This window comes from Corynebacterium sp. HMSC077D03, assembly GCF_001808545.1.
GTDB classification, from domain to species: Bacteria; Actinomycetota; Actinomycetes; order Mycobacteriales; family Mycobacteriaceae; genus Corynebacterium; species Corynebacterium simulans.
In genome coordinates this window covers 1-49,527 of the sequence record NZ_KV793704.1, presented here as the reverse complement: position 1 = coordinate 49,527, position 49,527 = coordinate 1, and the positions used below count along the sequence as shown (strand labels likewise).

Below are 49,527 nucleotides of genomic sequence, written 5' to 3'. Positions count from 1 at the left end.
GGCTCATCCCCGCTTACGCGGGGCGGACACTTACTGACCAGCGTGGAAGAGCCGAAACAAGGCTAGCAGATCCGACTTATGGTGTAACGGTCAGTGTCGGCGAGCATTTCGGGCAGCACTCCAGCCGGTGCGGCGTTGAGCTTTTGATGGTGCAGTGGTTCTTCGCATGAGGGTGACACCATCGAAATCCACAGGCTCCCACTCATGGCGATGAACGCGAAAATCCAACCCCTGCTCATTATCGGAGCTAAAGACCAAGATAGCGCGGCCATCTTTACACAAACTTACGCAACGTTCCCACAACAGATCACGAATGCGCCCTGATGGACGACCGACAAACACCCCAGGTGAAATCTCAAGTAACCACTTAGTAAGGTCACCGCGGAGGCCGGCGGGACATGCAGTAACGACGAGCGCCATCATGGAGAACTCCGATCAAAGTCTGACCAATTAGTACCAGCCGCAATATTTTCAAGTTCGTTCCACAAAAGCAGCTCTACATCGATTGACTCGGTACCATTGTCCATTCCCATTAGTCGATAGAGGTCCTTTACGATCCGTGGCAATAGCCGTTTTTCAATGATTGCATCCCGAACTAGTCGGCGAACCTGTCCGCTAATATCGTTCTTTGGCTCAGAGGCTGCTGCGAAGGCAGCTGGGATCGAAACCTCCGCTTTATAGAGATCAGCGATGTCATACACAAAAGCACGGTCCGTGCCGTTATGAACCACACCCAGTGCAGGGACAAAACCTAAGGCCGTAATCACCGCTTGAGACACGCCGTACAACGCAGCATTCGCCGCGGTGAGTGCCTGATTAACAAGATCACCACCAGCAAAATCATTCGGGTCGTAACGCCGCCGATCCCAATAAACTCCATAGAGATCTGCATACTTACGATAAATCGCTTTGACACGTGCGCCTTCACGCCCACGTAGTTGCGCCATAGTTAATCCGCTCACGTCTTCGTCGGGGAAGCGCATGGAATACATTTCTCGAGCGCAGTCCAAACGGGCCCGTTGGTTGGTAACAATTCGAGCCTGTGCTTCAGCGAAACGCGAAGTCTTGGCAGGAGGGCGTCCGTGGGCATAGTAACGCACGCCCTTTTCTCCCACCCACACAACAGATACGCCAGTATCGCCCAGCAAAGCCATTGCAGCGTATGTCACTTTAGTCCCCGGTCCTAGCAACAACGCAGCAAGCGTGGTTGCTGGAACATGTACCGTGCCATTCTGATCCGAAATGGTCAGTGCATTGTTATCCCGGTTGACCACGGCACGCTCAGCATAGAGAAATGAAATCCTCTCACTCACGCGCGTCAGTTCTTGCCGATCAACAGGTACCTTTTGCGGTTCCATTTGCAGACTTTCCTACTCTGCCGGAGCTAGCGTTAAAAGGCCACAACCATACGCCCTTGCACGTCCGATTCCTTGCTGGAGCGACTGATTCAAGGCTTTGGCATTGGTGACTACGAGTTGCCCACGGAACCGCGCGGTGCGGATAGAAACGCGTTTAGCACCATCTCCCTTTGAAAACCGCAGGTTATTACGTTCAACCACAGAAAGCATAGGCTCCTCGTTCTCATCGACTGTGATGGAAAAGCCTGCTGCCACCGACTTTTTCAATAACCACTCGCATTGCTGAGCAGCCGTGACGTGTGGAACAACCTTTCCCCTCGATTTCCCTGGAATAGTGATTGACTCAACGGGATTTCCCACCAATTCAAAAGCCCATTTTTGCCCATTGACAATCTGTTCCAAAAACCTCGAATAGTCCGCCGATTGCGCGGGCCGGGTGTCCCAGCCAGCCTGCTCAACGATGTGCTGGGTATCCGGTTTTTCAGGCCCGACAATATAAAGAACATGCTCATGTTCCCTGTGGTCCACGCGCCACAGCACCCGCGACTGTGATTCGTCGATATCTGGTGGAAATGCTCCACGGACGGCCGCGTGCATCGCTTGTGGGTTCGCCAACAACTTTGCGGCGCCACGCTTCAAGGGATTGAGGTACAACTTCGTTAACGTACTCATGCGCGAATCACCGCTTCAAAAAATGGATCAGACTTAGTAGCGAGAGGATTCTCAAACGGAGCGCCTGTCTCGTCCTGCACAACTTCACGCCACGCATACTGCCGGTGCTCTTGTGCAAAAGAAATCGGAACATCGCGGCATGCTATTCCTCTCTCCCCTTTTCTTGCGTCGCGGTGTATCGGTAATACAACGTTTCTCGCTCTGGCTTGCCGATGACTTTTGGAGGCGTGCCATTCTTCGCCTTGCAGAGCTGTGACCAAATCACTATCGCGGATCCCTAGGACTAGATCAGCTGGCGCGGGACACGATCGGCGACCAAGGAACAACGGGAAGCGGGGACGTCGCAGAGCTGATTCAATGTTCTCTAAGAGGGCTCGTTCCTCGGACTCCACAGCAGCAACGAACACGGCATCACTAAGAAAGTAGCGGGTCACCAGCTGCGCGTTAGATGCGCCCTCCGGTAGCGCGGTCTGGAAATCCTTTAGCAAGGTACCAGGTTGGTCCACTCGCACTCCGAAACTCAATCCCGCAAGGTCTTCAATCGGATCGACTCGTCGGCGGCCTAGAGCTGCAGCGAGCATACCGATCACCCCTGATTTGGTCGGCACCTGTCCCGTTTTGCGCTGTTTATAGCGGGAATCATCGCCCCATGATTGCATGGGACCTTTAAGAAGTAGTAGCAAGGTGCTAGTCATTTCTATTTCTCCGAGATGAGGTAGTTGAGAACATCTGCCACCCGCTCTTCAAGCTCAGGAATAGTGACTGAGTCCGCAAATTCGGTGAAATACCCGTCAAGTCCGCGAATTCCAGCGACGAACTGGGCAGTTGGCTTGAGTCCATACATTCGCTGAGTTTCGATAGCTTCTTGGGCGAGCTTTTCCGCACCAAGCTTGCTGCGCCCCGCAGCACCCGCTTCGACAGGCTCCTCAAAAGCATTGACCAACGACACCGAACGATCGTCACTAATCGTGACATAAACAAGCTCAGGGAGCGTGTTGTGTGCAAAAGTGTTCTGCTTACCTGTTGGAAGGGATTTGACGAAGGAATCCACGAATGCCGCCGCAGAGTCGACCGCAGTTTTCACGTTATTGAGGTTGGAAGCAAGGGATTCAAAGTCGACCGATGCGAAGCGATAAAGAGTTGAAGACATCATTTGTACAGTGCCGATCATGCCTGCACCTGTCTCTTCATTGTCAGCAGTGGCGTCATCGACTGCCGTGAAGTAGTCGAATTCCGGCTCAGTCTCGTGAATACCCAATGCGTGCGCGACCTGGACGGAAGCGTCGACGTTGAAAGCAGCGTCATCAGCCACCATACGACCAAACATTGCGATGTCAATGGAGTGCTCAGTGTCAAGAACTGCCTGAGCTTCATTTTTCTTAAACTTCTCCCCATCTTTATCGATGATGGCGCGAGCAGCACGATCAATCTGATGGTTGCCCAGGAACAACAAGTAACCGAGCTCTGGGTACGCGATTTTCGCGTCCTCTTCGGTCTCGTCGTTCTTGTGCTTAGCATCCTTGAGCTTCAGCTTGGCACCAGTAAAGAGGTTCTTTACCCCATCAATCGCACGTTGGGTTTCCCACTTCTCTCCTGCCTCCTCGGTGATTTCGAAGATTCGCTTGCAGATGAGTTCTCCCACGAGACGGGTGCGCTTACCCATCACCTCTGCGGGGAAACGCTTGGCGAAATCCTGGCGGACGGCACGCTTCCATGCTTGCGACGAGACGCGTTGGCGCTGAACACCACCATAACGTGCGGACTTTGGTGCGCCCATATCATCACGGTTGATGAGGCTTGGTGGGATGGTTTGAAGGACATGGACGTCAACAGTTAGGGACATGATATTGAACCTTTCTTGATTATTTTTCGGTCTTTTTAGTGAATGGGGCCGTGGCAAAATCTCGTCCCCATCGAAGGAGAACGGAATTTCGGAACTTCGGATTGCGCAACGTCTTCAAATCCTGAGCGAATGCTCCATAGTCAAAGCCAATATTCTTTGAACGAAGAATACTCACCAGGGAACGTGCGTGATACAGCTGCGACTCGTAGCCAGCTGCGGTTAAGATAGCGTCGAAACGAGGCTTCAATGACTCGGATTCACTCTGGGTGTACATCAATCCACACGCTCGTGCGAAACTACATCCCTCTACATGTACCGGCTGGGTAGCAGATTGCATGTGCGATGCGAAAAGCGTCAATGCATAAAATGCCGCTTCCTCTTCGCGAGTTACAAATAAGCCAGGTTCTTCGTCGAGCAGCGCAGGATACATGAGGTTCATGACCCGTTGGAATGCCAGAGGTGCCTTTTCCGGACTCCGGCCAGCATACCGACGCATCTCTGATAGTGTGCTCTTTGCTGCGGCTTCGTTACCAGGCTTCTCTCCGCGCTGTAGGTACGCATTCTGTAAACGATCTGCGGCATTGCTCACCGCCAAAGACAAGCGAGACCGCCTAAGCTGATCAGTCATTCGTGTTTACCATTTCTTTCTTTTTCGATTCTTCCGACAAGAGCGGCAATGAATTACCGAGACTCCGGCCAAACAATGAAAAGTAGGACGCTGCAGTGACAATTTGCGGTTTCTCAGTCGTCGAGCTGAGAAGGGGTCGACCTATCATCGCTCTCGGTCCTGCAGCTTGCAGCATGGCTTCTCCACGAGAGAGCATGAAAGACCGCACCTGTTGCTGCCATTCGATTGCGTATTCCTTGGGCTCAGGGCTATCACTCCATCCCGCTACCCACCGATTGAAAGCAGGCTCCAATTGCGCGAGAGCTGCATCCACGGGTTCAGCTTGAAACTCGTAGGTACCGCCTGCGGCAACAAGTAAGTTTCCGCCAAACTGTCCAAGCGCAATAGCTGTATTAAGAGTGACATCAGCTGCGTTTAGGACTGCGCGCCGAATAGCGTCATTTTCCAGAACCGGGAAGTTCAACGTGGTGCGGGCGGTGACACTCGCCGCCACCGATGACGACTGGGCACCATATTCCACGGTGACCATGCCCACGTGTGCTACGGATGGAGGAAGAACATCTGTCCGCCAGTAGTATGCGAGCTGATCCAGAATTTCCGGGCGTTTCGGGGCTTGCGCTCCCTTCCCTGCTGAAGAAGTACTCCGAAGGTATGGTGCATCGGACTCCATCGCAATGAGCGGTTCAAGAGAACGCCACATAGTTCTTCCCGCATCGTATGGACGCGGATAGAAGGCAACAAAATCCTTCTTCGACTGGTTCTTACTGTAGCGGTAGGGTGTCATCGGATCTCCGAATGCGTTAACGCCGGCATCGGGGATACGGTCACCGTTGCTCACAAGAACCGCACCAACCTCATTGTTCTCACGATGAAGCCGAACTCGCCTAGTTTGCCACGTTGCTAAGTCTGCTGGACCACCAATGTGAATAGCTCCTCCATTGCGCTCAGCCGCGGTGTCGGGCTCGCGTTCCCACACTGGTTTGTCATTTGGTGTACGTAGGCACGACTCAGTGGTGTTCAGCGCCAGAGTCTCGCGCAAATTTGCACCTATCAAGTAGGTTCCACCGGTCATTCCGGTCCACCCAGTGCCGATTGGGTATCCTTTTCCGCCCTTAACCCTAGAGTCGCCAACCGCACCAGATTTGATTCCCGAATAGTCGTATGCATGAACATACACAAGCCAGCGCGCAGCCTCTCCGAAACTGAGCGTCTCAAGCGGTTTACCGGCCCGCATCGTGAAGAACTCATCTTCTGCTTCGGGAATGATTCGGTTTATGGGAGAAACTGACCCCTTCTCTGTGTGAAGGTCAGCGACCTGCATGAAGGGATGGTCGGAATCGAAAAGGTTGAACCGGCTTGCATAACCGTCCAAGTACGAAAGCACCTTAATGTCAGCTGCACCTTCAAGAGCATCAGCCCTCGCCTTGACAAACCACTCAGCCATAGAGAATTTAGTTTTTCCCGCAGGCTTGGCCACTGAATGTGCCCGCCAAAATATCGCAAGCAAAACGCGGAGGACCGCGTAATCCTGCGCTGGCGAGTCCCCACGCAGCTTCGCAATGTCGTGTGTGCCATCGAATATCTGTCTAATACTCACCAAGAGCGGTTCTCCATGACTGCCGACAGCCGCAATCCACGGTTCATCGAGTAATGAGAACACATCACTGTCTTCGCGTGACATCTTTCCTCCTTAAAGAGCGATAGAAATTTATTTAGGGCCTGAATCACGATTTTCAGGGCGGGCCTCGGGTTCTCCAGTTGGCCTTAATAAAGTTGTCTCGACTCACGATCCTATTTCACTTCCAAGCCCAGTTCCGGCGAATACATCACATCGAAACCAGCAATGTTTGCCTCCCCAGTAGAATCCAGCCGCAGTGCAACTCTGCTCTTAAGGAGAAAGCTGTCTGCCCACCCAACAGGGGTCTCTTTCTCAAGTTGGTCGATTACTCGGTCGAATACAGATTCGTACTTGCTCATCCGGGTGGGGAGTCGAACGGTAGCGCCGGCGAGATGTCGAGCCAATGAAAACTCCGGACTCTCGTCATCGAGCACGTACTCACTTTCTGTTCCCCATGGGCGATAACCGAAGTCCCCCGTCTCGATAGGAATAACTTCGATGGTCGGATCAGCGTCTCTAACTTGAGCAATAGCTGCTTCTTCCTTATCCACAGCTGACCCCTTAGACTCAAAGTAACGTGCAAAAAGTGCACGATAATTGCCTACGTCGGGATCCGGATAACGGAACGTCTCTGATCGATTGATTGCCAAGGTTTGTCGCTTGCGGCTTTCTTCTCTCGCCTCGTCCCACGCAGGCTGCCAGTCCGCCACTGGTGACTCTGGACCAGCGACCGTTGCGTAAGTACCGCGGACTATGCCAGCAATGTCCTCTGGGCGCCGATACCCCTCACTCAGCCACTTCCGTGAAACCGCAGCAGCAGAAGCTAGAAGTACTGCAGGGTCATAAATAGCGGCCGTGCCAGAGTCGAAAACGGGCACCTCATCCCATCCCTCTGCTCCTCGTATTAAGAGGCGGGCGCGACGCAGTTTTTCGGGCCGATCTTCCAGTGGCCGCTGGTGGCGGTGCAGACGGCCAGCGCGTTGAACGAGCAGATCGATAGGTGCCATGTCAGAAATCATGACGTCGACGTCAATATCCAAAGATTGCTCGACCACCTGGGTAGCAACATAAATACGTCGATGCGGGCGGGATCTCCCGCGCCTAGCCTCTGGTCCAAGTTGTTGAAGCATTTTACCCTCCTTCACCGCGCGCTCGTGCGCAATGAAAGCTGCATGATGCAGTTCAACCTCGTCTGGGAACTTTGTTGCCAGCATCGAATAGGAATTCTGCGCTCGTCGGACGGTATTGCACACGACAAGCGCGCAACCCCCATCAGTGAGTAGCTCCTCGCACAACGTTAAGAGCTCACGATCAGTGTCTCCAATCACGGACACATCCGCGTGAATCTCATTAAGGCCGATATCGAGTGATTCCTCACGGACTCCATTTGCATCCGCAATCGTAAGTAGCGGATACCCATCGCTTACCGACTCCCAGTCCTCTTCGCCCAGAACTGAACGATAGGCTTGCACCAGACTTTCCTTCTTATCTACCGGCAAAGTCGCCGACAACAAGATGACCGGTACTTCATACCAAGCGAGCCATTTCAAGGTCGACTCTAAATACGCACTCGTAAAAGAATCATATGCATGGACCTCGTCAATAATGACGACTTTTCCGGCAAGCCCAAGGTGGCGAAGCATGTTGTGGCGGGATTGCAGTGCCATCATCAAAACTTGGTCTACTGTCGACACAGCGAAGTTAGAGAGCAGCCCCTTCTTGGGAGAAGCGAACCATTCCATCGCGGTGACGCTCCCATTACCCGAAGTATCGGAGCTGACTCCTTTAACTCGCAGTCTCTGATACTCCTTAACCAAGCTATTCATCGAATGCGCAAGGTAGGCCGCAGTCGTATCACCTATGGGAACAACATTCTGCGCCCACTGAATCACCCTGTTGAAGAGGCCATTCGCTGTAGCCATCGTCGGCGCAGCGAAAACTACCCCATGGCAACCATGCCTTTCTGCGTACGCATGTGCTGCAGCTAAAGCCGCCTCCGTTTTACCGCTACCAGTGGACGCTTCAATAATGTGCAGTGAAGCCCCCTCGGATCCGCGGGCCTGGGCAAAAGCCCGCTGTTGAATGGGCCGCGGATCCCACTCATCAGGCCAACCAAAGGCCGCAGCAAAGTACTCCGCAACGCCAGGTTTCATTGTCTTAGAAGCGCTCCACAAGCCAGCAAACCCAATCGACGCCAGCCCATCCTGAACTCGTTGCTCTTGTTCACAATCGAAAACATACGGAAAGGCCCGTTCATTTGACGCACACCAGTCAGCAGCAATGACCAGTCCTGTAATCAGTTGGATCGTAGGTACAAACAGCTCTGATTGAATCTTTCCTATGACCGGCTTCACCTCAGTGGCATCGGCCATTGCTTCAATAACAGCAGCTTGAACTGACAACCAGTTCTCTGGGTACTCACGAAGAATTGCGCGAGCCCTGTCGTAATCCGCTGTTCTGGCAGGAATTCCGTGGTGCGACTCAACGACACTCGCAATAGTTTCCGCAACTGGCCCCCACATTCCCTGTTTCAAAAGCCAGTCATAAAGAATCACCGATGAGGCCAAACCGTGAGGGAAGTAAGCGCCGACTTCCTCGAGCCCAAATTCCAGATCTAATCCAACGTCTTCGAGACTCCCAAGGATCATCTCTGCGTTGGCCCCAGGCGGTATCTTGCGCTGAAAACTTCTGGTGATTTTGCCGACATCATGGATCCCTGCCAAGAACACAGCCAATCCTCGGACTTCAGAAACCTCAAGCCTTTCTGATGTAGCCAATGATTGCTTAATTGAATCCGCAACAAACGTGTCCCACAAAAGTGAAGCAACATCCCGAGTATCTACAAGGTGCTGCCACACCGACAAATAACCCGTCTCATCCCCAGGTTTAGCCCACGCTAGTGATGCTGGACCGAGAAAGCTTCCATCTACCATAACAATCAACATACTCCAGATCAGCAACTCAAGGGTTACTATTAAAAACTTTCAAATTTATGTCTACTGCAGAGCGGCGGTACGATGTGCATGTTGCAATGACTCCCGCAGTTGTCGGGATGAGCCAAGTAAGCCTTGAGTTGATAACTTGGCGGCAACTTCTTACCCGCGCAAGCGGGTTTTTCATTTCACCCATACCCTCAATTTAAACGGAAACTATGACACGCGAGTCGGGGAGTCGCACACAAGTTCCATAACAGTTGCTAACGCAATGAACCTACCTCGCCCAAACGTCTTCCTTAAGCAATGCCGAGTTCCACTTGCCCACGAAGAGTCAACTCAAACGCCGTGGTCGTGCTCTGGGAAAGCTTAGAGTAAGTCTCTGTCTCGCTTTTGAGTAAAGCTCACGCCATATACGGATTGGCATGTGAGAGCATTCACTAACCACGAAATAGGCAAGGTGAGGGAAAGCCCCAAACTACGCAGCTTATACTGTCGCTGCTATGAAGGACCTAGATTCCATAAGCCCCCGGAAAGCGGGGTGTCTGCGTTTACACCAGCCCCGGATCAAAGATCAGCCCACAACAGTCGAAGCCGAAATAGTCGAGATAGGTCAGCCTCTAAGGACAGCCGGATTATCCCTTATATCCCTTTCGGCTAAGCCAGCGCCTCGCGCAGCGGGGCCTCTGCAATTTCCTCAACCATCCAGGGGCTGAAGGCAAACGGAGTGGCAACCGCGGCGTCGATAAGCGCGGCGGGTGCTGCCCACGCGAAGGAATCCACCTCATCAGGATTCGGGTGCAGCTGCACATCCTCCGGGAGCTCCAAGACGAAGACCGGGCAGATCTCATGCTCGACGATGCCGGAGGAATCAACGGCCCGATAAGAAAAGTCTGGTAGAACCTCGCGCACCTGGTCCGCCTCCGCGTGGATGCCCAGCTCGAAGTGCGCCCGACGCAGCACCGCCGAGACGTTGTCCTCCCCCGGCGCTGGATGGCCACAAAAAGAATTGGTCCATACGCCAGGCCAGGTCTGCTTTGCCAGCGCGCGGCGGGTCACAAGCACCTTGCCGCCTGCTATAACCCACGCAGAAAACGCGAAGTGCAGCGGGGTATCCGTGGTGTGAACGGCCGCTTTATCAGCTGTTCCGGCAGGTAGTCCGTCGGGGCCGGCGAGGACTACGAGTTCTGTCATAGGTTGAGGTCTCCCACGTAGGTGACATTGCCGATGCTAAAGCGGGCATTCCAGAGGTTGCCCGGGGTGACGTTGAAGCGGTACTGCAGGTTCGTCGAAGCACCCGCGCCCAGAGGCAGGTCCAGGCCCGGCGCGGCTACGTCGGCGTTGGCCTCTGGGTCATAAGGCAAAAGCTCAATCTTGGACCAACCGCCATTGCCGTCAGCGCGCTCGAGGACGGGCTCCTCGAAAGCATCAACAGGCAGGGCCTGGTCATTGAGGTTGTGCAGCTTGATGGTCACCACGGATCCCTGCACGGAGTCGCTATATACGCCCTGCAGATCCCACTCGACGTTCAGGCCATCGTCTTTGACCTTGGCGCCCAAGTCGGAGGAGATCTCCTTGTTGTCTACATCTTTGGGCTCATAAGGCGGCTCTTCCGAGCTAGAAACCACGATGTCTTCGCCCAATCCGGTTTCCTCTGGCTGCAGGATGGCACAACCGGAGGCAAGGGTACCGATTGCTGCCACAGCAGCAATCAACTTCAGAGACCTATTCACCGCGAATTCCTTTTTGCTTTTGGGACGGATCAAAACTTTTCTTTAATACCTTAACCTAGTCAGTGTTTATTGCCGTACAGGTGGCATACTGTTCCTTCTCGAATCTTTCTCACCCCTACCTCAGAATTGAGAGGCGCTAGCTAGCTTTATGAACTCCATCTTGCGCATTACTCGCAGTGCTTCTGCGCTGTGGCCTTTTTATTTGGGAGTGCTTGCCACCGCCACGGTGACCGCGGTGCTCTCGCTCATCTCGCCCTTCTTGGTCCGCGAGGCAACCGACGCCATCGTTGAGTCCTTGCAGGGCAACACCCCGGCCGAAAGCGCCCTGCGCACCGTCATGTGGCTGGTCATCGCATTGTTTGCTGCCGACGCCCTGGGCAACCTGATTAAAAACGTCGGCGGCTATATCGGCGACGTCATGGTGGCGCGCCTGCGTCAGATCCTGTCCACTCGCTACTTTGCCAAGCTGCTTTCCGTGCCGCAGGCCTACTACGACAATCAGGTCACCGGCACCATCATCGCCCGGCTGGATCGCTCAATCTCCAATATCACGCAGTTTGTGCAGTCCTTCTCCAACAACTTCTTCACCATGCTGATTCAGGCCATCGCGGTGTTGGTCATCATGGGCATTTACTACTGGCCGCTGGCCATCCTGCTCACGCTGCTGTTTCCGCTGTACATGTGGCTTACCGCCATGACCTCGACGCGCTGGCAAAAATACGAGGGGAAAAAGAATGCCGATGTGGACCAGGCCAATGGCCGCTTTGCTGAGGTCATCGGCCAGGTTAAAGTGACCAAGTCCTTCGTGGCGGAGGTGCGCGAGCTCGATAGCTTCGGCAAGCTCTACCGCCGCATCGTCGATACCACCAAGCCGCAGTCGCGCTGGTGGCACTCCATGGATACCCTGCGCGGCGTGGCCATGTCCCTCATCTTCTTGGGCATCTACGCCATCGTGTTCTGGCGCACCCTCCATGGCCATTTCAGCATCGGCGATATGGTCATGATCTTGCAGCTGGTCAACCTGGCCAAGCAGCCGGTGTTCATGATGAGCTGGATTGTGGACACGGCCCAGCGCGCCATCGCCGGTTCCAAGGACTATTTCAAGGTCATGGAGGAAAACTTCGAGCCGACGGCGAACAAGGGCCTCATCGAGGCCACCACGGCTTCCGACGCCCCGGTGCTTGACCTCAATCCGGTTCAGCCTTTGGAGCCGACGCCGGGCAAGCCGGTCTTTGCTTTCCAGGACGTGTCCTTTTCCTATGAAGAAGACAAGCCCGTGGTCGAAAACATCACCTTTGCTGCCGAGGAAGGCCACAAGGTGGCTTTGGTCGGCGAATCTGGCGGCGGCAAGTCCACGCTGGTCAATCTGCTGCTCGGCCTCTACCACCCCACCGCGGGCCGCCTTAGCGTGCTGGGCCACGACGTCGATGAGCTCAAGGCCGCGCGCCTGCGCGCCTCTGTCGGCGTGGTCTTCCAGGAGTCCTATCTGTTCTCGGGCACCATCCGCGAAAACATCGCCTACGGCAAGCCCGGTGCGAGCGAGCAGGAGATAATCGACGTCGCCAAGCGCGCCAATGCTCACGACTTCATCGAGGCTTTCCCGCAGGGCTACGACACCGTCATTGGCGAGCGCGGCCTAAAGCTTTCGGGCGGACAGAAGCAGCGCGTTGCCGTGGCGCGGGCGATGCTCAAAGACGCGCCGATCTTGGTCCTGGACGAGGCCACCTCCGCGCTGGATACCAAGGCCGAGCGCGCCGTGCAGTCAGGCCTGGATGAGCTGATGAAGAATCGCACCACGCTGATCATCGCCCACCGCCTGTCCACCATCGCCGACGTGGATACCATCATCACCCTGGATAACGGCCGCATTGATGAGATTGGTTCGCCGGCGCAGTTGTCCCAGTCCGGCGGCATCTACGCCGAGCTGCTGCGCCTTACCCAGTCCAGCTCGCGTGCAGACCGTGAGCGTTTGAAGCGCTACGGATTCGTCGAAAACACCGCCGCTGCGACGGAAGAATAATAATCCTGTTGCCTGCTTTTGCCCCGCGCTAGTGTGGGGCTTATGCAGTTTCCATCACTAGAAAAGTTACAAGCCCGCGGCACCCGGAAGTGGACGGTGTACGGCGATGACGTACTGCCGCTGTGGATTGCAGAGTCCGATTTTGAAACTTCTCCTGCGGTCAAGGATGCAATCCAGCGCGCCGTGGATGCCGAGGCCTTTGGCTACACCCCCTCGCCGAAGTCGGCCGGGCTTAATGACGCCGTGGCTGACTTTTATGGGACGCGCTACGGCTGGCGCCCCAACCCGCGGCAGATTTTCTGGATCGGCGATGTAGTCCGGGGCCTTTTCTTGGCGCTGAACTACTTCACGCGGCCCGATTCCCCAGTGGTGGTTCCGGTTCCTTCCTACCCGCCGCTTTTGGAATTGCCAGAAGCCGCCGGCCGCGAAAAGATTGAGACCACCCTCGATCTTGCAGACATCGAGCGCGCCTTCCAGCAGGGTGCTGGCTCCATCTTGCTGGCCAATCCTTTCAACCCACTGGGCACCGTCTTTGAGGAAGACTATCTCACTAAGTTGGTGGCGCTGGCGGAGAAATATGACGCGCGCATCCTCGCTGACGAGATCCACGCTCCTCTGGTCTACGAGGGCAAGCACATTCCGGTCGCTTCCTTGGGCGAGGCCGGCGCAAGGCGCACCATCACCGTGACCGCTACGTCCAAGGCGTGGAATATTGCGGGGCTAAAGTGCGCGCAGATCATTTTCTCTAACGCCGGCGACGTTGCCACCTGGAATAGCTTGAGCGGCGTGGCCAAGGACGGCACCGGAACTTTAGGCGTGCTAGCCGCCGAGGCCGCCTACCGCGACTATGAGTTCCTAAACCAGGAGATTGAGTATCTACGGCAGACCCGCGATTGGCTCGTCGAGGAGCTGCCAAAGCACATACCGGGGCTGAAAACCACCGTTCCGCAGGCAACTTACCTGCTTTGGCTCGATTTCCGGGACACCGCGATTGGTGATAACCCCCAGCCCGCGAAGTGGCTGCGCGAGAACGCCAAGGTGGCCCTCAACGAGGGCGAGACCTTTGGCACCGGCGGCAGCCACCATGCTCGTTTGAATTTCGCGACTTCTCGCGAGATCTTGGAAGAAGCACTAGACCGTTTGGAGAAGGTTTTCTAATAGCAATTAGAAATTTGCCAGACTTCCCTCCACCGTATAACGTGTTATGAGACAGTTATCCCAAATAGTGGGAAACCAGAGGGAAGATATGACAACACAAACACAAACACCTGCGACTCCGACCGGCAAAAAGGGCGGCTCCGTCACCACCATCGTGGTGGCCTCGCTGATGCTCTTTTCGATGTTCTTCGGCGCCGGCAACCTTATCTTCCCACCCATGGTCGGCGTAGCCTCCGGCACCAACTTCTGGCCGGCCATCCTGGGCTTTTTGGCAGCCGGCGTATTACTGCCGGTCCTGGCGGTCGTCGCCGTGTCCATCTCCGGCCAATCCGTGCGCGACATCGGAAACCACGGCGGCAAGTTCTTCGGCATCGTATTCTCCGCCATGGCCTACCTGGCCATCGGCGCTTTCTACGCCCTGCCGCGTACCGGTGCCGTTTCCATGGAAACCGCCATCACCCCGCTGTTCGGCTGGGAAGGCTTCGGCGCCAACGTCACCTACAACATCATCTTCTTCCTCGTGGCGCTCGTCTTGTCGTGGAAGCCGAATAGCATCATCGACACCCTGGGCAAGTTCCTGACCCCTGCGCTGGTCATCTTGCTCTTCGTCCTGATCACCCTGGCCTCCTTCGGCGCCGAACGCGTCCCGGCCACCCCTTCGGAGGACTACACTTCTTCCGCCATGGTCACCGGCCTTTTCGAAGGCTATAACACCATGGACGCCATCGCTGGCTTGGCCTTTTCCATCGTCATCGTCACCTCCCTGAAGTCCAAGGGCTTCAAGGAAGGCAAGCCGGTGGTTTCCGGCACCATCACCGCAGCCGTTATCGCCGGCGGCCTGCTGGCCGCCATCTACCTCGGCCTGGGCTGGATCGGCCAGACCATCCCGAACGGTCAGAGCTATGAATCCGGCGCCACCCTGCTTGCCGACGCCGCGAATTCCACCATGGGCGACATCGGCCAGGCAGTCTTCTCCGCCATCGTCATCCTGGCGTGCATGACCACCGCGGTCGGCCTTATCGTCGCCACCTCTGAGTTCTTCGTGCAGCTGGTTCCAAAGACCACCTACCATTTCTGGGCCGTGCTCTTTACCCTGCTGTCCATCGCCTTTGCTTTCCAGGGCTTGGAGACCGTCCTGGCCATCGCAGTTCCATTCATCACCTTCCTGTACCCGCCGGCCATCACCCTGATTGCACTAACGCTGCTGCAGCCAGTGGTCAAGAATGCCGTGCGCTTCCGCTGGGCGTTCCTGCTCGCACTGTGGACCTCGGTGATCTGGTCTGCGCTGTCCGTCCTGGCGGGCCAGGGCTGGCTCGCAGGCATCCAGCAACTGTTGGACATCTCACCGGGCCAGGCCGTGGGCCTGGGCTGGTTCGCGCCGACGGCGATTGCAGCCCTCATCGGCATGGGCATCGACTTCGCACAGCGAAATAAATAGTCCGGGCGTAGCGTTGGAAATAAGAGCACTTTCCAACCTGCAACTTCAACCTGCAACTTAAGGACTATTAGTGACCAACCGCGCAAAGCTTTCCCTGCTTGACTTCTGCACCATCTACGAGGGCGAGACCGCCGCAGAATCGATGGCTCGCTCCGTCGAGCTTGCACAAGTTGCAGAGAAGGCTGGCTACTCCCGCATCTGGTACACCGAGCACCACAACATGCCGACGATCACTTCCTCGTCGCCCGCGGTGCTCATCTCCCACATCGGCGCCAAGACCAACACCATCCGTCTTGGCGCCGGCGGCGTGATGCTACCCAACCACGCCCCCTACGTCGTGGCCGAGCAGTTCGGCACCCTGGCCGAGCTCTACCCCAACCGCATCGATCTCGGCCTGGGCCGCGCGCCTGGCACAGACATGCACACCCTGGGCCGCGCACTGCGCCGCGACGCCCACGCAGCAGAGCGCTTCCCCGAAGACGTTAAAGAGCTGCAGGGCTACTTCTCCGGCAAGTCCTTGGTCCCGGGCGTGCAGGCCATTCCCGGCGTAAACACCCACGTGCCGCTGTACATCTTGGGCTCTTCCATGTTCGGAGCATCGCTGGCCGCCAAGTACGGCCTGCCCTATGCCTTCGCCTCCCACTTCGCGCCCACGCACCTGCGCCAGGCCACGGCCTATTACCGCAATAACTTCCAGCCCTCCGAGGCGCTCAGCGAGCCCTATGTCATCGCAGGCGTCAACGTCACCGCCGCCGATACCAAGGAGGCTGCCGACGCCGAGTATGAAAAAGTGTGCTTCAACCGCGTCAAGGCCTTCGCCGGCCGCGGCAAGTATCTAACGGATCAGCAAGTCGAACAGATCAAGAACTCCCACCAGGGCGCGCAGATTCTCGGCATGATGAAATACAGCGCCGTGGGCACCACCGACCACGTGCGCGACTACCTCGCAGACTTCCAGGAGCTAGCCCAAGCTGACGAGCTGATGATCTCGCTGCAATCCACCGGTCATGACAACCTCCTGCAGAACATGAACCTGCTCGCGGATGCATGGGAACTCGGCTAGAAATACCCCCCACCAAACACCCCCTAAAAACTTGTGCATATTCTAGTCTCGAGCGATTAAGACGCTCGATTTAACTTGATTAGCATTTCCATTATTTGGCTTCCACTATTTTCGCTACGTAAGGAGGAGGCATGCCACCACGCGGGGTGCAGCAGCACAAGAAGATCGCGGACTATCTACGCGGCCTCATTAAGGACGAGAGCATCAAGGCGGGTGACTTTCTTCCCAGCGAGGCGGAACTGTGCGAGAAGTTCAACTCCTCCCGCGGCCCAGTGCGCCAGGCTATTGCGAGCCTGCGCGCCGAAGGCTTAGTAAGCTCCGGCCGCGGACGTCGCTCCGTGGTGTTAGGCAGCTTCACCGCGGAGAACTTCGACGCGATCTGCTCCATCACCAACTGGCTGAGCGGCCGCGGATACAACGTTGGGCAAAAGACCCTGTGGACCGCCCGCCGCCCTGCCCCCAAGGAGGCGGCAAGCTACCTGCGCATCAGCGAGGACGAACAGGTGGTGTTTGTACACCGCATCCGCAGCATCGACGGCGAGCCGGTTGCCATCGAGCGTATGTATTTCCCGCTGCACGTGGGCAAGCACATTTTGGACTTCGATGCCGATTCCGGCTCCATCCACAATCATCTGATGGCCCAAGGCGTCGAATTCGATAACGCGCACCGCGAGCTGACTCTTACCTGCGCCTCCGAAGAGGACGCAGCAGCCCTTAGCTGCGAGCCTGGCACTCCGCTGTGGCGCATCCACATCGAGCTTTCCGATCACGCTGGCCGCCCCGTGGAGTACACCACCAATCTCCTGCGCGCGGATCGCATGAAGGTCGGCATCACCAACGTCCGCGGCACCACCTCCCCACTCGAGGTCATCCTTACTGACTAACCCTCCACCCGAGGGACATTCGCTTAACCGAGCCGAAACGCTTAACCTGCTTACATGAAGAAAGTACACCTAGCGTGTGCAGCGAGCGCGCTGGTTCTCGGGGCGTCGCTAAGCGCGTGCTCAGCCGGACACACGGCGGTCAAACCCACCGCCAGTGATTCGCTGACCATTGCCGCAACCGGCGCTGCTACCTCTCTCGATTTCACTAACGTCGGTGGAGCTGCCATCCCCGCCGCACTCATGAGCAACGTCTACGAAACCCTCGTACGCATCGAGGGCGACGAGATTGTGCCAGGCCTCGCCGAAAGTTGGGATGCGAAAGACACCACCTATACCTTCCACCTGCGCCATGGTGTGCAATTTAGCAACGGCGACGAATTCACCGCCGAGACCGCTGCTTATTCCATCAACAACGTGAAGGAAAAGTGGACCAACGGCATCTCCAAGCAGATGGAGGTAGTAGAAAGCGCCAAGGCGCTGGACAAATACACGCTGCAGGTAAAGCTGAAGAAACACTCGAATAGCTGGCTGTGGTCCATGGGCACGGCAATCGGTGCGATGATGACGCCAAACGCCATGGATTTAGCCACCCAGCCTGTGGGCACGGGACCCTTTGAGCTTGCCGGATTTGCGCCCGGTGAATACATCTCCCTGCGCCCGCACCAGAATTACTGGGGCAAGGTGCCAAAAGAGCAGGTGACCATCCAGTACTTCCCCGATGCAATCTCTTCGGTCAATTCCCTAAAGTCCGGCGGCGTCGACGTGGTTTGGGCGATGCAGACCCCAGAGCTGCTCGATAACTTGGGCGAGGGAATCCGCACCGCCGTGGGCACCACCAACGGCGAGGTGCTGCTTTCCATGAACAACAACGCCGCGCCTTTCGACGACCCACGCGTGCGCCGCGCCGTGGCCTATGCCGTCGACCGCAAGGCCGCGAATCAGATTCTGTGGGACGGCCTGGCCAAGGACACCGGCGGCGCGCCCGTACCTCCTACCGACCCATGGTTCAACGAGAAGGACTATTACCCTTACTCCCCGCAGCGCGCGAAAGAGCTTTTGCAAGAAGCCGGCGCCGAGGGCGCGCACATCACGATTACCGCGCCGACCCTGCCCTATGCCCAACGCGTCTCTGAGCTTTTATACTCGCAGCTAACTGAGGTCGGCTTCGACGTCACCCTCGAATCCGCCGAGTTCCCCGCCGTCTGGTTGGGCCAAGTCATGGGCGCGAAGGATTACCAAATGTCCCTGGTCTCCCACGTGGAGCCGCGCGATATTCCGACGCTCTTCGGCAACCCGGACTATTACCTGGGCTATGACTCGCAGAAGACCCGCGACCTGCTTTCCGCTGCGGATTCCGCCCCGGAGAGCAAATACGCCGCGGGCATGGAAAAGGCCGTGGACCAAATCATGGCCGATGCCGGTGCGCTGACGCTGATGAACATGCCCAACATCGTCCTCTACCGCGACGGCATCGAGGGCCTGAACCCGAACCAGGTAACCGACGCCATCGAACTGGCAGATCTCAAGGAGGCACCGTGACCTATCTCAAGGCTCTCGCCAAGTTCGTGGTGACCTTGTTCGCCGCCTCCATCGCCATCTTCCTGCTCATGCGCGCAGCCCCGGGCAACCCGGCGCGCGTGGCACTGGGCGTTAACGCCACTGACGACGCCGTCGCCGAGCTGACCACCGCCTTGGGCCTCGACCGCCCGCTTTTGACGCAGTACTTCGATTGGGTCGGCGGCCTGCTCAGCGGCAACTTCGGCACCTCCCTGGCCTCCCAACAGGACATCACTCCGCTGGTGGTTGACCGCGCGCAGGTCTCGCTGATCTTGGTGGGGCTGGCGATCCTCTTGGCCCTCGCCGGCGCCGTGCCGATTGGCATGTGGCTGGCGCGCACGGGCAACACGTTCGTCTCGGCACTGACCCAGATTGGCATCGCGATCCCAAGCTTCCTCGTGGGCATCATCATGGTGGCCTTCTTCGCGGTGCGGCTGGGTTGGCTGCCGGCCAATGGCTGGATTCCGCCGGACCAGGACTTCGGTGGCTTTATCGCCCGCCTCATCATGCCAGTGATCTCCCTGGCCTTGGTGCAGGGTGCGATGCTCACCCGCTACGTGCGCTCCTCCATCGTGGATGTGATGGACCAGGATTACATCCGCACCGCCCGCGCGCTGGGTCTATCCCACGCGGAGGCGCTGCGCCGCCACGGCCTGCGCAATGCGGCCCTGCCGGTGCTCACGGTCACGGGCCTGCAGCTGACCACGCTGATTGTGGGTGCGGTGGTCATCGAGTCCGTCTTCGTCATTCCGGGCCTGGGCAGCATGCTTCTCGACGCCGTGTCCAACCGCGATCTCACCACCGTGCAGACCCTGGTTATGCTGTTGGTCTTTTTCACATTGGCCATCAACTTGGCCACCGACTTGGCCTACCGCGTAATCGATCCGCGTTTGAAGGAGAAGCGATGAAGAAGTTGGGTTTCGTTCTCGTCGGTATCACCGCCCTCCTCGCGGCGGTCTCCCTTTTCTGGACGCCTTATGCCCCGAACATCGCCTCGCCCGATTTGCTGGCGGGCAGCTCCGCTGAGCATCTCCTCGGCACCGATCGCTTTGGTCGCGACATCACCTCGCGCCTGATGGTCGGCGCACGCATCACGCTCTTCGTGGGCGTCATCGCCGTCGGCATTGCCGCGCTCGTCGGCGTTCCGCTCGGTGTGGTGGCGGGCATGCGCCGCAATAGCATCCTCGACTCCCTCATCATGCGTGGCTCCGATCTGCTGCTGGCTTTCCCTGCCTTGCTACTGGCCATCATCGCCGGCGCGGTATGGGGTCCGTCGACGATTTCGGCCATGATCGCCATCGGCATCGCGGGAATCCCTTCCTTCGCCCGCGTGGCACGCTCTGGCACCCTGCAGGTGGTCACGCAGGACTTCATCGCCTCGGCGCGCGTGTCCAAAGTTCCAGCGCCCACCATCGCGGTGCGCCATATCCTGCCTAACATCGCCCCGCTTATCATCGTGCAGTCCTCCGTCTACTTCGCACTCGCGATCCTCGCCGAGGCCGGCCTTTCCTACCTGGGTCTCGGCACCACCCCGCCCACCGCGTCGTGGGGCCGCATGCTGCAAGATTCCCAGTCCCTGCTGGCCAGCCATCCCATGCAGGCCTTCTGGCCGGGCCTTGCCATCGCCGCCACGGTGCTGGGCTTTAACCTGCTTGGCGACGCCCTGCGCGACATCCTCGATCCCCGCCTGAAAGGAGGCAAGCGATGATTACCGTCACCGACCTTCGCATCCATAACGGCGATAAAACGCTCGTCGGCCCTTTGAACTTTTCCTTGGATGCCGGCGAGAGCCTCGGCATCATCGGTGAGTCCGGCTCCGGCAAGTCCCTGACCGCGCTGTCCATCATGGGCTTACTGCCAAAGAACCTCCACGCTGAGGGTTCCATCGAGTTTGGCGGACGCGAGCTCGTGGGCCTACGCGACCGCCAGGTGCGCAAGCTACGCGGCGCCAACATGGCGATGGTCTTCCAGGAGCCGATGAGCGCGCTTGATCCGCTCATGCGCGTGAGCAAGCAGCTGCGCTACGCCGGCGCGTCTGCTGAGGCGCTCAACGAGGTAGGCCTCGATCCGGCCCTTGCCTCGCGCTTCCCACACGAGCTGTCTGGTGGCCAGCGCCAGCGCGTAATGATTGCCATGGCCATGGCCCGCAACCCCAAGCTGCTCATCTGCGACGAGCCCACCACGGCCCTCGATGCCACCACGCAAGACGGCATCCTGGACCTCATCATGGAACTGACCCAGCGCCACAACACCGCGCTGCTATTCATCAGCCATGACCTACGCGTCATCCGCCGCATGTGCCCTGAGACGTTGGTCATGCAGGACGGCCAGATCGTCGAATCCGGCGCGGCGCTGGACAACCCCCAGCACCCGTACACCAAGCACCTCATCGCGGCCTCCCAGTCCAAGCCGGCCGCCACTGAGCCGAAGCTCGGCGAGGTTGTCATTTCCCTCGACCACGTCACCAAGGCTTACGGCTCCACTACTGCGCTTTCCGACGTCTCCCTCGAAGTACGCAAGGGCGAGCGCATCGGCGTCGTCGGCAGCTCCGGCTCCGGTAAGACGACGTTGCTCAAGCTCATCACCGGCCTTGAGCAGCCGACCTCCGGGTCCGTGAAGGTGGAAGGCCGCGTGCAGATGGTATTCCAGGACCCGCAAGGTTCCCTCAATCCGCGCATGCCGATCTGGAAGATCGTGGCTGAGGGCTCGCCCACACCGGTCACGCGTGCCGAGATTACGAAGGTCTTGGCGGAGGTCGGCATCGACGAGGATGCCTTGGACCGCTTCCCCCACGAGTTCTCCGGCGGCCAGCGCCAGCGCATCTCGATTGCCCGCGCGGTCATCGGCAACCCGGACATCCTCCTCGCCGACGAAGCGGTCTCCGCCCTCGACGTCTCCGTGCGCGCCCAGGTCCTCGAGCTGCTTGAAAAGCTCGTTGAAAGCTACGGCCTGACGCTGGTGTTCATCTCGCACGATCTGGGTGTGGTCAAGCAAGTGTGTTCTAGCCTGACTGTCATCCACCATGGTGAGCTGGTCGAACGCGGAGTATGGTCCGCCCCACAGCACCCGTATACCAAGTCGCTTCTTAAGGCTGCGCAGGGGTAACGTATGCCGCGATATGAGCGAATTGATTGAGCATCCCCTACCGCAACGCCCGCGCCCGCTACAGCTTTTCACCGCCTACAATTCTTCGGTGACTCGCTGGCCGGGCGCGATGCGTGCTGCTCTCGCCATCGCCATTCCCGGCGCGCTCGCCATCCTCACCGGCCACCCCGACGCCGTGCTGTTGGTCACCGCGGGCGCGATGTCCGTCATTTACGGCGAGGGGCACCCCTATCGCCCCCGCCGTTGGGTGATTCTCACTGCGGGCGTGCTCCTTACCTTGGCCGCTACCGTTGGTTCGCTGGTGGGTGAGCTCGTCTTCGCCCCGGGCCACGGACACTGGTGGCTTTTGCTGTCTGCGGCCTTTGCTATTTCCATTGGCGCGCTCGGCGCCTTCCTGCAGAATGCGCTACGCCTGCCGCCGCCGGGTTCCTTCTTCGTAGTGATGGTCGGCGGCGGCTCCACCATGCTCGCGCGCACCGACATCACCCCCTTTGCGGTCGCTGCGTGGTCCGTTGCGGGTGTCATCGCTGCGTACTGCCTGGGCATGCTGCCTCGCTTCCATTCCCCGCACGGTCCGGAGACCCGCACTGTCGCGACCCTAGAGAAGGCCACTGCCGCCTTTGAGAACTCCACAACCGACGTCTTGGCACGCCACCATCAAGCACAGACGGCGCTGGCGAATACGTGGCAAGCGCTTTCCGACGCCGGTATCGTCCGCGGCGGCCGCGTCGTCCAAGCATCACAAGGCCACCTCGTGGAGCGTGCCCTTGCCGCGCAGAACCGCATCGTGCAGCACAACCAGTCGCTGGATCTCTCTACCAACTCGGATGAGCTTTCTGACTCCCCAACCTTGGTCGACCCAAACCGCACCGCCATCCCGCACACCAAGTCGACGATGCGCTACCGCATCTACCGCGCGTCGGTGGGCAACTCGCATGCGGTGGTGACGGTAGAAAAGATTCTGCTTGCGGCCATCGCCACCACGCTCGTGGGCCTTGCGCTGGGCCTAGATCGCCCGGACTGGGGCGCAGTTTCCGTGCTGCTTCTTCTGCAGTGGGGCCCGGACCATGTGCCCGGTACCATCCGCGGATTGCAGCGAATGGTGGGCTCGCTGCTCGGTGTGTGCGTGTTCTACCTCATTGCGTCCTTCGGATTAGAAAGCTGGACGCTGCTGCTCGCGCTCGCTGCCTGCCAATTCTGCGCGGAGATCTTCGTGGTCAAGAACTACGCCATCTGCGTCATCTTCTCCACGCCCCTGGCGCTGCTCATGGGCCATACGGCCGATCACTTGGCGTTCACGGCCTTCTCCCGCATCAGTGAGATCGCGCTGTCGGTGGTCTTTTCCTTGCTGGTGCTTTGGCTATGGAAGCCGCGCGCCCAGCTGACCAACCACTACCGTCTGCAGGTCCGCTGCCAGGAAGCAATCACCAGCCTGCTGGGCGCACTACTTTTCTCGACCCCCGACGAGTCCCTAGCCGCTCGCCGCGACCTGCAGTACGAGCTGCTTTCTGAGCGCCGCTCCATCCAGTCCATTGCAGTCAACCACCCGCAACACGTGGGTGAGTTCTGGCAGCGCCACCTTGCCCTGCAGCATGCGGGCTATTTCATCTTGGATTATTGCTCAATTCACCCGGACGAGGTTCCGGGTGACATCAACGCGCTGGTATCCCTAGCTCGAATAGACTTCGAAAAGTAGAGATTTATCGAGCACATGCTCTTCGATGCGCTCAAAGACCTCAAAAGCCGATAGCAACTCGGCATCTGCGACGTCGTACGAAGAATCATCAAAATTTGGCAGTTGCATTCGTGGCAATCCAATCCATTAGAAACTCTGATTCCCCGATACTAGCGGATAAGCTAGCGCTGCTCCAGCACCGCAATCGCGATATGCACACGGTTCGTGCCGCCAATCTTTTCCAAGATGTGCTTGATGTGCGTCTTGACCGTAGCCACAGAGACATAAAGCTGCTCCGCGATTTCATTATTGTCCAGCCCCTTCGCAACCAGCTGCGCCACCTCGTTTTCGCGCGCACTCAAATCCGCCAGGACGAGCGGCTCTTGCGGCTGGGCATGCGGAATCGCCAGCAGGTTCTGCAGCGCTTTAGGGCTAAGCAGCTGCTGGCCCTGCGCGGCCGCCCGCACTGAGGCGACTAATGCCTCAGGCCCTGTGGCCTTCAGCAGAAACCCCATCGCTCCCGCGTGCAAGGAATCGACGATGAATTCGTCGGTATCGAAGGCCGTCAGCATCACCACAGGAATATCGGGCACGGCTGTCTTCAGCTGCGCCACCGCCTCAATCCCGTCCATGACCGGCATACGGATATCCATCAGCACAATATCCGGGCGTTGTTGCGTAATCAGCTGCACGCCATCGCGCCCATTGCTGGCCTCGCCCACCACTTCGATGTCGCCTGCGCCCTCTAGAATCAGACGGATGCCGCGGCGCAGCAGCTCCTCGTCGTCGACAAGCACAGCAGAAATCATCGTTCCTCCATTGGCAAATACAGGCTCCAGCTAAACTCTTCGCCATCTTCTACGTCTAGGCGCCCGCCCACCAAGCGTGCGCGTTCGCGCATTCCGATAAGCCCATGCTCGCCGCCGCTTGCCGACGCCCCCTCTACCTTCCGGTTGCGCATCGTCACCCGAGCCAAAGCACCATCTTGGGCTACCTCGATCGCAATCTTTTGCCCTGGCGCATGCTTGCGCGCATTCGTCAGGCCTTCTTGCACGGCGCGACTCAATGTATGTACACCCATAGTCGAAATCTTATCTAAGCAATCATCGCGGTACTCAAGCGTGACCTTGGCACCGGCGGCGCGCGCCCGCACTACGTGATCGTCGATGCTGGTGCGCGGGTCAATTCGATCATCGATACGCAAAGAGCGAATGACCTGCCGCAGATCGGTCACCGCCTGCTCGGCCTCTTTTTGGATAGTCGTAGCGGATTCCGCCACCTGCTCCGGCGGCAAATCCTTCCGGTACGCCAGTCCACCGGCATATACAGAGATAAGGCTTAGCCGATGTGAGAGCGAATCGTGCATATCGCGGGCGATGCGGTTGCGCTCATCCTGGCGAACTTTTTCGTTTTCTGCTTCCAGGGTCTGTTTATTCAGCTCCGCGCGCGCCACCAGTGTGGCCTGACGTTGCCGGCGACTATGGCGCGCGACGCCTATCAACAGCCCTGATAGAACCAACACGGCCCAGACTAAGGCATACCCGAACAACGCCATAGGCACGGTTTCGAAAGAGTCCGGCTTATAAACCTTGACGCCATAACTTAAGGTGAGCACCGCCGTTGCTACCAATGTCCAGCGCTTGCTTCCACGCGAGACCAGAGAAGCATAGGCAACGAAGACCGTCAGTGATAACTGATGCAGTCCCGCCGAAGCGCAAATGATCACCGCGCTAACCAGCGCGGAGACCGGACCAGGATAGCGTTCGTAAATGCTAAACTCCCGCGGCACGTGCCGCAGCGCAAAGGCCAGCAAGACCCAGGTGAGGATGCTCACCGACGTCCCAATAACGGCCTCAGTAAGGATGCGATCATCCCACGAATTGCCAGAGCGCTCGTCGAAGCGCAGGAGCATCGCCCCCATCGTGGCTATATCAGCCAACACACACACGGCGACGATGGCGGCACGCCGCCACCGCGTTACCCCGTTTAACGTGTTGAGGTAGGTGGCATGCCGCTGCTTTTCAATCCAGTTCTTAATCTTCGACTGTGCCGTACTCATCTCCACCCACAGTAGTAGGAGGCCTAGAGCCACAAATCCACCCTGGGGTGGATTTAACGCATAGCCGTTCTCCGTAGCGTCGGAGACATGGACAAGAAAGTATTAACAGCCCTAGCCGCAGCTACTGCGTATTTCGTGGCAGTGCCGGCGGCAAGCGCACTGCTGCCTGAGCCCACTACCCCGACGAGCGCCGTCGCCTTCCACGATGTCGCCATCACCGATCTGGAATGCGCGCAAAGCCCGACATATCTTAACGACTCCCCCCGATGGGAATGCGGGGATACCACCATCGGCGCTGACCCCGCCCAGACCTTCGGGGAACCTGAGACTTCGTTACTACGAAAGCACCGCTATATTCTCGATACCCCTTTCCTCTCGGATGCCCCGGTACGTCAGCCTCAGAAAAATCTCTATCGCCTCGACGAAGGCGACAAGGTAACCGTCCTGTACGACTCCGACGATAAGAAGCTGTTCTTCCATCTCGAGGGGCCTGACGCCGCCCGCTATGCAGACAAAATGGAGGTCAAATAATGAAATACCTATTTTATGTGCTCGCTACCGCGGGTCTCGCTTACTCCGTGCACTTCGAGTTTAACCAGTCTTACGTCACCGCCAGCCTCATCGCTGCACTCATCCATGTGGTGATCTGGACTTGTGCCTCCTGGCTCGCGTTCCGAGGCCACCGCGGCACGGCCCTAGGCATGCTCTGGGGCGCGGCGTGCACCGGCCCGGCTGTCTTCTTCAACTCGCACTTCACCACCATCTTGGAAAAACTGCAATTGCAGTGGCTAGATGCCGCTGGCTTCGCGCCAATTACTGAAGAGACTCTGAAGTTCATTGGTGTTCTGCTCATCTGTACTTACTTCATTAAGCCCCAACGCACTCGCGACTTCGTCTACGTCGGTATCGCCGTAGGCATGGGCTTTGCGATCGTGGAGGATTGCACCTTCATCGCACACCTAACGCTGAAAGACCTCGACTCAGATCTCATGGGCGCAACTACTGGGGTGCTCATGAGGTTTATGAGTTGCACCTTCGCACACTCCCTCTTTACCGGCATCGCGGCATATGGCTTGGCCCGTGGCCGCGCACTCGCCGGTTGGATGGGCGGCGTCACGGTTCACTTCTTCACGAACCTCTTTCCCTCGCTGGATGCCACCTTCCCGGAGAGCCTCTGGCTGCCCATTGCAACTTTAGTGGTAGTGGGGGCAATCTGGATCGCGTCGCTCTGGTTTATCGTCCGCCAAATACGGCAATCGCGACGTGAACGCGGCTCGTCCCGCCGAGTTTCTTCAAAATCTTCTGCACGTGAGTCTTTACTGTCGGTAGCGAAATAAAAAGCTGCTCTGCAATCTGTTGATTGCTTAACCCATCTGCCACCAGCTCCGCAATCTCCATCTCGCGGTCGCTAAGGTGCGCCAGCCGCCTGTTCTTCCGCTTTGGCCGCGGGGAGAGCAGGCGTTCAAGTACCTCGCGGCTGAGCATCGGTTGGCCTGCCGCAGCCGCGCGAATGGAAGCAACAAGCGCTTCCGGTGGCGTCGATTTCAATAGGAATCCAACGGCACCGGCTTGGAGCGCATCGACAATAAATTCGTCGGTATCGAAAGCGGTTAACATCACCACAGGAATCGACGCCGGCAACTTCCCCAGCGCCTCGATACCATCCATGACGGGCATGCGAATGTCCATGAGCACGACGTCGGGAAGCGCGTCCAGCACCACTGCTATCGCATCCTTGCCATTAGAGGCCTCCCCCACCACCTCGATACCGGCATTGGCCAGCATGAGCCGCAGGCCACTGCGCAATAGCGCCTCGTCATCGACCAGCACCACCTTTAGCGCTTCGTCGGCAGCTGCAATTCCCATCCGAATTCATCTCCCTCCAGCATCCGAAATTCTCCTCCGATAAGTTCCGCGCGCTCAGCCAGACCCCGCAGCCCAAAGCCACGCCCCACTGGACCCGTATGCGGGTTGGATACGGTGAGCACGAGATTGGGGCCGCGCTTGGCGACGTCGAAAAGCACCGGCTTTCCCCGCGCGTACTTGCGAGCATTGGTGGCTGCCTCCTGGACCGCTCGATACAACGTGTGCTGGCCTAAGGTATCGAGCCTTTCTACTATGCCTGGATCAGTGGAATAGCGCAGCTTAACGTTGTCATCTCGAATGAGCGTTTCGATGCTTGCTCGTGGATCTTCTGTTGCCTCCTGCCGCAGAGCATAAAGCACAGCGCGCAGATCCTGCACTGCAGCATTCGCTTCTTGGCGAATCGTCTCCGCCGCCGCGGAATACTCCTTGGGAACCTGCTCATTCTGAAAAGACAATGCCCCTGCATGCACGGCAATCAGCGACAACCGATGCGACAGTGAATCGTGCATGTCACGCGCTATCTCTTCCCGAATTTCGCGCTGTAGATTCTGTTGCTTCTCGCGGTTCTTGCCGCGCTGCATGCCAATCAGAAGCACGATTACGAGTACTGGAACGATGCCAAATTCCAACCAGCCTTCGAACTCACTCGCAGGGTTGAGAGGATAGACAGCGAGATAGCTAAGCGACGCCACTACTGCCGCCACCGACCACTTCACGGACCTCCGTGATGTCATGGACACCATGGCCACCAGCTGAGATAGCACGGCAAAATAAGAAAAGCCGCAAGCAATCACGACAACCCCGCAGACGAAGGTCTTCCGCGTTCCTGGGAAGTCAGATTTCTCCAGCTCCCGCGGATCATGAGAAATGGCCCATGGCAGCAAACCGCACGAAACCACCCCAGCGATGAAACTCAAGCAAACGAAGCCGGCATAGGCTCTATCGGTTTGCGGATCGATGTTGGGCACCCCCATGTCTTCTAAGTCGATGCCGATACCGATCAGCCCAAAGCAGCACCCGCCTAGGACGCAGAGCACGACGATGAAAGCTACCTGCCAACGGTTCCTAGTCATGATTCATACCTTAAAGGCCGCAAACTCATTCTTAAGGATGATTAATTACCAGCGACTGTTTAGTCATGACTTTTCATCGCTGCTTAAAACGCCCGATCCTTTACTTCTTCTTTTGGGCGGTGCTGAGCGCCGTGCTCTTCGTCGCGCTCATGATCGGTTACGCAATTTTCGCGCCAGACTCAAATCTCGACGACATGAACGCGCCGCTGCCATTTAGCATCATGATGCTCTCCATCATTGTGTTCCTCCCAGGCGCCTTTTGCCGACGCCGGCCCGGCACGGTGTGGTCAGGCGCTGGTCGGTTTCGGTGGGATTACGCCCGGCGCGCCCTTCTCGTGGCGTTGCCCGTTACGCTGTTGAGCTTTCTTCCGATTCTCCGAAATGGATTCTCCCCTGCTCCAAACGCTCTATTGATGCTGGGGCTGGCGGTCATCTTGGTGCCGCTGCAGTCAGTGACGGAGGAAGTTATCTTTCGCAGTCTGCTTCCCCAGGTATTCGGCCGGTGGCTGCGCTCGCCGTGGTTGGCCTATTTGCCCTCGATTCCGTTATTTGTGGCAGGCCATACTTATAACTGGATCGGGCTTGTTGACATCTTTGTCTTCGCCATCTGCCTAAGCGTGCTCACGGTGAAGACGAATGGGATCGAGTACGGATGCGTGATTCATGCGTGCAATAACTTCGTCTTCTTTACTGCTGGCATCTTGGGCTTTGTGGACGTTAACGCTGAGAATGTGGGGTGGGGCCAAACCCTGCTCAGCACATTGACCTGCATTGTTATCTCGGCAATCTTGTACTACTCAACGCCCTCCACCGCAGAGCGCATCACTCTTGTTGCCGGCGAAGGATGCGCGTCTTCGGCAGCCAAGCGCTCAAAGGCTACGGCGGCGAGTGCTGCGGCTTGGTCACCGAGCACCGAATCATCGAACCTCGCCAGCGGCGAATGATTCCACTCGCGCAGGTGCTCCGGGGTATCCGGATTGACGGTGCCGAACCACATAAAGGTGCCAGGTACCTGCGCTAGTACGCCGCCGAAGTCCTCCGAAGCCATCATGGGCGTTTCCATCGGAATGACATTTTCTGCTCCGAACATGCCACCCCATAGCGTCGCGGCAAATTGATTCTCGCGCGGGTTGGTTTTGGTTGCGGAATACAGAACCTCGAAATCCACCTTCGCGGTGCATCTATGCGACGCCGCGACAGAACTGGCCACTTCCACAACCATCTGGCGCACTTGCTCAATCTTTTCATCGCGCAGCACGCGCACTGTGGCGCCGAGCATGGCGTGATCAGGGATGACGTTGATGGCGCCGTCGCCAGCGCGCAGATTAGTCACCGTGATGACGATCGGCTCGTTGGCGTCGAAGCGGCGAGTCAGTGCAACCTGCAAGGCCATCTGAATTTCCCCCAGCGCTGCGACGGGATCGATGGCGTCATGCGGCCGCGAACCGTGGCCGCCCTTGCCATAGACAGTGATCTTCAGATTCGACGATGATGCCATCATGGGCCCGGAAATATGGTGGAAAGTGCCGCGATCCTGCGGGCCGACATGCAGGCCATAAGCAGCAATCGGACGGCGCCCCGCCGCATCGAGGACGCCCTCTTCGATCATCGGGAGCGCACCACCGGGGCCTTCTTCGCCGGGCTGGAACATGAATGTTACGTCGCCAAGCAAGTGCTCCTTCTGCGCGCACAGCAACTTCACCGCTCCGATGAGCCCGGCGGTGTGAAGGTCGTGGCCGCACGCGTGCATCATGCCGTTGGTGGAAGCGAAAGGATCGCCCGTCTGCTCACGGACCGGCAAGGCGTCCATGTCTGCGCGCAGCAGCACCGAAACCGGCCGTGGGCCGCGCTTGCCGCCGCGAAGGACCGCGACCACGGAGCTTAAATCCTGGCCGACCTGAATCTCCAACGGCAGGCCTTTGAGCGCCTCGAGGACCTTCTTTTGCGTCCGCGGAAGCTCGAGCCCGATTTCTGGGTTCTGGTGCATATCCCGCCGGAATTCCTGCAGCTGCGGTAAGAGCTTTTGGCCTTCCTCCAAGAACACCTCACTGGCAATGCGCTCACCAATTTTGGCAGCGGTAACTGGCAGCGGTGGAAGCTGCTGGCCGTGGCGAGGTGCCTTCTTCTTGATGGGTTCCATGAATCAATCCTTCCCGGGTTGGACCATCGAGCCTACATGGGACCTACCCCGTATCAAGCAAAGGAGAGTACCCCTCCTCTCGCTTCCCAGGCTTCCATCCTTTGGGCAACGGTTTGGCGCCAGTTCGCGGTGTCTGGCACGAGCACGCCCTCTGGGGAATTGGATTCCCAGCGCCCGTCTTCGAAGAGCCAATAAATCTCCCCGGTAATTGGGTCCATGATGTAGAAAGCCCGGCCATCAGTCTTGATGTTGTGACAGTGCTGGCAGAGGCTGACCAAGTTATCGGTGGAAGTTGGGCCATTTTCGCCATAGGGAACGCGGTGATCGAGCTGGTTGCGGTGGGCTGGCTTACTGCATCCCGGGCCGCGGCAGGTTCCATCGCGGGCCTCCACGAAGGCGCGAATGCCGGCGGTGGGACGATAAGTCTCGGTCTGTGCTGGCGCGATGTTGCGATAGGAGGCATCTGCAGGCGGGATAACGTAGCCATAGCCCGGAGCAAACGCGAGGGTGGTTTCTGCCTGCTGGAAAAGGTTAATCACGACCTTTTGCTCAACTGGCTCGAGCACGCAGGAAGCAAGTGCGCGAGCGAAGGAAATTCCTTCGTCCTCGGCGCGTTTGCGGACGACGCGATCGATTTTTTCGGCGGTCACGGCGTCAAGGTTGGCTTTAAACTCCCCGCGGCCTGCGTGACGCTCGAGTCTATAGCGGTCACGTTCTTCTTCGTCTTCGTCCTTCAAACAATTGTGCAAAGAGAGGACATCAGAAATTACGCTGCGGATGCGCGAAGCCTCCGGCAGGCGCTGGTTGGCACGGCTGGGCGTAAACAATTCCTCCAAGGCATCATCGACATGGGGCAGGACGCGCTCCTCGACGCCTTGTAGAGCCCTGCCGACGGCGAGGATTCGGTCAAAATCAAGGAACCAATCGAGCTTATTGAGACGAGTAAGTTTCGGTAGAAAAGAAAGTTTGCGGATGCCGTAGTAAAGATGTTCGGCTTTATAGGAAGTGATGCCGAGGTTGCGTGAGACGTCGTTGAAGGCTAGGTCAGCGTCGTCACCGGGTTGTGGAATGATCGATTGCAGTGCGAGCCAGTTGAGGCGATTGCTTTCCGTAAAAGCCCGCCCGGCCTGGTTCTTTGGATTCAGTGGAGCGAAGTAGGGTCCGTCCATCGAAGTCTCCTAGATTTATTTTCCGTTATCCGGCGATGCCGGTCAGCTTCCCCTCCAAGCTGTACAAACCCAAGATATAAAACACCCCGGACATCCGCAAGAGTGTTCGAAAAATTAGCCCCCGGCCGCTCCACCCCCGGGGACATCGATAAGCGCAGTATTAACCCTCGCCGTCGGTAGAAAGCGCTGCCACGAACGCTTCCTGCGGAACAGATACCGAACCGATGGACTTCATGCGCTTCTTACCAGCCTTCTGCTTCTCCAGCAGCTTACGCTTACGAGAGATATCGCCGCCGTAGCACTTCGCCAGGACGTCCTTGCGCATAGCGCGGATATTCTCACGCGCAATGATCTTGGAACCAATGGCGGCCTGGACCGGGACCTCGAACTGCTGGCGCGGAATGAGCTCTTTAAGCTTCTTCGTCATCTTGTTGCCGTACCACTGCGCCGAATCGCGGTGAACGATGGCAGAGAAGGCGTCGACCGGATCACCGTTGAGCAGGATATCCACCTTGACCAGATCAGACAGCTGTTCCCCCGCTTCTTCATAGTTCAGCGAAGCATAACCCTTGGTGCGAGACTTCAGCATGTCGAAGAAGTCGAAGATAATCTCACCCAAAGGCATGGTGTAGCGCAGCTCTACTCGGTCTTCAGAGAGGTAGTCCATGCCGCCCATCTGGCCGCGCTTGGACTGGCACAGCTCCATGGTTGGGCCTACGAACTGCTCCGGCACAATGATGGTCATCTTCACGATTGGCTCGTAGACCTCGCGCAACTTGCCGCTCGGCCAATCCGAAGGGTTGTGCACGAGGGACTCAGCGCCGTCTTCTGCAACCACGCGGTAGGTAACAGAAGGCGCGGTGGAAATCAGGTCCAAGCCAAACTCGCGCTCCAAGCGGTCGCGCGTGATTTCCATGTGCAAAAGGCCCAAGAAGCCGCAGCGGAAGCCAAAGCCTAGAGCAACGGAGGTCTCTGGCTCGAAGGTCAAGGAGGCGTCGTTTAGCTGCAACTTTTCCAGCGCATCGCGCAGGTCTGGGAAGTCCGCCTGGGAGATTGGGAAAAGGCCCGAATAGACCATCGGGTTCGGGTCCGCATAACCCTTCAGCGGCTCCTCGGCGCCGTTGGTTGCCCAGGTAACGGTGTCACCGACCTTGGTCTCACGCACATTCTTCACGCCCGTAATCAGGTAGCCAACCTCGCCCGGACCCAAGCCCTCGCACTTGCGCATGGTCGGCGAGACGATGCCCACCTCCAGCAGCTCATGGTTTGCGCCCGTAGACATCATGGTGACCTTCTGACGCGGGGTCAGCTTGCCGTCCATCATGCGGATATACGTGACGACGCCGCGGTAGGTGTCATAGACGGAGTCGAAAATCATGGCGCGCGCGGGGGCGTCGGCAGGCGCATCCGTGGTTGGCGGCGGCACCAAATCCACGAGTTTATCGAGCAGCTCCTCGACGCCCTCGCCCGTCTTGCCGGACACGCGCAGGACGTCCTCCGGCTCGCAGCCGATGATGTTGGCGATCTCGAGGGCGTACTTCTCCGGATCCGCAGCGGGGAGGTCAATCTTGTTGAGGACCGGGATGATCTCCAGATCATTTTCCATCGCCAGATAAAGGTTGGCGAGGGTTTGCGCCTCGATGCCTTGGGCGGCGTCGACAAGCAAAATAGCGCCCTCACATGCCTCGAGCGCGCGGGAGACCTCGTAAGTAAAGTCCACGTGGCCCGGCGTATCAATCATCTGCATGACGAACTCCTCGCCCGCATGCTCACCGGTGCGCGGAGCCCAGGGCAGACGCACGTTCTGCGCCTTAATGGTAATGCCGCGCTCGCGCTCGATATCCATGTTGTCGAGGTACTGATCACGCATATCGCGCGCGTCAACGACCTGCGAGAACTGCAGGATGCGGTCAGCCAGCGTCGACTTGCCATGGTCGATGTGGGCGATAATGCAGAAGTTTCGAATCTGGGAAAGATCCGTAAACGTAGTGGCCGCAAAGTTTTTAGACATGCGTCTACAATAGTCGACATGACTAGCGGCAACCCACTTACCCGCTTAAGGCAGGCGCTTGGCATCGCAGAACGCGAGCCAGTCGACGTCGGCCTTGCTCACATATCTAACAGGCTAGGCATGAACAATGCTGCTGAGCACCGTGAACCCCGCAAAGCAGCAAAGATTCGCATCGAAACCACCTCCTCGCATCCGCGCACCGTTTGCTTCTCCCCCGACATGGATGGCCAGGCCGATTCCGGCGAGGTGGTGTGGGTCTGGGCGCCTTCCGACGGCAAGCAATCACCGCCGCACGAACGCGCCGTGCTCATCATCTCCCGCACGCGCACCACTGTTTTGGGGCTTTTGATCTCCCCAAATCCAAACCACGCGCACGAGGAAGAATGGCTCGACATCGGCACCGGCGAGTGGGACGAAAGCGGCAGGCAGTGCTGGGTACGCCTAGATCGCATCCTCGAAATCTCTGAGGAAGAATGCCGCCGCCAAGGCACGCTTTTCCCGGAGCGCCGCTTTGAGCGCATCGCCAACCGTTTGCGTTCCCGCTATCACTGGGCGTGATTTGGGTTTTATCCCAGCTCCTGCTAGCTTTTTATAGGTTACTTACTTTCCGGGCGCGTTGGTCGGGGCGGTCAGGACCTTGGGTCCGCTCATCGAACATCAACGCCGCGCATTAATTCAGATGCAGGACATGTCCGGCAGGTTGGTTGCAGTTCAATCACTTTCGATTCCAAGAGGTAATTCAAATGGCAAACATCAAGTCCAAGAAGAAGCGCATTCTCACCAACGAAAAGGCACGTCAGCGCAACAAGGCTGTCCGTTCCGCAGTCCGCACCGAGATCCGCAAGTTCCGCGATCTTGTCACCGCTGGTGACAAGGAAGCTGCCGAGAAGCAGCTCCGCGTCGCTTCCCGCGCACTGGACAAGTCCGTGTCCAAGGGTGTCTTCCACCGCAACACGGCCGCCAACAAGAAGTCCGGTATGGCTAACGCCTTCAACAAGATGGCCTAAGCTTTTTAAAGCCTGACTTTTAATGCCTTTCCTCGCAAGAGGGAGGGCATTTTTTAATCTCCACTCCGAAAGATCCGCACTGATTTTCGAACGTGTCCGGCGGGCACGCTAGGATTTTGAGCTATGAGTCTTGCCAAGCAGCACACCATCAAGCCGCTCCTCAAGTGGGTCGGCGGAAAGCGCCAGCTCCTGCCCGCAATCCACGCTGCCTTACCGGAGTTTAACCATTACTACGAGCCCTTCTTGGGCGGCGGCGCGGTGCTGTTTTCTTTGACCCCGGAAAAGGCCACGGTCAACGATCTCAACTCTGAACTCATCAACGTCTACGAGACCGTGCGCGACGATGTTGACGGACTCATCTCATTGCTAAGCACCTATCCCAACGAGGAAGACTTCTTCTACGAGATGCGCGGCAAAGACCGCGATTCCTCCTTCGCACACATGACGCGCACCGAGCGCGCCGCGCGCACCATCTACCTGAACAAGACCTGCTACAACGGCCTCTACCGCGTCAATAATGCCGGGCAGTTCAACTCCCCCTTCGGCCGCTACGCCAACCCCGCCATCTGTGACGAAGAGACCCTGCGCGGGGTATCGGGGTATCTCAATGACAACGAGGTTTCCTTCCACACCGGTGACTATGCCGCCATCTTGCAAGACGCCAAAGAGGGGGACTTTGTCTACCTCGATCCTCCCTATGACCCAGTCAATCCCACAAGCAACTTCACTGGGTATCAGTCCGGCGGCTTCGGCCGCGAGGATCAGCTCCGTCTTAAGGAAGTCTGCGACAAACTCGACGCAGCCGGCGTGAAGTTCCTGCTATCGAACTCCGCCACGGATTTCATCCAGGAGATCTATTCCGCCTACGAGATAGACATCGTTGGGGCCACCCGCGCCATCAATTCCGTGGCATCCAAGCGCGGCAAAGTCGACGAAGTATTGGTGCGTAACTATGGCGAGGCTTAACGACGTCGCGTGGCAGCGCATCCTCGACGCCGAGACCTTGGCACGCATCGAACGCGAAGGCTTCGTGGAATTTAGCGCCAAACAGCTCAAAGAAAAGGGTGGCCGAGAGCCGCGCCTTCTGGCCAAACATGACTTTTCCGCTTCCCGCCCGGAGATTTTCCAGGAGCATAATTTAAGCATCTTCCCCATCCGGCGCGATGGATACGTCGTGGGCAACTTCGACGTCTACGAGCCTTTTCCGGAGACCGTGACGCCGCTTAAGACGCTGCCCGTTCCGCAAGGGGTTGAATCGCTTGACTTCGACAACTTAAGCTCCGAGACCCTCGTGCTCAATGCCGCGGTGATTGCGGGAGTGCTGCAGGATTTCCTGGGCGTCGATAAGCTGCATGCCACCGTGGCTGGGCGCATGTCCACCGGCACCGTCAGCATGCGCCTGCGCGGCGAGGAGCTCGTGGTGGACCGTGCGCAGATGGAAATAGACGGCGGGTTTGAGGCGCCCGAGTGCCTGGTGCTCATCGAGTGCAAGAATCATATCTCGCCCGATTTCAACATTCGCCAGCTTTATCTGCCTTTCCGGCGCTTTAGCCAACAGCTGGGAAAGGAAGTTGTGCCGGTATACCTGGTCTATTCCAACGGCATCTTCCACCTGTATCGCTATCGTTTCAGCGATGCGGAAGATTTCCGCAGCATCCAGCTCGAGGCCGCCGCACGTTATATGCTCGGCGAATCCGAGCTCAACACCGAATCCGTCAAGGCGGTCCTACGGCGCAGCAGCCCACGCGAGGCGGAGATTCCCTTTCCCCAGGCCGATTCCTTTGCGCGCGTGGTCAGCCTCTGGGAAATGCTGCCACTGCCCAAGGCGGAGATTCCCGAGCACTTTGGGTTTAGCCACCGTCAGGCTGACTATTACTTGAATGCCGGCCGTTACTTGGGCCTAATGCGCATCGAGGATGAGCTGGTCGAGGGAATCGAACTGGCCGATACCCGCGACGGACGCAACCTACAGCTCATCGAGGCGCTAGCTAGCCGGCCTGTCTTCCACGAGATGGTGGCCGCCGTGGCCGAGAAGCAGCGCATGCTGAGCAAGGAAGAAGCCGTGGCCATCATGGAGGCGGCCGACCTGAATATCTCTGGTTCTACGCTTCCCCGCCGCGCCCAAACCGTGGTGGCGTGGTCGCAGTGGGTGGCAGAGCTTTTCGCGCCGCAGCAACTTAGCCTGTTATAGCGGCAATAATTAGGCCCACACCGGCCACGGCGAAGAAACAACCCGAAGCGATGTCGATGATGGGTCCGGCGGCAAGAAGGCGGCGTCGGATAGCGTTGGTGGAAATCACCGTTGCAACGGTCACGAAGACCAAGTAGCTGGAAATGCCCATGCTCAGCACGAGCCCCGCGGCCAGCCACAGCGGCGGGTGCGGCGGCAGCAAAGGCGCGATCATCGCCGCCAAGTAGAGCACGATCTTCGGGTTCGAAAGGTTGGTGAAAAGCCCTGTGCGGAAGACTTGCTTGACACTACCCAACCGCGATACTGCCTCATCTAGGTTCAACGCCGGCTGTTTGCGCTGCGCCAGGCCCGTGCGAACATTCTGCAGGCCCATCCAGATGAGGAAGCAGCCGCCGATGCCCTGAATGAAGCGGAGCAGCCCCGGGAATGCGGTCAGCAACGCCGCCGCGCCGAACACCGTGAGCGTGCACCAGAAAAGCACGCCGACCTGAGTGCCCGTGACGGCCGCAACCGCATGCTTGCGCGAGCGGGTGGCGTAACGGGTCACCAGTACGATGTCTGGTCCCGGCGCGAGGGCGCCCACCATGTTCATGGCGATGAGGAACGCAAACGCGGACCAGCTCATGAAAGGCGCTCGATCAAATCTTCGCGGCCGAACATGCGGGCAGAATCCAAGGCATTAGGCTGGCCGGCCTGCGGATCGGCACCGGCTGCTAGGAGGGCTTCGATCACCGCATCCTCTTTCTTAAAAATTGCTCCTGCCAGCGGGGATTGATTGCGGTCATTGAGCAGGTTCACGTCCCCGCCTGCGGCAGCTAACTTGGTCACGAGCTCCGCATGGCCGTTGTATGCCGCCAGCATGACGAAGGAATGGCCGTCCTGGTTGACCATGTTCGGGTTCACGCCTTGGGCGATGTACTCCAGCAACGTGACGTCGCCATTGCGTGCGAAATCAAAAAGCTTCGTGGCAAATTCTTGGATGTCTTCCATGCGAAATAGTTTATCGCGCAAGCTCGGCTACTCTACGCACAGCGGCCTCTACCGCAAACTCTTCGTCGCCGCCTTGGCCTTTGACTGCGGCATCGAGCTCGGCCATGAGCACCACTGCCTTGTTCACGGAATCCTCCGACCAGCGGCGCGCCACCGGGTGAGTCAGCTTCACCACGTAAGGAGCAAGGCCGGTTGCCTTGGCCAAAGAGTACTGGTCGCCGCGGGCGGAATAGAGCCTGGCGATTGCGCCTACCTTATTCGCCAGCGCCGCCGAGATGGCAACGGGCGAGGCACCTAATTGGAGAGCGCGCCGGCACGTGGAGACGGCGGCTTCCACGCGCCCGGCTACGGCGGCGTCGGCGATGTCCCAGTTCGCCACCTCAGCCACGCCGACGTAGTAGTTGTGCACGGCCTCGCGGGTGACGTTGCCGTTGGTATCGAAGACCAGCTGGGAAATCGCCGAGGCCAGCTCACGCAGATCGGAGCCCACGCCATCGAGCACGGCCTGGACGACGTCGGGGGTTGGCCGTACCCCGTGCGAGGCGAACTCGCGGGTGGCCCAGGTACCCAGCTCGTTGGGATAGAGCGAGAACACCTCGTGCACCTCGCCTACTTTGCGCAGCTTGGCAACGAGCTCTGGTGGTTTCTTCTTACCTTTGAGAGTTTTGGCCGTCACGCTGTAGATGAGCACCAAGGTCATGCCGGGGCCTGGATCGGCGACGGCCTTAAGGAGGATTTGGGTGAGTTCCTTGCCCACCTTTTCGACGTCGCTGATGACGATGACGCGGTTATCGCCAAACAGGGAGGGGCTGGTCGCCATGGCGATTTCCCCCTCCGAGACCTCAGAAGCCTTGAGGCGGACCACCTCGACTCCCTCCCCGGCCGCCTTCTGGATGGAAAGGCGGGCACGCTCGGTGAGGAATTCGTCGTCGCCAAGGATGAGATGGACCTGATTCATAGGAGCAATTCTAGCGGTAGAAAACTGCGATTCCATCTGCTGTGCGCGTGGGGTAATCGGGCGGCGAATCTTGCGTAACAATGATGCTCCGTGTGCCCGGCGGAATGGGCTCGATGTCTTCCTCAGTGGCCACCACATGTATCGGTGCCTGCGGGGTATCAAAGTGCCTCGGCCACAGGAATGCAACCACGCAGGCAAGTGTGAGCAATGGGCGTTTGTAGAGGATGCCCGCCACTATCCAGCCGTAGCCCAGCAACACCAGGAAAGGGCTAGCGTCAACGGTGCTGACCGGCAAGGCCGCGCAGCCGCGGGCGATGGTGTTAATCCACCAGGTAAAAGGCTCGGCTAGGCGCAGCACCCCGGCGCCCAACACGGAAAGCGGGCCCAGCTGCGCGAAGAGGGCTGCCAGCAATCCCAGGATGGTCACGGGAGCAGTCGCGGGAGCAACCAGCACGTTTGCAAGTACCGAGACCACCGATACCTTCCCGGACATCAAAGCAATGATCGGCATCGTCACGAGGTCGGCCGCAATTGCCACGGCGAGCGCGCGGACGAAGATATCCGGCCATCCAATCACCGCCAGGTGGCGATAAAGCAACGGCGAGAGCGCCACGATTCCGGCGGTCGCCGCCACCGACAACGCAAACCCGAAGTTCTTGGCCAACTCGCTGTCGATAAAAAGCAGCACGATGATAGCCAGGCTGAGCCCATGCATCGGCTCCATGCGCGCGGAGTTTAAAACCGCGAGTAGTCCCACCAGGCCCATCACGGCCGCGCGCTGGACGGAAGGCTCAAACCCCACCAAAGCCACGAAGATGCACAATGCGCTAAGCGACGCCGCGACCCGCAGCCGTGGTCCCTTCACCAACAAGGCGGCAGCGCTGCACACGATGGCCACGTTCGAGCCGGATACCGCGCTCAAATGTGACAACCCGGTGTCGATATAAAGCTGCTTTTCTGCCGCAGTCTGCAAGGTGGTATCCCCCAGCACCATGCCCGGCAGCAGGCCTTGTGAGGAAGGGCCAACGCTTATGCTGACCAGCTCGCGGAAGTTCTCTGCCACGTGCGCGGCCAAAGAATCCGGCGGGGTAAGCGAAGTGATGGTGCCATGGTCCACGGTCACTTGGGCCCCGGCTGGAGCGGGTTCGTCGCTAAACACAGGTACCTGAAAGGGATAGCCAGGCACGCGCAGGCGCAGCAGCCAGCCAAAGCGCACCTCGGTGGGCTCAGTTATGACGGTGCCGGTCAGGACGTCGCCAAGCGGGCCCGCGCGGGAAATGCGCACCTTAGTCACGGCGATGGCCAAGGCGCTAAGGCCCGTGGTGAGCACCGCCTGGCCGCGCTGCCAGAACCACAGGACTAGACAGACTAGCGGCACTAAGGAGCACCACGCGCCGTTAAAGCTTAAGAGCGTGGCCAGCCACACCGCACACGCGGCCGGCAGCAGGCGCAGCTGCCTCATAATTGCACCTGGTCTTTGAGCGCCTCGAACTTTGCAGGCCCAATGCCGCTTATCTCCATCAGCTGCTCAATCGAGGTAAAACCGCCGGATTCCTCGCGAAAGCTCAAAATGGACTCCGCCGTGACCTCCCCCACCCCTTTCAGCTCCATCAGCTGCTCCTTGGTGGCTGAGTTCAGGCTGAGCAGACCGCCTTCCTGCGGCTCGCCCGGGGCTGGGGCGGGTGCGGGCAGGCCGACGACGATTTGCTCGCCGTCGCTAAGCCGTTTGGCCAGGTTGAGGTTGAGGAGGTCCACGCTGGGGCGCGGGTGGGCATGATCGAGGGCGTCGGCAATGCGGGCGTCCGGCGCCACCGTGACAAGGCCGGGGTTTTCGACCTCCCCCACCACGGAGACCACCAGGGAGCTCGGTGCAGCGGCGCTGCTCGTAGCCTCGGAAACGGAAACCGCATAAGGATCGTTCCGGCTCGTAATACCCAGCCACGCCAAGACACCCGCAGCAACCAACACCGCGATGGCGCAGGCAAGCCACGGCGGAATGCGCACGCGCGGGCGCGGATAGGTGACGTTGAGCAGGTCCTCTTCCCCGGTGGGGCGCGTTAGTTCCCGAAGGCGATCGCTAATATGCGGCATGCCCTCGACGCTAAAAGGCGGCGCAGTTAATGCGCTAGAGGCAATTTAAAAACCTGTGGATAACTTGTTGTTCGTGTCAACGATTCAGGAGGTTCCTTGCTAAAGACCACCGATACGCCGATGGCGCCGGGGCCGGCATGCACGGCGAGCACCTCGGTGAGTTCTTCGACCATGAAGGAAGAGCCCTTCGGCAGGGCTATCTCGAGCAGTTCGAGCAGGCGCTCGGCGGACTCCTCGGCGTCGTTGTGCTGCAATGCCACGAAGACGGGCTCGCCATCGGCGCGGGAGGCGATGAGATCGACCAGCTTGGTAAAAGCCTTAGTCTGGGTGCGGGTCTTGCCCACGAGCTCCAGTTTGCCGCCCACGATGGACATGATGGGCTTGGTGGCCAGAAGTGCAGTGGAGAGCATCGCGGTGGTGGTAGAAAGGCGACCGGAGCGGCGCAGTTCCTCCGTGGAGTTGAGGTAAACCCAGGTGCGGCCGCGCTTGATCGTATCCAGCGCCGCCTCGTAGCACTCCTCAAGCGAGGCGCCATCACGCGCCAAGGTCGCCGCAGACATCGCCGCGGCACCAATCACCATGCCCGCCGAGCCGGACTCGACCACCTTGACGGTATCGGGGAACACGCCCGAAGCCGTCACCGCGGCAGACCAGGTGGAAGAAAGTTCCTTGGACAGATGGATGGCCACAATGCCGTCGTCGGTGGAGCGTTCCATTTCGCGACCGTATGCGGCCGCGAGCTCCAGCGCAGTAAGACCCGAGGTAGATTGCTCGCCGTCTGCGTCCATGACGTGCAAATCGATTACTCGAATCTGCAGGTTTTTCACGATGTCTGGCGGCAGCCCCGCGGCGGAATCAGTGACGATGCGGACGGCCACTAGTCACCTGCCCCCATGTTCCAGCCGTCGAAGTACCACTTGGCGCCGTCCACGTTTCCCGCAGTGAACTCGAGGGAGGCCTGCGGATTCGCTGGATCAAAGTCCGGACGGGCGGTCAGCTGGGACCAGTGGGTGTTCTTCAGGCCCGAAAGGATGGAGTACTGCTCGTGGCGCAGGCCCAAAAGGTGGCAGGTCAACGCTGCAATCGCACCGCCGTGCCCCACCACCAACACGGTGCCCTCGGCCCACGGTTCCGGGTCACGCATCAGCTCGTCGATGACGGGACGCGCACGCTTGGCGACGTCCACCCGCGACTCGCCCTCCGGCGGCGCCCAGGTGGGATCGTGACGCCAGATGGCGCGGGCGCCGGGGTAGTCGCGATCTACTTCCGCCGAGGACATCCCCTGCCACTTGCCCAGGTGCGTCTCGCGCAGGCGGGCGTCGACAGTAGGCTCCAGGCCCAAACGTTCACCAATGACGCCGGCGGTGGCGCGGGCACGGGAAAGATCCGAGCACACGATCGCGGAAATCCCTTGCTCCGCAAGCAGATCTGCTGCCTGCTTGGCCTGTGCAAGCCCCAGCTCGGACAGCTCCGTGTCCAGGTGGCCCTGCATGCGGCCAGTGGCGTTATAAGTGGTCTGACCGTGGCGGATCAGAAGCAGGCGGCGCGACAAGGTTTAGTACTCCTCGTCCTCTTCCGGCTCCGGCTGAGCCAGTGGGATCTCATCGATGGACTCAACTTCGCGCAGGTTAACCTCGTCGGACCACTCGCCCGGACGCTCCGGGGTCTCGATGCCCTCGATCTCCAGGATCGGGCAATCGTGGTAGAGGCGATCGAGGCCATAGAACTCGCGCTGATCGTTGCGCTGGACGTGGATAACGATGTGACCGTAATCCAGCAGTACCCAGCGGTTTTCGCGGTTGCCTTCGCGGCGCTTTGGCTCGTGGCCAAGCTTGGTCAGCTCGTCTTCGATTTCCTCCACGATGGAGGCCACCTGGCGCTCGGTCTCGGCGGATGCCAGCACGAAGATCTCGGTGATAGCAAGCACGTCAGAGACGTCGATAGCCACGATGTTCGTGGCCAGCTTCTCGTCAGCAGCGTGCGCCGCGGTTTCAGCCATCTTGCGGGCTACATCAGTAACGGACATGTGCTTTCCTTCAAATATCTTCCAAATATCTTCGAATACTTTTTAGTTCTGCCAGTTTCGCACGTAAGAGGTGCGTTTGGCTATTTCCGTGAATTCTTTTTCCCAAATTCTATAAAGGCTTATCAGGATTAGGCCCATAAAGATTGTTCTTAGCGATGTATTGGACAACCCCATCCGGCACGAGATACCACACCGGCTCGCCTTCCCCGGCGCGCTTGCGGCAATCGGTGGAAGAAATGGCCATGGCGGGAATTTCGATGAGTTCGATCCCGGTTTGGGATTCCAGCGGCAGCATATCCTTGCTGAGTTCGTAGCCGGGGCGGGTGACGCCGACGAAGTTGGCCATCTCTAGCATGACCTCCCAATCGTGCCAGCTCATGATCGAGGCCAGGGAATCGGCGCCGGTGATGAAGTAGAGCTCGGCATCGGGGAAAAGCTCGCGCAGGTCACGCAGGGTATCGATGGTGTAGGTGGGGCCCTCGCGGTCGATGTCGACGCGGGAGACGGTAAAGCGCGGATTCGAGGCGGTTGCCACCATGGTCATCAGGTAGCGATGCTCGGCTGCGGTGACGTCGCGCCCCTCCTTCTGCCACGGCTGGCCGGTGGGCACGAAGACCACTTGGTCCAGTTGGAAGCGGTAGGCCACCTCACTGGCGGCCACGAGGTGGCCATTGTGGATGGGGTCGAAAGTGCCGCCCATGATTCCAATGCGCTGTGGACTAGTCATGAGTGGAGATTATACGTGCGCTTTCTACCCAGCTTGCAAAGGTATCGGCTACTTTTTCATCGGCGGGCGTGGGCGCCTGGGTGAAATAGGAAGCATGCCGCGAGGCCTTGGTGGATAGAGCCGCGCTTGCCGACGCCACCGAGAGGTCGCAGGCGAAATCGTCCCGCAGGCAGTAGTTCAAGCGCTGCCCCTCGGGCAACACCGCGCTTTCTGGACGCATGTGCGCTGGGGCCAATTCCAGTAGTCCGCCACCGCGGGCTGGGCTGCCGATGACGTTGGGATCGCCCGGCAGGGAAAGTGGATTTCCCAACGTAATGGCTGCATGCAGCCGCGGGAGGGACTTTTCCGCACTCGTGGTGATGATGGCGCCCTGCGAGTACCCAGCCGTTATGTACTTCGGTGCGCAGCCGGTGCTCGCCTCGTAGTCTTGGACCACCTTGGGCGCATTGGCCATGCCGGTTTGCACGCTGTTGATAAAGCCGAACAAGACAGAAGGAATGAGCTCGTAGAGCGGGTGCTGCCCCACGATGAGCGCTAGGCGCTGCACGGTCTGAATCGGGTTGAGGTTCTCGCCGTCTTCTGCCAGCGCCGGCAGGTCCATTTCTGCCGGATAGGCCTTGTCATCCATGGCCAGCACGAAGACGCGGTCCATGGTTCCCGGATGACGCTTTTCTACTAAGTGGAAAAGGCCTGCGAGGTTCGGGCCCTCGTAGCCGTTTGAGGGCGCGGAGTGCTCCGAGTATTGCTGCGGGCCGAAGTACTCGCCGTGGTCCTTGTCCTGGTCAGAGCCTCGTGCGGCGAGCACCACGACGTCGGGGCAGGCGCTCTCCTCAGCTGCTGCATGTGGGGCAACTGCGAAGGCGCTGCCCAGAGCAACTGTGGAGGCAGCCAAGAAGGACAGCGATTGGGAAGGCAGGCCTCGGGAAGAGAGGAAACGAGAAAAAGATAGATGCATGTTTTAAGGTCGAGTTTGACCGCTGCCCTGCAGGATCCACTTTGTGGAGGTCAGCTCCGGCAAAGCCATCGGGCCGCGGGCATGCAGCTTCTGGGTAGAGATACCGATCTCCGCGCCCATGCCATAAACCTCGCCGTCGGTAAAGGCGGTGGAGGCATTGAGCATGACGGCGGCGGCATCGACCTCGTTGGCGAACTTAAGCAGAACATCGGCGTCCTGAGCGGCGATGCCCTCAGTGTGGCCGGTGGTGTACTCGGCGATGTGCGCGATGGCGCCAGCGACGCCGTCAACCACCTTGGCGCAGATGTCGTTGCTCAGGAACTCCTCACGCCATTCCTCGTCGGTTGCTTCCACAGCATTGGCCACGCCGAATTGCTCGAGCTCGGCGACCTCGCCATGGATGACCACGCCTGCCTCCTGAAGGGAGGTGATGACGCGAAGTTTCGCGGCGTCGGCAAGCGCGGCGTCGAGCAGCACGCACTCGGTGGAGTTACAAACCGAAGGGCGGCGGGTCTTGCCGTTGATGACCATGGCGATGGCCTTGTCGAGGTCGGCGCTGGCATCGATGTAGAAGTGGCAGTTGCCGGTGCCGGTCTCAATGGCGGGGACGGTAGCGCCCTCCACCACCGCATTGATGAGGCGAGCAGAACCGCGGGGAATCACGACGTCGACAAGCCCGCGCGCCGTGATGAGATCCTGCACCGAATCGTGGCTTTCGCACGGCAGGAGCTGCACGCCCTCGCGCGGAAGGTCGAAGTGCGCCAGGGTGTCCTGGAGGATCTCCACGAGCTGCTCGTTGGAGTTGCGTGCGGACTTAGATCCGCGCAACAGCGGCACGTTGCCGGACTTGAGCGCAAGGCCAAAGGCATCCACCGTGACGTTCGGACGGGCCTCATAGACCATGCCCATGACGCCGAGCGGCACGCGCACCTGCTTCATCTGGATGCCGTTGTCCATGTTGTGGCCCCGCAGTACCTCCCCTACCGGGTCCTGCAGGGCGGCGACCTGGCGCAGGCCGTCGGCGATGCCTTCGACGCGCGCGGCGTCGAGCGAGAGCCTGTCGATTAAAGAATCATTCATCCCGGCCGCGCGGCCAGCGGCGACGTCGCGCTCATTGGCCTCGAGGATCTCAGGGGTGCGGGCCACCAGGTTTTCAGCAGCGCGCACAAGAATCTCATTCTTGCGTGGGGTGGAAAGCTGCGCGAACTGCGGCGCAACTTTCTTCGCCTGACGCGCCAGCTTTAGTACTTGGTCTCGTTCTTCATCTCGAGTGAGTTGGCTCATGAGGCTCAAGCTTACCGAAGCTAGCCTCGACAGGACAGACCATGGGCACGCCTTCATCATCGATGACGCGGGCATGGATGCCATAGACCTCACCCAGCAGCTCGGTGTTCAGCACCTCTGCCGGGGTGCCGTGGGCATGCACGCGGCCGCCGTGGAGAACCACGAGCTCATCGCAATAGCGCGCGGCCAGGTTGAGATCGTGGATAGCTACCAACGCCACTGCCCCGCGGGAGACCTCCTTGCGCAAGGTATCCAGCAGGTGCACTTGATGGCGCAGGTCGAGCGCGGAGGTCGGCTCATCCAGCAGCATCAGGTCTGGCTCGCGGGCCAGCATCTGCGCCACGGCCACGAGCTGGCGCTGTCCGCCGGAAAGCTGGTGAACGTAGCGGTGTGCGAGGTGAACGATGCCGAGCTTTTCGAGTGCCTGCACTGCCGATTCCAAGGCGTTAACGGAGCCGCGCTTAGCGGAGATGACCACCGATTCAAAGGCGGTCAGCGAGGCGCTGGTCAGAAGATCCTGCGGCACGTAGCCCACGTTGGCGCCACCAGTATCGCAGGTGCCCGAAGTCAGCTTCTGAATGCCGGCGATGGCCTTGACCAAGGTGGACTTGCCGGCCGCGTTGGGGCCGATGAGTCCGACGATGGTGCCGGGTTCAGGCTCGGGCAAGTCAACTCCTTTGAGCACCTCCCGCTTGCCAAAGTTCACGCATGCCTGTTCTACTTTCAGCACTTGATCCTCCTCTTGGTGAAGATGAGCAGCACGAAGAAAGGAACACCAACGAGCGCCGTGATGATGCCGATGGGTACGGCAACGCCGGGGATGATGGTGATCGATACCGCGTGGGCACCCGCCAGCAGCATCGCGCCCGCCGCCATGGAGGCCGGCGCAAAGAAACGCTGATCCTCGCCCACCAATAAGCGGGCCACGTGTGGGCCAACCAAGCCAATGAAGCCGATGATGCCGGCGAAGGCCACAGCGCTAGCGGCCAGCAAGGAGGCCACGACGAGGGTTAGAACGCGCAGTTTTTGCACGTTGATGCCGAGGGCCGCCGCACGCTCGTCGCCCAGGCGCAGCGCCGTGAGCTTCCACGCGTTAAGCATGGTGAAAGGAATGGCAACCAGCAAGGTGGCCGCGATGATCAGGTTGGACACCCAATTCGCACGCTGCAGGGAGCCCATGGTCCAAAAGACAATCTGCTGCAGGGCTTCAGTCGAGGCGCTGTATTGCATCAGCGAAAGCAGTGCCTGGAACAAGAAAACGAGGGCGATACCCAGCAGAATCATTGACTCCGCACTAGCACCGCGCCACACCGCCGCACCCGCGACGATGGCCACGGCCACAAGAGCCGACAGCCAAGCGACGGCCGCGAGATTGAACTGCGGATTTCCCAGCACGGTCCAGCCCAACACGATTGAGGCCGCGCCACCGAAAGCCGCGGCGGCGGAAATACCCAAGGTGAAAGGCTCGGCCAAAGGGTTATCCAGAATGGTCTGCATATGCGCGCCGGATAGCGCCAGTGCGGCGCCGATGAGCACGGCCATAACCGACGCCGGCAGGCGCAGGTTCCACAGGACCGTCCGGGTGGTCTCATCCACCTGGCCCGGTGAGAAAATGCCACGCAGCATCTCCATCGGGGAAAGGTGAATCGGGCCGACCACCGTGGCAATGACGAAGGCTACGAAGGCAGCCAGCACCAGTGCACCGATGATGAGTACCTTGCGGAAGTTATTGCTGCGGTACTCGGCAATTACCTGGTGGGTGTCGGTTTTGGTTTCGGCTTTCTGGTCAGTCTGCAAACTCTCAGAAGAGGTCAAAAGTGCCATTTTTTAGTGCTTGTGTGTGTTCTTGGTAGTGAAGAAAACGCCGCTGTAGTCGATGGGCAGCCACTTGTTGTGGAATTCGGCGAAGTCCTTTTCTGGGTCTAAGTCCTTGAAGGTTTCTGGGTGCATCCACACAGCAAACTGCTCCAAGGCGAAGATGTTAAAAGGCGAATCGTAGAACTGGTGGTAGACAGCGTGGAAGTTGCCTTCCTTTGGGGCCTCAAGCTGCTCGAAGCCCGGGGTCTTTAGCAGGCCTTCGAGGGTCTCCTGCGCCTTTTCTTCCTTGGCCGCGTAACCCATCTCCACGTGCGGCAGGACCTCCGGCTTTTCCGGGTCCTTGGCCCATGCGCCGCCAGTGGCGATGATGTGCTCCGGCTGCTCAGCAAGCACCTTTTCTGCGGTAAGGTCTCCAGACTCTGTGTCCAGCAGGCTATCGCCCAAGTTCTCGCCGCCGGCGGCATTAACCAGGTCACCTAGGTTAGAGTCCTTGACCGTGGAGCAGCAATCCTTCAGGCCCGCCGCGCGCCAGACCAGGGTGCGCGGCTTGTCCCCGGCCTTTTCCGCGCGGGACTTAATGTCATCAACCTTGCTGGTATAGAACTTATTGAACTCTGCGGCCTTGTCCTCGTGACCGAAGAGCTGGCCGAAGACCTCCATGGACTTCGGGGTGTTTTCTAGCGGCTTCTGGCGGAAGTCGGTGAAGACGTACTTCAGGCCGGCCTGGTCCATCTTGTCCAGGAAGCCGGTCTTTTCCGCACCCTCCTTGTGGTCCAGCGTCATGACCACGGCGTCTGGCTTTTGCGCGAGCAGGTTTTCCACGGTGACGTCGCCCTTGGCGATGTTGCCGATGGTCGGCAGATCCTTGTACGCCGCATTGGTTTCGGCGAACTTGGACTCGAAGCTCGGAGCCGCCTCATGCAGGTCCTTGCCCAGAGCCACGACGTGCTCGAGCGGATCCTCGCGGTTGAGAATCGAGGTGGCGAAGAGCCCGCGGCCCTCGCCCAGAAGGATACGCTCAGGCTGCTTGTCGAAGGTGACCTCGCGGCCGGCGACGTCAGTGATGGTCACAGCAGTGTCCCCCGCGGCGCCGGTAGAGCCGGTGGACGCGGAGGTGTCTTCGTTGCTGCTGCACGCGCTCAACGCAGTCGCGGATGCGAGCATGGCCAGGGTGGCTGCCGCAATGCGGACGGAGTACTTGGGCACGTTGAAATGGGTCATGAAAGAAAGTCCTTTGCTCACGAACAATAGCCAAGTTAACTTAGGCTTGACTAAATCGAACTAGGATGAGCTTACAATCCGGAACGTGCCCGCGAAAGTGATCCCCCCGGGTTTTATTTAGGTCACTTTAAAGCTGAATAACATCCTCTTAAAGAAACTCACCCCCAACAGCATGGTTATCCGCGCTGGATGTCACGCGTGGGTATAGCTCAAGCGCGCAGCCACTCCCCATTACGTTGTTAGCAGTTCCACCCCA

48 protein-coding genes and 1 pseudogene are annotated in these 49,527 nt (G+C 58.9%); 17 read left to right on the top strand and 32 right to left on the bottom strand.

The window, feature by feature from the left end; all coding sequences use genetic code 11:
* Positions 1-90: 90 nt before the first annotated feature.
* The 10 genes from cas2e to HMPREF2888_RS10220 form a co-directional block, all read right to left on the bottom strand.
* Positions 91-423 (bottom strand): type I-E CRISPR-associated endoribonuclease Cas2e, encoded by a 333-nt coding sequence (gene cas2e / locus HMPREF2888_RS12625; RefSeq protein WP_082785848.1) that lies wholly within the window; start codon positions 421-423, stop codon positions 91-93.
* Entirely contained in the window at positions 420-1,358 is a 939-nt protein-coding gene (gene cas1e, locus HMPREF2888_RS10260; RefSeq protein ID WP_062043660.1) for a type I-E CRISPR-associated endonuclease Cas1e, read from the bottom strand. Before cas1e ends, cas2e begins: the two co-directional genes overlap by 4 nt.
* A 12-nt stretch (positions 1,359-1,370) precedes the next feature.
* Entirely contained in the window at positions 1,371-2,030 is a 660-nt protein-coding gene (gene cas6e, locus HMPREF2888_RS10255; protein ID WP_070518740.1) for a type I-E CRISPR-associated protein Cas6/Cse3/CasE, read from the bottom strand.
* Positions 2,027-2,725: a type I-E CRISPR-associated protein Cas5/CasD gene (cas5e, locus tag HMPREF2888_RS10250; RefSeq protein WP_062043654.1), complete on the bottom strand. Its 699-nt coding sequence runs from the start codon at positions 2,723-2,725 to the stop codon at positions 2,027-2,029. Before cas5e ends, cas6e begins: the two co-directional genes overlap by 4 nt.
* 2 nt (positions 2,726-2,727) lie before the next feature.
* Positions 2,728-3,873, bottom strand: coding sequence for a type I-E CRISPR-associated protein Cas7/Cse4/CasC (gene cas7e / locus HMPREF2888_RS10245; protein ID WP_062043651.1), 1,146 nt, complete (start codon positions 3,871-3,873; stop codon positions 2,728-2,730).
* Positions 3,874-3,892: 19 nt separating this feature from the next.
* The gene (gene casB, locus HMPREF2888_RS10240; protein WP_062043648.1) at positions 3,893-4,501 is read right to left on the bottom strand and encodes a type I-E CRISPR-associated protein Cse2/CasB; all 609 of its coding nucleotides are present in this window, start codon (positions 4,499-4,501) and stop codon (positions 3,893-3,895) included.
* Positions 4,494-6,182 (bottom strand): type I-E CRISPR-associated protein Cse1/CasA, encoded by a 1,689-nt coding sequence (casA, locus tag HMPREF2888_RS10235; RefSeq protein ID WP_070518739.1) that lies wholly within the window; start codon positions 6,180-6,182, stop codon positions 4,494-4,496. The genes casB and casA overlap by 8 nt, the downstream gene beginning before the upstream one ends.
* Before the next feature lie 110 nt (positions 6,183-6,292).
* The gene (cas3, locus tag HMPREF2888_RS10230; RefSeq protein WP_168163264.1) at positions 6,293-9,052 is read right to left on the bottom strand and encodes a CRISPR-associated helicase Cas3'; all 2,760 of its coding nucleotides are present in this window, start codon (positions 9,050-9,052) and stop codon (positions 6,293-6,295) included.
* 657 nt (positions 9,053-9,709) lie between these two features.
* Positions 9,710-10,246, bottom strand: a complete 537-nt coding sequence (gene idi, locus HMPREF2888_RS10225) for an isopentenyl-diphosphate Delta-isomerase (protein WP_070518738.1) — start codon at positions 10,244-10,246, stop codon at positions 9,710-9,712.
* Positions 10,243-10,785 (bottom strand): hypothetical protein, encoded by a 543-nt coding sequence (locus tag HMPREF2888_RS10220; RefSeq protein ID WP_061925781.1) that lies wholly within the window; start codon positions 10,783-10,785, stop codon positions 10,243-10,245. The genes idi and HMPREF2888_RS10220 overlap by 4 nt, the downstream gene beginning before the upstream one ends.
* Before the next feature lie 148 nt (positions 10,786-10,933).
* Between HMPREF2888_RS10220 and HMPREF2888_RS10215 the strand changes: the two genes are divergently transcribed.
* The 10 genes from HMPREF2888_RS10215 to HMPREF2888_RS10170 all read left to right on the top strand — a co-directional run bounded on the left by HMPREF2888_RS10215 (position 10,934) and on the right by HMPREF2888_RS10170 (position 23,706).
* Entirely contained in the window at positions 10,934-12,805 is a 1,872-nt protein-coding gene (locus HMPREF2888_RS10215) for an ABC transporter ATP-binding protein (RefSeq protein ID WP_070518737.1), read from the top strand.
* A 42-nt stretch (positions 12,806-12,847) separates the two neighbouring features.
* The gene (locus HMPREF2888_RS10210) at positions 12,848-13,963 is read left to right on the top strand and encodes a MalY/PatB family protein (RefSeq protein WP_070455925.1); all 1,116 of its coding nucleotides are present in this window, start codon (positions 12,848-12,850) and stop codon (positions 13,961-13,963) included.
* 88 nt (positions 13,964-14,051) lie between these two features.
* Entirely contained in the window at positions 14,052-15,401 is a 1,350-nt protein-coding gene (brnQ, locus tag HMPREF2888_RS10205; RefSeq protein WP_070455924.1) for a branched-chain amino acid transport system II carrier protein, read from the top strand.
* Between the two features lie 70 nt (positions 15,402-15,471).
* Positions 15,472-16,464 carry an LLM class flavin-dependent oxidoreductase gene (locus HMPREF2888_RS10200; protein WP_061925768.1) on the top strand — a complete coding sequence of 331 codons (993 nt, stop codon included), beginning with the start codon at positions 15,472-15,474 and terminating at the stop codon, positions 16,462-16,464.
* A gap of 131 nt (positions 16,465-16,595) precedes the next feature.
* On the top strand, positions 16,596-17,348 hold the full coding sequence (locus HMPREF2888_RS10195; RefSeq protein ID WP_061924001.1) for a GntR family transcriptional regulator: 753 nt from the start codon (positions 16,596-16,598) through the stop codon (positions 17,346-17,348).
* A 54-nt stretch (positions 17,349-17,402) separates the two neighbouring features.
* On the top strand, positions 17,403-18,887 hold the full coding sequence (locus HMPREF2888_RS10190; protein WP_070518736.1) for an ABC transporter substrate-binding protein: 1,485 nt from the start codon (positions 17,403-17,405) through the stop codon (positions 18,885-18,887).
* Positions 18,884-19,813: an ABC transporter permease gene (locus HMPREF2888_RS10185; RefSeq protein WP_083296644.1), complete on the top strand. Its 930-nt coding sequence runs from the start codon at positions 18,884-18,886 to the stop codon at positions 19,811-19,813. The genes HMPREF2888_RS10190 and HMPREF2888_RS10185 overlap by 4 nt, the downstream gene beginning before the upstream one ends.
* Positions 19,810-20,613, top strand: a complete 804-nt coding sequence (locus HMPREF2888_RS10180) for an ABC transporter permease (RefSeq protein WP_061924007.1) — start codon at positions 19,810-19,812, stop codon at positions 20,611-20,613. Before HMPREF2888_RS10185 ends, HMPREF2888_RS10180 begins: the two co-directional genes overlap by 4 nt.
* Positions 20,610-22,010: an ATP-binding cassette domain-containing protein gene (locus tag HMPREF2888_RS10175; RefSeq protein WP_070518735.1), complete on the top strand. Its 1,401-nt coding sequence runs from the start codon at positions 20,610-20,612 to the stop codon at positions 22,008-22,010. The genes HMPREF2888_RS10180 and HMPREF2888_RS10175 overlap by 4 nt, the downstream gene beginning before the upstream one ends.
* 13 nt (positions 22,011-22,023) lie before the next feature.
* Complete coding sequence (locus tag HMPREF2888_RS10170) at positions 22,024-23,706, top strand: FUSC family protein (protein ID WP_070518734.1); 1,683 nt, start codon at positions 22,024-22,026, stop codon at positions 23,704-23,706.
* Here HMPREF2888_RS10170 and HMPREF2888_RS13210 read toward each other — a convergent pair.
* Genes HMPREF2888_RS13210 through HMPREF2888_RS10160 form a run of 3 tightly spaced genes read right to left on the bottom strand, consistent with a single transcriptional unit; the run spans position 23,680 to position 25,777 of the window.
* On the bottom strand, positions 23,680-23,814 hold the full coding sequence (locus HMPREF2888_RS13210) for a hypothetical protein (RefSeq protein WP_256365590.1): 135 nt from the start codon (positions 23,812-23,814) through the stop codon (positions 23,680-23,682). The two genes, HMPREF2888_RS10170 and HMPREF2888_RS13210, sit on opposite strands and share 27 nt — an antisense overlap.
* 53 nt (positions 23,815-23,867) lie before the next feature.
* The gene (locus HMPREF2888_RS10165; RefSeq protein ID WP_061924020.1) at positions 23,868-24,494 is read right to left on the bottom strand and encodes a response regulator; all 627 of its coding nucleotides are present in this window, start codon (positions 24,492-24,494) and stop codon (positions 23,868-23,870) included.
* Complete coding sequence (locus tag HMPREF2888_RS10160; RefSeq protein WP_246815067.1) at positions 24,491-25,777, bottom strand: sensor histidine kinase; 1,287 nt, start codon at positions 25,775-25,777, stop codon at positions 24,491-24,493. Before HMPREF2888_RS10160 ends, HMPREF2888_RS10165 begins: the two co-directional genes overlap by 4 nt.
* Positions 25,778-25,831: 54 nt before the next feature.
* On the opposite strand from HMPREF2888_RS10160, the gene HMPREF2888_RS10155 reads away from it, so the two are divergent.
* Both HMPREF2888_RS10155 and HMPREF2888_RS10150 read left to right on the top strand, forming a co-directional pair.
* Positions 25,832-26,275, top strand: a complete 444-nt coding sequence (locus tag HMPREF2888_RS10155; RefSeq protein WP_070518733.1) for a hypothetical protein — start codon at positions 25,832-25,834, stop codon at positions 26,273-26,275.
* On the top strand, positions 26,275-27,081 hold the full coding sequence (locus HMPREF2888_RS10150) for a PrsW family glutamic-type intramembrane protease (RefSeq protein WP_070518732.1): 807 nt from the start codon (positions 26,275-26,277) through the stop codon (positions 27,079-27,081). The genes HMPREF2888_RS10155 and HMPREF2888_RS10150 overlap by 1 nt, the downstream gene beginning before the upstream one ends.
* Here HMPREF2888_RS10150 and HMPREF2888_RS12620 read toward each other — a convergent pair.
* Complete coding sequence (locus tag HMPREF2888_RS12620; RefSeq protein WP_083291062.1) at positions 26,978-27,610, bottom strand: response regulator; 633 nt, start codon at positions 27,608-27,610, stop codon at positions 26,978-26,980. The two genes, HMPREF2888_RS10150 and HMPREF2888_RS12620, sit on opposite strands and share 104 nt — an antisense overlap.
* Positions 27,580-28,683: a sensor histidine kinase gene (locus HMPREF2888_RS10145; protein ID WP_070498075.1), complete on the bottom strand. Its 1,104-nt coding sequence runs from the start codon at positions 28,681-28,683 to the stop codon at positions 27,580-27,582. The genes HMPREF2888_RS12620 and HMPREF2888_RS10145 overlap by 31 nt, the downstream gene beginning before the upstream one ends.
* Before the next feature lie 65 nt (positions 28,684-28,748).
* On the opposite strand from HMPREF2888_RS10145, the pseudogene HMPREF2888_RS13310 reads away from it, so the two are divergent.
* Positions 28,749-29,354, top strand: a pseudogene (locus tag HMPREF2888_RS13310) (lysostaphin resistance A-like protein); the annotation flags it as partial.
* A gap of 122 nt (positions 29,355-29,476) precedes the next feature.
* Here HMPREF2888_RS13310 and HMPREF2888_RS10140 read toward each other — a convergent pair.
* The 3 genes from HMPREF2888_RS10140 to lepA all read right to left on the bottom strand — a co-directional run bounded on the left by HMPREF2888_RS10140 (position 29,477) and on the right by lepA (position 34,003).
* Positions 29,477-30,823: a M20 metallopeptidase family protein gene (locus HMPREF2888_RS10140; RefSeq protein WP_061924032.1), complete on the bottom strand. Its 1,347-nt coding sequence runs from the start codon at positions 30,821-30,823 to the stop codon at positions 29,477-29,479.
* Between the two features lie 53 nt (positions 30,824-30,876).
* The gene (locus tag HMPREF2888_RS10135) at positions 30,877-31,992 is read right to left on the bottom strand and encodes an HNH endonuclease signature motif containing protein (RefSeq protein ID WP_070518731.1); all 1,116 of its coding nucleotides are present in this window, start codon (positions 31,990-31,992) and stop codon (positions 30,877-30,879) included.
* A gap of 160 nt (positions 31,993-32,152) precedes the next feature.
* Positions 32,153-34,003, bottom strand: coding sequence for a translation elongation factor 4 (lepA, locus tag HMPREF2888_RS10130; RefSeq protein WP_070518730.1), 1,851 nt, complete (start codon positions 34,001-34,003; stop codon positions 32,153-32,155).
* 18 nt (positions 34,004-34,021) lie between these two features.
* On the opposite strand from lepA, the gene HMPREF2888_RS10125 reads away from it, so the two are divergent.
* The 4 genes from HMPREF2888_RS10125 to HMPREF2888_RS10110 all read left to right on the top strand — a co-directional run bounded on the left by HMPREF2888_RS10125 (position 34,022) and on the right by HMPREF2888_RS10110 (position 37,201).
* Positions 34,022-34,561 carry a type II toxin-antitoxin system PemK/MazF family toxin gene (locus HMPREF2888_RS10125; RefSeq protein WP_062037877.1) on the top strand — a complete coding sequence of 180 codons (540 nt, stop codon included), beginning with the start codon at positions 34,022-34,024 and terminating at the stop codon, positions 34,559-34,561.
* Between the two features lie 185 nt (positions 34,562-34,746).
* Positions 34,747-35,010: a 30S ribosomal protein S20 gene (gene rpsT / locus HMPREF2888_RS10120; RefSeq protein WP_061924046.1), complete on the top strand. Its 264-nt coding sequence runs from the start codon at positions 34,747-34,749 to the stop codon at positions 35,008-35,010.
* 123 nt (positions 35,011-35,133) lie between these two features.
* Positions 35,134-35,976, top strand: a complete 843-nt coding sequence (locus tag HMPREF2888_RS10115; protein WP_210385652.1) for a DNA adenine methylase — start codon at positions 35,134-35,136, stop codon at positions 35,974-35,976.
* On the top strand, positions 35,963-37,201 hold the full coding sequence (locus tag HMPREF2888_RS10110) for a type II restriction enzyme (RefSeq protein WP_070518729.1): 1,239 nt from the start codon (positions 35,963-35,965) through the stop codon (positions 37,199-37,201). The genes HMPREF2888_RS10115 and HMPREF2888_RS10110 overlap by 14 nt, the downstream gene beginning before the upstream one ends.
* On the opposite strand, the gene HMPREF2888_RS10105 is transcribed toward HMPREF2888_RS10110, so the two are convergent.
* The 14 genes from HMPREF2888_RS10105 to HMPREF2888_RS10040 all read right to left on the bottom strand — a co-directional run bounded on the left by HMPREF2888_RS10105 (position 37,188) and on the right by HMPREF2888_RS10040 (position 49,271).
* Positions 37,188-37,826, bottom strand: a complete 639-nt coding sequence (locus tag HMPREF2888_RS10105; RefSeq protein ID WP_061924054.1) for a LysE family translocator — start codon at positions 37,824-37,826, stop codon at positions 37,188-37,190. The genes HMPREF2888_RS10110 and HMPREF2888_RS10105 overlap by 14 nt on opposite strands.
* Entirely contained in the window at positions 37,823-38,191 is a 369-nt protein-coding gene (locus HMPREF2888_RS10100) for an ankyrin repeat domain-containing protein (RefSeq protein ID WP_070433018.1), read from the bottom strand. The genes HMPREF2888_RS10105 and HMPREF2888_RS10100 overlap by 4 nt, the downstream gene beginning before the upstream one ends.
* A gap of 10 nt (positions 38,192-38,201) precedes the next feature.
* Entirely contained in the window at positions 38,202-39,149 is a 948-nt protein-coding gene (gene holA, locus HMPREF2888_RS10095) for a DNA polymerase III subunit delta (protein WP_210385651.1), read from the bottom strand.
* A 10-nt stretch (positions 39,150-39,159) separates the two neighbouring features.
* Positions 39,160-40,611, bottom strand: coding sequence for a ComEC/Rec2 family competence protein (locus HMPREF2888_RS10090; protein ID WP_070518728.1), 1,452 nt, complete (start codon positions 40,609-40,611; stop codon positions 39,160-39,162).
* Positions 40,608-41,240, bottom strand: a complete 633-nt coding sequence (locus tag HMPREF2888_RS10085; protein WP_070433016.1) for a ComEA family DNA-binding protein — start codon at positions 41,238-41,240, stop codon at positions 40,608-40,610. Before HMPREF2888_RS10085 ends, HMPREF2888_RS10090 begins: the two co-directional genes overlap by 4 nt.
* Before the next feature lie 26 nt (positions 41,241-41,266).
* Positions 41,267-42,118 carry a DegV family protein gene (locus tag HMPREF2888_RS10080; RefSeq protein WP_070455910.1) on the bottom strand — a complete coding sequence of 284 codons (852 nt, stop codon included), beginning with the start codon at positions 42,116-42,118 and terminating at the stop codon, positions 41,267-41,269.
* Entirely contained in the window at positions 42,118-42,792 is a 675-nt protein-coding gene (locus HMPREF2888_RS10075; RefSeq protein ID WP_070433014.1) for a histidine phosphatase family protein, read from the bottom strand. The genes HMPREF2888_RS10080 and HMPREF2888_RS10075 overlap by 1 nt, the downstream gene beginning before the upstream one ends.
* Positions 42,793-42,795: 3 nt before the next feature.
* Entirely contained in the window at positions 42,796-43,266 is a 471-nt protein-coding gene (rsfS, locus tag HMPREF2888_RS10070) for a ribosome silencing factor (protein WP_061924072.1), read from the bottom strand.
* Between the two features lie 109 nt (positions 43,267-43,375).
* Positions 43,376-43,993 carry a nicotinate-nucleotide adenylyltransferase gene (gene nadD / locus HMPREF2888_RS10065; protein ID WP_070433013.1) on the bottom strand — a complete coding sequence of 206 codons (618 nt, stop codon included), beginning with the start codon at positions 43,991-43,993 and terminating at the stop codon, positions 43,376-43,378.
* Positions 43,986-44,948, bottom strand: coding sequence for a hypothetical protein (locus tag HMPREF2888_RS10060; protein ID WP_070433012.1), 963 nt, complete (start codon positions 44,946-44,948; stop codon positions 43,986-43,988). Before HMPREF2888_RS10060 ends, nadD begins: the two co-directional genes overlap by 8 nt.
* A gap of 3 nt (positions 44,949-44,951) precedes the next feature.
* Positions 44,952-46,232 carry a glutamate-5-semialdehyde dehydrogenase gene (locus HMPREF2888_RS10055; protein ID WP_070455909.1) on the bottom strand — a complete coding sequence of 427 codons (1,281 nt, stop codon included), beginning with the start codon at positions 46,230-46,232 and terminating at the stop codon, positions 44,952-44,954.
* Positions 46,210-46,962 (bottom strand): ABC transporter ATP-binding protein, encoded by a 753-nt coding sequence (locus HMPREF2888_RS10050; protein ID WP_070455908.1) that lies wholly within the window; start codon positions 46,960-46,962, stop codon positions 46,210-46,212. Before HMPREF2888_RS10050 ends, HMPREF2888_RS10055 begins: the two co-directional genes overlap by 23 nt.
* Positions 46,956-48,056: a FecCD family ABC transporter permease gene (locus HMPREF2888_RS10045; protein ID WP_082787681.1), complete on the bottom strand. Its 1,101-nt coding sequence runs from the start codon at positions 48,054-48,056 to the stop codon at positions 46,956-46,958. The genes HMPREF2888_RS10050 and HMPREF2888_RS10045 overlap by 7 nt, the downstream gene beginning before the upstream one ends.
* A gap of 3 nt (positions 48,057-48,059) precedes the next feature.
* Positions 48,060-49,271, bottom strand: coding sequence for an ABC transporter substrate-binding protein (locus HMPREF2888_RS10040; protein ID WP_070518727.1), 1,212 nt, complete (start codon positions 49,269-49,271; stop codon positions 48,060-48,062).
* Between the last annotated feature and the right edge of the window lie 256 nt (positions 49,272-49,527).

Excerpts from the sequence above, each read along its gene's own strand:
- cas2e (WP_082785848.1), bottom strand. The coding sequence starts at position 423 with ATGATGGCGCTCGTCGTTACTGCATGTCCCGCCGGCCTCCGCGGTGAC.
- cas1e (WP_062043660.1), bottom strand. The coding sequence starts at position 1,358 with ATGGAACCGCAAAAGGTACCTGTTGATCGGCAAGAACTGACGCGCGTG.
- cas6e (WP_070518740.1), bottom strand. The coding sequence starts at position 2,030 with ATGAGTACGTTAACGAAGTTGTACCTCAATCCCTTGAAGCGTGGCGCC.
- cas5e (WP_062043654.1), bottom strand. The coding sequence starts at position 2,725 with ATGACTAGCACCTTGCTACTACTTCTTAAAGGTCCCATGCAATCATGG.
- cas7e (WP_062043651.1), bottom strand. The coding sequence starts at position 3,873 with ATGTCCCTAACTGTTGACGTCCATGTCCTTCAAACCATCCCACCAAGC.
- casB (WP_062043648.1), bottom strand. The coding sequence starts at position 4,501 with ATGACTGATCAGCTTAGGCGGTCTCGCTTGTCTTTGGCGGTGAGCAAT.
- casA (WP_070518739.1), bottom strand. The coding sequence starts at position 6,182 with ATGTCACGCGAAGACAGTGATGTGTTCTCATTACTCGATGAACCGTGG.
- cas3 (WP_168163264.1), bottom strand. The coding sequence starts at position 9,052 with ATGGTAGATGGAAGCTTTCTCGGTCCAGCATCACTAGCGTGGGCTAAA.
- idi (WP_070518738.1), bottom strand. The coding sequence starts at position 10,246 with ATGACAGAACTCGTAGTCCTCGCCGGCCCCGACGGACTACCTGCCGGA.
- HMPREF2888_RS10215 (WP_070518737.1), top strand. The coding sequence starts at position 10,934 with ATGAACTCCATCTTGCGCATTACTCGCAGTGCTTCTGCGCTGTGGCCT.
- HMPREF2888_RS10210 (WP_070455925.1), top strand. The coding sequence starts at position 12,848 with ATGCAGTTTCCATCACTAGAAAAGTTACAAGCCCGCGGCACCCGGAAG.
- brnQ (WP_070455924.1), top strand. The coding sequence starts at position 14,052 with ATGACAACACAAACACAAACACCTGCGACTCCGACCGGCAAAAAGGGC.
- HMPREF2888_RS10195 (WP_061924001.1), top strand. The coding sequence starts at position 16,596 with ATGCCACCACGCGGGGTGCAGCAGCACAAGAAGATCGCGGACTATCTA.
- HMPREF2888_RS10190 (WP_070518736.1), top strand. The coding sequence starts at position 17,403 with ATGAAGAAAGTACACCTAGCGTGTGCAGCGAGCGCGCTGGTTCTCGGG.
- HMPREF2888_RS10180 (WP_061924007.1), top strand. The coding sequence starts at position 19,810 with ATGAAGAAGTTGGGTTTCGTTCTCGTCGGTATCACCGCCCTCCTCGCG.
- HMPREF2888_RS10175 (WP_070518735.1), top strand. The coding sequence starts at position 20,610 with ATGATTACCGTCACCGACCTTCGCATCCATAACGGCGATAAAACGCTC.
- HMPREF2888_RS10170 (WP_070518734.1), top strand. The coding sequence starts at position 22,024 with ATGAGCGAATTGATTGAGCATCCCCTACCGCAACGCCCGCGCCCGCTA.
- HMPREF2888_RS13210 (WP_256365590.1), bottom strand. The coding sequence starts at position 23,814 with ATGCAACTGCCAAATTTTGATGATTCTTCGTACGACGTCGCAGATGCC.
- HMPREF2888_RS10165 (WP_061924020.1), bottom strand. The coding sequence starts at position 24,494 with ATGATTTCTGCTGTGCTTGTCGACGACGAGGAGCTGCTGCGCCGCGGC.
- HMPREF2888_RS10155 (WP_070518733.1), top strand. The coding sequence starts at position 25,832 with ATGGACAAGAAAGTATTAACAGCCCTAGCCGCAGCTACTGCGTATTTC.
- HMPREF2888_RS10150 (WP_070518732.1), top strand. The coding sequence starts at position 26,275 with ATGAAATACCTATTTTATGTGCTCGCTACCGCGGGTCTCGCTTACTCC.
- HMPREF2888_RS12620 (WP_083291062.1), bottom strand. The coding sequence starts at position 27,610 with ATGGGAATTGCAGCTGCCGACGAAGCGCTAAAGGTGGTGCTGGTCGAT.
- HMPREF2888_RS10145 (WP_070498075.1), bottom strand. The coding sequence starts at position 28,683 with ATGACTAGGAACCGTTGGCAGGTAGCTTTCATCGTCGTGCTCTGCGTC.
- HMPREF2888_RS10140 (WP_061924032.1), bottom strand. The coding sequence starts at position 30,823 with ATGGAACCCATCAAGAAGAAGGCACCTCGCCACGGCCAGCAGCTTCCA.
- HMPREF2888_RS10135 (WP_070518731.1), bottom strand. The coding sequence starts at position 31,992 with ATGGACGGACCCTACTTCGCTCCACTGAATCCAAAGAACCAGGCCGGG.
- lepA (WP_070518730.1), bottom strand. The coding sequence starts at position 34,003 with ATGTCTAAAAACTTTGCGGCCACTACGTTTACGGATCTTTCCCAGATT.
- HMPREF2888_RS10125 (WP_062037877.1), top strand. The coding sequence starts at position 34,022 with ATGACTAGCGGCAACCCACTTACCCGCTTAAGGCAGGCGCTTGGCATC.
- rpsT (WP_061924046.1), top strand. The coding sequence starts at position 34,747 with ATGGCAAACATCAAGTCCAAGAAGAAGCGCATTCTCACCAACGAAAAG.
- HMPREF2888_RS10115 (WP_210385652.1), top strand. The coding sequence starts at position 35,134 with ATGAGTCTTGCCAAGCAGCACACCATCAAGCCGCTCCTCAAGTGGGTC.
- HMPREF2888_RS10110 (WP_070518729.1), top strand. The coding sequence starts at position 35,963 with ATGGCGAGGCTTAACGACGTCGCGTGGCAGCGCATCCTCGACGCCGAG.
- HMPREF2888_RS10105 (WP_061924054.1), bottom strand. The coding sequence starts at position 37,826 with ATGAGCTGGTCCGCGTTTGCGTTCCTCATCGCCATGAACATGGTGGGC.
- HMPREF2888_RS10100 (WP_070433018.1), bottom strand. The coding sequence starts at position 38,191 with ATGGAAGACATCCAAGAATTTGCCACGAAGCTTTTTGATTTCGCACGC.
- holA (WP_210385651.1), bottom strand. The coding sequence starts at position 39,149 with ATGAATCAGGTCCATCTCATCCTTGGCGACGACGAATTCCTCACCGAG.
- HMPREF2888_RS10090 (WP_070518728.1), bottom strand. The coding sequence starts at position 40,611 with ATGAGGCAGCTGCGCCTGCTGCCGGCCGCGTGTGCGGTGTGGCTGGCC.
- HMPREF2888_RS10085 (WP_070433016.1), bottom strand. The coding sequence starts at position 41,240 with ATGCCGCATATTAGCGATCGCCTTCGGGAACTAACGCGCCCCACCGGG.
- rsfS (WP_061924072.1), bottom strand. The coding sequence starts at position 43,266 with ATGTCCGTTACTGATGTAGCCCGCAAGATGGCTGAAACCGCGGCGCAC.
- nadD (WP_070433013.1), bottom strand. The coding sequence starts at position 43,993 with ATGACTAGTCCACAGCGCATTGGAATCATGGGCGGCACTTTCGACCCC.
- HMPREF2888_RS10060 (WP_070433012.1), bottom strand. The coding sequence starts at position 44,948 with ATGCATCTATCTTTTTCTCGTTTCCTCTCTTCCCGAGGCCTGCCTTCC.
- HMPREF2888_RS10055 (WP_070455909.1), bottom strand. The coding sequence starts at position 46,232 with ATGAGCCAACTCACTCGAGATGAAGAACGAGACCAAGTACTAAAGCTG.
- HMPREF2888_RS10045 (WP_082787681.1), bottom strand. The coding sequence starts at position 48,056 with ATGGCACTTTTGACCTCTTCTGAGAGTTTGCAGACTGACCAGAAAGCC.
- HMPREF2888_RS10040 (WP_070518727.1), bottom strand. The coding sequence starts at position 49,271 with ATGACCCATTTCAACGTGCCCAAGTACTCCGTCCGCATTGCGGCAGCC.